Source organism: Cycloclasticus zancles 78-ME, assembly GCF_000442595.1.
GTDB lineage: Bacteria > Pseudomonadota > Gammaproteobacteria > Methylococcales > Cycloclasticaceae > Cycloclasticus > Cycloclasticus pugetii.
The window spans coordinates 1,095,284-1,152,654 of sequence record NC_021917.1 but is presented as its reverse complement, the minus strand read 5'-3'; the positions used below and the strand labels follow the sequence as shown (position 1 = coordinate 1,152,654).

General features: G+C 40.3%; 60 protein-coding genes (1 of these 60 cut by a window edge). 14 read left to right on the top strand and 46 right to left on the bottom strand.

The annotated features are described in order from the left end of the window. The 3 genes in view from CYCME_RS05625 to CYCME_RS13080 are tightly spaced (at most 7 nt apart) and all read right to left on the bottom strand, a layout consistent with a single transcriptional unit that may run on beyond the window. A protein-coding gene (locus CYCME_RS05625; RefSeq protein ID WP_020932386.1) for a response regulator crosses the window boundary here: on the bottom strand, positions 1-552 show its 5' portion. It extends 165 nt beyond the left edge of the window; the window shows 552 of its 717 coding nt (coding positions 1-552); the start codon lies at positions 550-552; the stop codon falls past the left edge of the window. Between the two features lie 7 nt (positions 553-559). Then, positions 560-2,020 carry an ATP-binding protein gene (locus CYCME_RS05620; RefSeq protein ID WP_016390147.1) on the bottom strand — a complete coding sequence of 487 codons (1,461 nt, stop codon included), beginning with the start codon at positions 2,018-2,020 and terminating at the stop codon, positions 560-562. Positions 2,021-2,023: 3 nt separating this feature from the next. Next, positions 2,024-2,185 carry a hypothetical protein gene (locus CYCME_RS13080; protein ID WP_016390146.1) on the bottom strand — a complete coding sequence of 54 codons (162 nt, stop codon included), beginning with the start codon at positions 2,183-2,185 and terminating at the stop codon, positions 2,024-2,026. Between the two features lie 217 nt (positions 2,186-2,402). On the opposite strand from CYCME_RS13080, the gene CYCME_RS05615 reads away from it, so the two are divergent. The 3 genes from CYCME_RS05615 to CYCME_RS05605 all read left to right on the top strand — a co-directional run bounded on the left by CYCME_RS05615 (position 2,403) and on the right by CYCME_RS05605 (position 3,954). Beyond that, positions 2,403-2,729 (top strand): Spy/CpxP family protein refolding chaperone, encoded by a 327-nt coding sequence (locus CYCME_RS05615; protein WP_020932384.1) that lies wholly within the window; start codon positions 2,403-2,405, stop codon positions 2,727-2,729. A gap of 352 nt (positions 2,730-3,081) precedes the next feature. Continuing rightward, on the top strand, positions 3,082-3,270 hold the full coding sequence (locus CYCME_RS05610) for an SDR family oxidoreductase (RefSeq protein WP_236886365.1): 189 nt from the start codon (positions 3,082-3,084) through the stop codon (positions 3,268-3,270). A 21-nt stretch (positions 3,271-3,291) separates the two neighbouring features. Further along, positions 3,292-3,954, top strand: coding sequence for a cupin domain-containing protein (locus tag CYCME_RS05605; RefSeq protein WP_015006134.1), 663 nt, complete (start codon positions 3,292-3,294; stop codon positions 3,952-3,954). Positions 3,955-4,111: 157 nt separating this feature from the next. Here the strand turns inward: CYCME_RS05605 and CYCME_RS05600 are convergent, their stop codons facing one another. The 12 genes from CYCME_RS05600 to CYCME_RS05545 all read right to left on the bottom strand — a co-directional run bounded on the left by CYCME_RS05600 (position 4,112) and on the right by CYCME_RS05545 (position 14,657). Further along, complete coding sequence (locus CYCME_RS05600; protein WP_020932382.1) at positions 4,112-4,852, bottom strand: alpha/beta fold hydrolase; 741 nt, start codon at positions 4,850-4,852, stop codon at positions 4,112-4,114. Between the two features lie 191 nt (positions 4,853-5,043). Next, the gene (locus CYCME_RS05595) at positions 5,044-5,352 is read right to left on the bottom strand and encodes a hypothetical protein (RefSeq protein WP_020932381.1); all 309 of its coding nucleotides are present in this window, start codon (positions 5,350-5,352) and stop codon (positions 5,044-5,046) included. A 72-nt stretch (positions 5,353-5,424) separates the two neighbouring features. Beyond that, on the bottom strand, positions 5,425-5,805 hold the full coding sequence (locus tag CYCME_RS05590) for a hypothetical protein (protein ID WP_041933009.1): 381 nt from the start codon (positions 5,803-5,805) through the stop codon (positions 5,425-5,427). A 58-nt stretch (positions 5,806-5,863) separates the two neighbouring features. Next, positions 5,864-6,451, bottom strand: a complete 588-nt coding sequence (locus tag CYCME_RS05585; RefSeq protein WP_041932909.1) for a hypothetical protein — start codon at positions 6,449-6,451, stop codon at positions 5,864-5,866. A gap of 361 nt (positions 6,452-6,812) precedes the next feature. After that, positions 6,813-7,805 (bottom strand): alpha/beta fold hydrolase, encoded by a 993-nt coding sequence (locus CYCME_RS05580; protein ID WP_020932378.1) that lies wholly within the window; start codon positions 7,803-7,805, stop codon positions 6,813-6,815. A 102-nt stretch (positions 7,806-7,907) separates the two neighbouring features. Next, positions 7,908-8,873, bottom strand: coding sequence for a hypothetical protein (locus CYCME_RS05575; protein ID WP_020932377.1), 966 nt, complete (start codon positions 8,871-8,873; stop codon positions 7,908-7,910). Next, positions 8,874-9,845: a DGQHR domain-containing protein gene (locus tag CYCME_RS05570; RefSeq protein ID WP_020932376.1), complete on the bottom strand. Its 972-nt coding sequence runs from the start codon at positions 9,843-9,845 to the stop codon at positions 8,874-8,876. It lies immediately after the preceding gene. 51 nt (positions 9,846-9,896) lie between these two features. Then, positions 9,897-11,861, bottom strand: coding sequence for an AAA family ATPase (locus CYCME_RS12915; RefSeq protein WP_020932375.1), 1,965 nt, complete (start codon positions 11,859-11,861; stop codon positions 9,897-9,899). Between the two features lie 76 nt (positions 11,862-11,937). After that, positions 11,938-12,579: a TIGR02391 family protein gene (locus CYCME_RS05560; protein WP_020932374.1), complete on the bottom strand. Its 642-nt coding sequence runs from the start codon at positions 12,577-12,579 to the stop codon at positions 11,938-11,940. A 120-nt stretch (positions 12,580-12,699) separates the two neighbouring features. After that, positions 12,700-13,272, bottom strand: a complete 573-nt coding sequence (locus tag CYCME_RS05555) for a hypothetical protein (protein ID WP_020932373.1) — start codon at positions 13,270-13,272, stop codon at positions 12,700-12,702. Between the two features lie 74 nt (positions 13,273-13,346). Further along, the gene (locus tag CYCME_RS05550; protein ID WP_144276104.1) at positions 13,347-14,084 is read right to left on the bottom strand and encodes a hypothetical protein; all 738 of its coding nucleotides are present in this window, start codon (positions 14,082-14,084) and stop codon (positions 13,347-13,349) included. Positions 14,085-14,129: 45 nt separating this feature from the next. Next, positions 14,130-14,657, bottom strand: a complete 528-nt coding sequence (locus tag CYCME_RS05545) for an NADPH-dependent FMN reductase (protein WP_020932371.1) — start codon at positions 14,655-14,657, stop codon at positions 14,130-14,132. A gap of 87 nt (positions 14,658-14,744) precedes the next feature. On the opposite strand from CYCME_RS05545, the gene CYCME_RS05540 reads away from it, so the two are divergent. Further along, the gene (locus CYCME_RS05540; RefSeq protein WP_020932370.1) at positions 14,745-15,128 is read left to right on the top strand and encodes a winged helix-turn-helix transcriptional regulator; all 384 of its coding nucleotides are present in this window, start codon (positions 14,745-14,747) and stop codon (positions 15,126-15,128) included. Between the two features lie 493 nt (positions 15,129-15,621). Here CYCME_RS05540 and CYCME_RS05535 read toward each other — a convergent pair whose 3' ends face one another. From CYCME_RS05535 to CYCME_RS05505, 7 genes are all read right to left on the bottom strand, one after another. Beyond that, complete coding sequence (locus tag CYCME_RS05535) at positions 15,622-16,215, bottom strand: hypothetical protein (protein WP_020932369.1); 594 nt, start codon at positions 16,213-16,215, stop codon at positions 15,622-15,624. Between the two features lie 118 nt (positions 16,216-16,333). Further along, positions 16,334-16,870 carry a hypothetical protein gene (locus CYCME_RS05530; protein ID WP_144276103.1) on the bottom strand — a complete coding sequence of 179 codons (537 nt, stop codon included), beginning with the start codon at positions 16,868-16,870 and terminating at the stop codon, positions 16,334-16,336. A 188-nt stretch (positions 16,871-17,058) separates the two neighbouring features. Further along, complete coding sequence (arsJ, locus tag CYCME_RS05525; protein WP_020932367.1) at positions 17,059-18,270, bottom strand: organoarsenical effux MFS transporter ArsJ; 1,212 nt, start codon at positions 18,268-18,270, stop codon at positions 17,059-17,061. A 1-nt stretch (position 18,271) separates the two neighbouring features. After that, entirely contained in the window at positions 18,272-19,288 is a 1,017-nt protein-coding gene (locus CYCME_RS05520; protein ID WP_020932366.1) for an ArsJ-associated glyceraldehyde-3-phosphate dehydrogenase, read from the bottom strand. A 132-nt stretch (positions 19,289-19,420) separates the two neighbouring features. Beyond that, positions 19,421-19,765, bottom strand: coding sequence for a metalloregulator ArsR/SmtB family transcription factor (locus CYCME_RS05515; protein ID WP_041932908.1), 345 nt, complete (start codon positions 19,763-19,765; stop codon positions 19,421-19,423). Between the two features lie 102 nt (positions 19,766-19,867). Beyond that, entirely contained in the window at positions 19,868-23,353 is a 3,486-nt protein-coding gene (locus CYCME_RS05510; protein WP_020932364.1) for an indolepyruvate ferredoxin oxidoreductase family protein, read from the bottom strand. 9 nt (positions 23,354-23,362) lie between these two features. Next, a complete protein-coding gene (locus CYCME_RS05505) occupies positions 23,363-23,821 on the bottom strand; it encodes a MaoC family dehydratase (protein ID WP_015006153.1) in 459 nt (152 codons plus the stop codon). 221 nt (positions 23,822-24,042) lie between these two features. Between CYCME_RS05505 and CYCME_RS05500 the strand changes: the two genes are divergently transcribed. Continuing rightward, entirely contained in the window at positions 24,043-25,380 is a 1,338-nt protein-coding gene (locus CYCME_RS05500; RefSeq protein WP_015006154.1) for an MATE family efflux transporter, read from the top strand. Here the strand turns inward: CYCME_RS05500 and CYCME_RS05495 are convergent. Further along, positions 25,373-26,044, bottom strand: a complete 672-nt coding sequence (locus tag CYCME_RS05495) for a glycerophosphodiester phosphodiesterase (RefSeq protein ID WP_020932363.1) — start codon at positions 26,042-26,044, stop codon at positions 25,373-25,375. The two genes, CYCME_RS05500 and CYCME_RS05495, sit on opposite strands and share 8 nt — an antisense overlap. Positions 26,045-26,142: 98 nt before the next feature. Between CYCME_RS05495 and CYCME_RS05490 the strand changes: the two genes are divergently transcribed. Next, on the top strand, positions 26,143-27,282 hold the full coding sequence (locus CYCME_RS05490; RefSeq protein ID WP_016390123.1) for an aminotransferase class V-fold PLP-dependent enzyme: 1,140 nt from the start codon (positions 26,143-26,145) through the stop codon (positions 27,280-27,282). 232 nt (positions 27,283-27,514) lie between these two features. Then, positions 27,515-28,735, top strand: coding sequence for a flavodoxin-dependent (E)-4-hydroxy-3-methylbut-2-enyl-diphosphate synthase (ispG, locus tag CYCME_RS05485; RefSeq protein WP_016390122.1), 1,221 nt, complete (start codon positions 27,515-27,517; stop codon positions 28,733-28,735). A gap of 77 nt (positions 28,736-28,812) precedes the next feature. Here the strand turns inward: ispG and CYCME_RS05480 are convergent, their stop codons facing one another. Together CYCME_RS05480 and mazG are read right to left on the bottom strand one after the other, a co-directional pair. Continuing rightward, positions 28,813-29,028, bottom strand: a complete 216-nt coding sequence (locus CYCME_RS05480) for a cold-shock protein (RefSeq protein ID WP_015006158.1) — start codon at positions 29,026-29,028, stop codon at positions 28,813-28,815. Positions 29,029-29,184: 156 nt separating this feature from the next. After that, positions 29,185-29,994 carry a nucleoside triphosphate pyrophosphohydrolase gene (mazG, locus tag CYCME_RS05475; protein ID WP_020932361.1) on the bottom strand — a complete coding sequence of 270 codons (810 nt, stop codon included), beginning with the start codon at positions 29,992-29,994 and terminating at the stop codon, positions 29,185-29,187. A 104-nt stretch (positions 29,995-30,098) separates the two neighbouring features. On the opposite strand from mazG, the gene CYCME_RS13265 reads away from it, so the two are divergent. Both CYCME_RS13265 and CYCME_RS05465 read left to right on the top strand, forming a co-directional pair. Continuing rightward, positions 30,099-31,328: a nucleoside recognition domain-containing protein gene (locus tag CYCME_RS13265; RefSeq protein ID WP_020932360.1), complete on the top strand. Its 1,230-nt coding sequence runs from the start codon at positions 30,099-30,101 to the stop codon at positions 31,326-31,328. A gap of 60 nt (positions 31,329-31,388) precedes the next feature. Further along, entirely contained in the window at positions 31,389-32,267 is an 879-nt protein-coding gene (locus CYCME_RS05465) for a lysophospholipid acyltransferase family protein (RefSeq protein ID WP_015006161.1), read from the top strand. Positions 32,268-32,278: 11 nt separating this feature from the next. Here CYCME_RS05465 and CYCME_RS05460 read toward each other — a convergent pair whose 3' ends face one another. Together CYCME_RS05460 and CYCME_RS05455 are read right to left on the bottom strand one after the other, a co-directional pair. Continuing rightward, entirely contained in the window at positions 32,279-34,240 is a 1,962-nt protein-coding gene (locus CYCME_RS05460) for a non-ribosomal peptide synthetase (RefSeq protein ID WP_020932359.1), read from the bottom strand. A 60-nt stretch (positions 34,241-34,300) separates the two neighbouring features. Continuing rightward, positions 34,301-35,041, bottom strand: coding sequence for a 4'-phosphopantetheinyl transferase family protein (locus CYCME_RS05455; RefSeq protein WP_020932358.1), 741 nt, complete (start codon positions 35,039-35,041; stop codon positions 34,301-34,303). Between the two features lie 49 nt (positions 35,042-35,090). Between CYCME_RS05455 and CYCME_RS05450 the strand changes: the two genes are divergently transcribed. Then, a complete protein-coding gene (locus tag CYCME_RS05450; protein ID WP_020932357.1) occupies positions 35,091-37,388 on the top strand; it encodes an alpha/beta fold hydrolase in 2,298 nt (765 codons plus the stop codon). Between the two features lie 38 nt (positions 37,389-37,426). Then, on the top strand, positions 37,427-38,713 hold the full coding sequence (gene mtaB / locus CYCME_RS05445; RefSeq protein ID WP_020932356.1) for a tRNA (N(6)-L-threonylcarbamoyladenosine(37)-C(2))-methylthiotransferase MtaB: 1,287 nt from the start codon (positions 37,427-37,429) through the stop codon (positions 38,711-38,713). On the opposite strand, the gene cysZ is transcribed toward mtaB, so the two are convergent. Then, a complete protein-coding gene (gene cysZ, locus CYCME_RS05440; protein ID WP_020932355.1) occupies positions 38,705-39,436 on the bottom strand; it encodes a sulfate transporter CysZ in 732 nt (243 codons plus the stop codon). The genes mtaB and cysZ overlap by 9 nt on opposite strands. A 136-nt stretch (positions 39,437-39,572) precedes the next feature. Between cysZ and CYCME_RS05435 the strand changes: the two genes are divergently transcribed. Continuing rightward, positions 39,573-41,150: a MinD/ParA family protein gene (locus CYCME_RS05435; protein WP_020932354.1), complete on the top strand. Its 1,578-nt coding sequence runs from the start codon at positions 39,573-39,575 to the stop codon at positions 41,148-41,150. Between the two features lie 30 nt (positions 41,151-41,180). Here the strand turns inward: CYCME_RS05435 and CYCME_RS05430 are convergent, their stop codons facing one another. The 14 genes from CYCME_RS05430 to CYCME_RS05365 all read right to left on the bottom strand — a co-directional run bounded on the left by CYCME_RS05430 (position 41,181) and on the right by CYCME_RS05365 (position 52,489). Next, a complete protein-coding gene (locus CYCME_RS05430; protein WP_016390114.1) occupies positions 41,181-41,957 on the bottom strand; it encodes a TatD family hydrolase in 777 nt (258 codons plus the stop codon). 66 nt (positions 41,958-42,023) lie between these two features. Then, positions 42,024-42,380 carry a PilZ domain-containing protein gene (locus CYCME_RS05425; RefSeq protein ID WP_015006169.1) on the bottom strand — a complete coding sequence of 119 codons (357 nt, stop codon included), beginning with the start codon at positions 42,378-42,380 and terminating at the stop codon, positions 42,024-42,026. Positions 42,381-42,391: 11 nt separating this feature from the next. Then, positions 42,392-43,381 carry a DNA polymerase III subunit delta' C-terminal domain-containing protein gene (locus CYCME_RS05420; RefSeq protein WP_020932353.1) on the bottom strand — a complete coding sequence of 330 codons (990 nt, stop codon included), beginning with the start codon at positions 43,379-43,381 and terminating at the stop codon, positions 42,392-42,394. Beyond that, on the bottom strand, positions 43,374-44,003 hold the full coding sequence (gene tmk / locus CYCME_RS05415) for a dTMP kinase (protein ID WP_020932352.1): 630 nt from the start codon (positions 44,001-44,003) through the stop codon (positions 43,374-43,376). Before tmk ends, CYCME_RS05420 begins: the two co-directional genes overlap by 8 nt. A gap of 2 nt (positions 44,004-44,005) precedes the next feature. Further along, entirely contained in the window at positions 44,006-45,004 is a 999-nt protein-coding gene (gene mltG, locus CYCME_RS05410; protein ID WP_015006172.1) for an endolytic transglycosylase MltG, read from the bottom strand. After that, positions 45,004-45,861: an aminodeoxychorismate lyase gene (gene pabC, locus CYCME_RS05405; protein WP_020932351.1), complete on the bottom strand. Its 858-nt coding sequence runs from the start codon at positions 45,859-45,861 to the stop codon at positions 45,004-45,006. Before pabC ends, mltG begins: the two co-directional genes overlap by 1 nt. Further along, complete coding sequence (locus CYCME_RS05400; protein ID WP_020162336.1) at positions 45,854-47,203, bottom strand: aminodeoxychorismate synthase component I; 1,350 nt, start codon at positions 47,201-47,203, stop codon at positions 45,854-45,856. The genes pabC and CYCME_RS05400 overlap by 8 nt, the downstream gene beginning before the upstream one ends. A 15-nt stretch (positions 47,204-47,218) precedes the next feature. Next, positions 47,219-48,457: a beta-ketoacyl-ACP synthase II gene (gene fabF / locus CYCME_RS05395; protein ID WP_015006175.1), complete on the bottom strand. Its 1,239-nt coding sequence runs from the start codon at positions 48,455-48,457 to the stop codon at positions 47,219-47,221. Positions 48,458-48,530: 73 nt separating this feature from the next. Then, a complete protein-coding gene (gene acpP, locus CYCME_RS05390) occupies positions 48,531-48,767 on the bottom strand; it encodes an acyl carrier protein (protein WP_015006176.1) in 237 nt (78 codons plus the stop codon). Positions 48,768-48,932: 165 nt separating this feature from the next. Next, positions 48,933-49,667, bottom strand: a complete 735-nt coding sequence (fabG, locus tag CYCME_RS05385) for a 3-oxoacyl-ACP reductase FabG (RefSeq protein WP_020932350.1) — start codon at positions 49,665-49,667, stop codon at positions 48,933-48,935. Then, positions 49,664-50,602 carry an ACP S-malonyltransferase gene (gene fabD / locus CYCME_RS05380; RefSeq protein WP_016390108.1) on the bottom strand — a complete coding sequence of 313 codons (939 nt, stop codon included), beginning with the start codon at positions 50,600-50,602 and terminating at the stop codon, positions 49,664-49,666. The genes fabG and fabD overlap by 4 nt, the downstream gene beginning before the upstream one ends. Positions 50,603-50,634: 32 nt before the next feature. Then, positions 50,635-51,597, bottom strand: a complete 963-nt coding sequence (locus tag CYCME_RS05375; RefSeq protein WP_015006179.1) for a beta-ketoacyl-ACP synthase III — start codon at positions 51,595-51,597, stop codon at positions 50,635-50,637. A 66-nt stretch (positions 51,598-51,663) separates the two neighbouring features. Then, positions 51,664-51,840 carry a 50S ribosomal protein L32 gene (gene rpmF / locus CYCME_RS05370; protein ID WP_015006180.1) on the bottom strand — a complete coding sequence of 59 codons (177 nt, stop codon included), beginning with the start codon at positions 51,838-51,840 and terminating at the stop codon, positions 51,664-51,666. 136 nt (positions 51,841-51,976) lie between these two features. After that, positions 51,977-52,489, bottom strand: a complete 513-nt coding sequence (locus CYCME_RS05365) for a YceD family protein (RefSeq protein ID WP_015006181.1) — start codon at positions 52,487-52,489, stop codon at positions 51,977-51,979. A 39-nt stretch (positions 52,490-52,528) separates the two neighbouring features. Between CYCME_RS05365 and CYCME_RS05360 the strand changes: the two genes are divergently transcribed. After that, positions 52,529-53,116 (top strand): Maf family protein, encoded by a 588-nt coding sequence (locus tag CYCME_RS05360; protein WP_015006182.1) that lies wholly within the window; start codon positions 52,529-52,531, stop codon positions 53,114-53,116. A gap of 3 nt (positions 53,117-53,119) precedes the next feature. On the opposite strand, the gene gloA is transcribed toward CYCME_RS05360, so the two are convergent. Next, positions 53,120-53,497 (bottom strand): lactoylglutathione lyase, encoded by a 378-nt coding sequence (gene gloA, locus CYCME_RS05355; protein WP_015006183.1) that lies wholly within the window; start codon positions 53,495-53,497, stop codon positions 53,120-53,122. A gap of 26 nt (positions 53,498-53,523) precedes the next feature. Next, a complete protein-coding gene (locus CYCME_RS05350; RefSeq protein ID WP_015006184.1) occupies positions 53,524-54,123 on the bottom strand; it encodes a transglycosylase SLT domain-containing protein in 600 nt (199 codons plus the stop codon). A 238-nt stretch (positions 54,124-54,361) separates the two neighbouring features. Between CYCME_RS05350 and CYCME_RS05345 the strand changes: the two genes are divergently transcribed. After that, a complete protein-coding gene (locus CYCME_RS05345; RefSeq protein WP_015006185.1) occupies positions 54,362-55,381 on the top strand; it encodes a GGDEF domain-containing protein in 1,020 nt (339 codons plus the stop codon). Between the two features lie 36 nt (positions 55,382-55,417). Here CYCME_RS05345 and CYCME_RS05340 read toward each other — a convergent pair whose 3' ends face one another. Together CYCME_RS05340 and CYCME_RS05335 are read right to left on the bottom strand one after the other, a co-directional pair. Further along, positions 55,418-56,200 (bottom strand): ABC transporter permease, encoded by a 783-nt coding sequence (locus CYCME_RS05340; protein ID WP_020932349.1) that lies wholly within the window; start codon positions 56,198-56,200, stop codon positions 55,418-55,420. Next, the gene (locus tag CYCME_RS05335) at positions 56,193-57,125 is read right to left on the bottom strand and encodes an ATP-binding cassette domain-containing protein (RefSeq protein WP_015006187.1); all 933 of its coding nucleotides are present in this window, start codon (positions 57,123-57,125) and stop codon (positions 56,193-56,195) included. Before CYCME_RS05335 ends, CYCME_RS05340 begins: the two co-directional genes overlap by 8 nt. Between the last annotated feature and the right edge of the window lie 246 nt (positions 57,126-57,371).

Sequence of the window (57,371 nt, the reverse complement as noted above, 5' to 3'; positions counted from 1 at the left end):
TTTATGCATTAACTGCGATCGCGAAAATATTCGCCCCGGTTGTTTCACCAACGTGCTCAGTAAACGAAACTCAACTGGGGTTAAATCCAACGCCTGCCCTGCTACTGTTGCTAATATTCGCTGTTCATCCAAGGTTACCAATTGATTCTCAACGATTGATATCTGTTGCCGGTAAGACAACGTACGAAACAAAGCCTTAATTCTTGCCATCACCTCACGAGGGCTAAAAGGCTTGCAGATGTAATCATTAGCACCTATTTCTAAGCCCAAAACTTTATCAATTTCTTCTACCCGTGCAGTAATCATAATGATCGGGATACCAGAAAAATATCGTATTTCCTGGCAAAGAGTAATGCCATCTTTACCTGGCAGCATTAGGTCTAATAAGATAAGGTCTGGCTGCTCTTGCTGCACCCAGTCAATAACAGCGTCTCCATGGTTAATCCAATGAGTGTTATAGCCCTCCTTATGGAGATAGTCTTGCAGTAATTGCGCTATCTTAGTTTCATCTTCAACAATTAGAATGGTACGTTCTGGTTCAGCAGTATTCATAGCGTGATTATCCTGATGAAATGGGTAGCTCCAAGGTGATTTTCAGCCCACCCAGTGATGAAGGCTCGGCTGTCAATTTTCCCTCGTGTGCTTCTGCAATACTCTGCGCAATAGATAAACCGAGCCCAGAACCACCGGAATCTCGGTTACGAGAATTATCTACTCGAAACAACCGTTCAAATAAACGTGGTATCAATTCTGGCGAAATACCGGGTTCGCTATCTTCAAAACAGATCGTTAACGAAGCTTCCTTTTTACATTGTATCTTTACGCGACCTCCTTCATGGGTATAACGAAGGCTGTTTTCTAATAAATTTGTGAACAGCTGAGTAAGTCGCTGAGGGTCAGCCAATACCATGGGGCAGGGTTCATCGCATGCTACGCTCAAAGTAATCTTCTTCTGCTGCATTGGAAGCTCATAGCCTTCCGCTACATTTTGTAGCAACAAAAATGGATTCACTGCTACCTTTTCATAGGTCAGCGAGCCTTGATCGGAAAGAGAAAGTTGGTACAAATCATCAACCAGCCGTTGTAAATGCTTAACCTCCAAAGAAAGGGATTGAATCGACTCGCTATTCAGCTCCCTAACATTATCTTCCATGGCTTCCAATTCACCTTTAAGGATGGTCAGCGGTGTGCGCAATTCGTGAGAGATATCTGCAATCCACTGACGGCGACTTTGCTGATTTTGATCAAGTGTCTCAGCAAGGGTGTTTAAATCAGTGGCCAAGTCTCCCAATTCATCTCTAGAAATTTTCTCCACACGGCTGTCAAATTGACCAGATGTCAGTTGCCGTGCTATACCTGTTAACCTAGTAATGGGCTTATTAAATGCACGTGCCAGCAATAAAGAAACAATAACAGCAATCACAAACGAGAGTATTCCTGTTAATAGTAAATTTTTAACTTGATCACGTTCAAACCGCTGCTCTATACCCGTACGCATACCTTTCAAACGTCGCATACTCAAATAACCAATCACCTCATCATCCAGCATTATTGGCAGTTTCCGATCATTTTTCGAAGCGGGCGGACCAAAAATGGACGTTTGAGCACTATCCTGCAAGCCTATTCGGCCGCGCAAATGGGGCGGTAAAACAGCTGCGTGATGACGTCGTTCAGAATACACACGGGCTGAACCAAGCCTAGCCGAAGGCTCTTGTCTATGATGCTCTGGCTGTTTAGCATTTCTTGGCGGTTGCGATGCCAGTTCATGTTCAAACAACAATTGTTGCCACAAAAGAGGCTTATTTTTCAGAAAATCCCAATGGCCATATTGTCGGTACAGCCCACTTAAGGTTCGTTCAACGTTGTTCAGCCTTTTTAACCGAACGTCTTCAATATACTGGCCAAAACCCTGCTGGAAGCTATAACGAGTCACCGCCATATTAACGAGCAAAATCAGAAGTATCACCAATAGAATAGAGAAAAACAGCTTGTGCCAAATTCTAATTCGTATAGAAAACATGCTTTAAACAGCCCTTAGTAAGGATACATAGCCTGAAGCAGCCGTTTGCATAGTCTCTGCTAAATCTCTTCTAGGCTGTACACCTATTTGCTGAAAGGCAGATATGATCGCCTTAAATATGCCGGTAATAAATTCTGTGCTTGCTGTTGCGTTTAGGTTTATCATCTTATCCCTACTCTTTATTCATTATTCCACCAACAATAAAATTGTAGCGACTAAATATGGATTAAATATGAAGATTAATCACTTAATCATCTTAGGCCATATCTCCACATTTTCTTCACATTCTCTTCGTAATTGCTACAACATTGCCCCCTATTCTATAACTCAAGAACAGAGACATTAACCGCCCTGTTCTGCTTATTAAATTTAGGAGAAAACCATGAATATTAAAGCAGCTTTATTAACATCAGCAATCGCCCTTACAGTAGCCACCAGTGCGTATGCAGAAAGATCTGACGACTGCTCTAAAGGCAAAATGCAAAAAAGAGGCCCATCAATTGCTCATTTGCAAGAAAAGCTTGATTTAACCGACAAGCAGACCGATTCACTTAAAGTGCTATTTGAAGAGCAACGAGCCAAACAAAAAGCACTTCGAAAAGCGCATAAAGAAAACCGAGACATCATGCATGAAAAAATCTCTAACATTCTAACAAAAGAGCAATTGGAAGAATTCAAAGAGATGAAGCCTAAAAAACCTCATAGATAACATTAACCACACTACGCACAACAGGCTACACAGGCTGTTGTGCGTAGTGTTTCTTACTCAGAATGCTAGCTTAAAGTAGCCCACAACAAGCCCCCTAAATATGGCAATTTGATTTCCAAAAATAATTAAATAGCCACACTCTTAAGCTTAGTCAAATACCATAAAGCCAAGCTCTTTCGCCCTTTATGGCAAGCATAATACGAGACTTTTAAGTATCGCTTTATTCCACTGACGATTATAAAAAGAAGAAAGAACTAATCCCTTATTACGTTAAACCCTGATGCGGATTGTAGGCTACTTCCCAATAATGACCTTCCGTATCTTGAAAATAACCGGAGTAACCACCCCATTTATGAAACATTTATTGACCCTGAAAATGGATAATGCCTTAGCGGGAGTTGATGATTTTCATCCGATAGGCCGCATCGGCAAACCGGATGACATTGCCAACAGCATCTTGTTCCTTTTAAATGATTGCTCCAGCTGGGTAACAGGTGCCATTTGGGATGTGGATGGCGGAGTGACTGCAGGTAGAAACTAAACGATTAACTAGGTGCTTAAAATGACGACACAAATCAATACCGATTTTTCACAACGAATTGTAATTCAACCCGATGACTATCGCTGGGTTGACTCGCCCATGCCCGGCGTGGAACGCATGATGCTCGATAGAATCGGTGATGAAATCGCACGTGCAACCTCCATTGTGCGTTACGAACCCTTTAGTGAGTTCTCGTCACATACTCATACAGGTGGCGAGGAGTTCTTGGTGCTCGACGGTGTGTTTTCTGACGAGCATCAAAGCTATGGTAAAGGCTGTTATGTACGAAACCCCATTGGCACATCACACACACCTAAAATAGGCAAAGAAGGCGCAACTATTTTCGTCAAACTACAACAATTTGATGAAGCAGATACACAACAAAAAGTCATCGATACCCAAACACAATCATGGCATCCAGGGCTAGTCGATGGCCTAAGCGTCATGCCGCTGCATGAATTTGGAAGTGAGCACGTAGCGTTAGTAAAATGGGCGCCTAACACGCAATTCAACACCCACCAGCACTGGGGTGGAGAGGAGATTTTTGTATTAGAGGGTACTTTTCATGATGAGCATGGCAGCTATCCTCAAGGCTCATGGTTACGCAGCCCACACCTGAGTCGACATACCCCCTTTACCAAAGAAAATGGCGCATTGATTTACGTAAAAACCGGGCACCTGTAAATACAGTGCTTTTGTCCGTTGTGTTTGGTCTGTGGTAGCGTTTTGGCTACAGTGGCGAAGCCACCCCAAAGCGGAACGTAGACCAGAACATAAAACCAATAGGGTCCATTAATTGGTGGGAAGCCTCAGATCACGCCTGAACGACTGGCTATGTGTTTTATTTCTCTTTAAACACACCATTTTTTATAAATTCAATGGTTTGATCTGCCACTTCACCGTCATAACGCATCATGGAATGACCCGTTTCTATAATGATAAAATCTGTCATACCATCAATCTTGGTGGCTTCTACCGAAACAAGTCCATCATCTTTTCCTGGTATAACCGTGTCATTCAATTTACTCTTGAGCTCTCCTGCAATAATACCCACGGGATAGTATGGAGGCTTTAGTGATTTTGGAAAACTCTTATCATCGGTACCTAAGGCTTTAGCTGTTGGGCCGAGAATATCCATTAACCAACTGTTACTGAAGTGGTCAGCCGCTTTGCTGCCTTTATTTGGGGTGCCCAATAAAACGACTCTTCCCAGTTTCTCTACCTTATTATTTTGTAGGTAAGCTCTAACCATCAACCCTCCGAGTGAATGCCCTACGAAATTAACGTTTTGAGTATGATTTTGGCAACATTGGTTAATTTGTAAACTGATATCTTGCAAGATTTCATCAGGCTTTTGATGTAAAGAACTGTACCCCACACGCTGAACATAATACCCGGCATCTTCAAGTCGAGAAGCTAGCAACCACATTGACGTATTGCTTCGACCTAGGCCGTGAAGAAGAACAATAATTTCCTTATTCTCAGCCACCTCATCACTGTGATTAAACCAAGCGTTGGCAGTTTTAAAAGTAACTAATGTTACTAGTAATATTATAAAAAGAAGACTAAATAATTTTTTCATCTTACTGTCAGTTAGCTTTATAAATGCAAGTGTTCAGTTGATTACAGTTAGCTCTAAAGCACATAACGCTCGGACTCTCTAGGATCGAGAATCAATAGGGTCAGGATCGATTTATTTTTAAATTACTATATTTTTCAAGACCTTGAAGATTTTATTTTACTCTAACCCCAATTGTTCATGGCAGAAACCGATCATTCACGTTCAACGATGGGACAGTTACTGCTTTTGAATTTTATATTAGGCTGTGGCCCCGGCATAGCTCGTGTCAAAAAGCTGGGTGTTTGCCGTTCAAAATGTGCTTCGCAGTCACGATCAAAAAAGATAGTCAGCGATATAAGGTCAATCTGTTTTAACGACTGAGCCACGCGTTGATGTGTTTTGATAAACAGCACCATCGTATCCAAGTCTCTCAAATTGACGGCGGAAGGTGGCAATGCTGCTTGCGTATAGCTAGCGCTGCTTAATAAAAGAAGACTGACAATACCGCGAATACTCTTCATGCTTTCTATACCCTATCTCACATTTGGTGTATCGCCATACAAGCGATACGACATTGCCCTTATATCAAACCGTTACTTTGGACTGATAATAACCTTTGTTTTATTCGCTTGAGATTCAGGCGCACTAATATCAATAGTGTATTGATTGCCATAGGTCAACCAGGTTTCACCAACTTCATTCGCCGTCAAATAACACACTTCACTCCACTTACTTGCTTCGCAGTTCACACTGGCAGTTTCAGGCGAGAATGAGACGATTGCAGGGTAGACTCCCCACCAGCCAGGAAAACCATTGCTAATGCTTAAAACTTCTTTGGTTTCGCCGACGGCTAAATAAATAGCCGAGTCATCGCCTCTCGTTTCAATTAAGGATTCGTAACTCGTTCGAGCGCTTGCACACCCTTGAAGTAGTACGACGATGAAAGCGAAGGCGATTATTTTAAAATTCATCATATAAATCTCTCTGTAATATGGGCTCAAAACAAACCGTTTCATGTGTTGTCATACTCATTTAACACCCCATCGCAATGGCGATATTAATTACCGTTACGACCTGCCATTGTGTATTAATTAATTTTTCTATTTTAATGCGTGCCGTGCTAAGCGAAACCTCGACGGGACTGTAACCTTCTGGCCAACCTTCTCCATTAAGTATCCTTACCCACTCCTCGCCGCCTTTCGCCAATACCGCCGCATTTATTTCATCATGCGTGACTTCTGGAAAGCAGTCCACATTCACCGCATCAAAATTCGGCAATAACACTGTATGGTTGTCAGCGATCTTAAGCCGATGCCATTTGGTCGTGCAGTGTTTCCACTCCGTTAAGTCAAGATGTGGGCCTTCGGCATTGACTGATAAACTCGTTTCAAGCTGCAGAGCAACTCGATAGTTTTCGCGATCTTTACCATGAAGCATGACCGTTGCTTGAGACAGATTGTCGCCAGCCTCAAGCTCAGAAAAATACGCTTTTTTGAAAGGGGCATTATAATTTATCGGGTTCTGAAATGAAATTTTTCCATCGGGTATGAGCGTGATTCTGTCGAATGCGTAAGAATAATTCGACAAACCAATCATTAACAATGCCACAAAATATTTCATCTCTATACGCCCCTTACCCATTGTTGTTTAGTCTATTCAAAATCAATAGTGTCAGACTCGATTGATTTTATTTTTAAACGCTTTCGATTTCCTATCACCCCCCTTTGCTCCTTGGATGCATGGGTCGGTTAATTTTAGCCTTTATCGTTTCTTTAAAAGAATCACTGCCTAACACCCAAAGTTTGTTAGTTACCTCGCGTATTGCTTGAAGATTTTTTTTGCAGAACCTCACCATCAAATAATGCACGGTAGGCTTCGCCACGTAGCTAGCTGCTTTTCCCTAAACGTTTATACAGCTCATGCTCAACAACTCATTCGTTTGCTTTGCTCAACCGTTTTATACTTGATGATATTTTTATTATTATTTATCAATCGCTTTATAGAAAGCTTTAATAAATACGTTATAGTTTTCATAATGAGGCATATGACCTACCCCGTCCAACTCAATAAGCACTGAGTCTTTAATCATAGCTTTAGTGCTTTTTCCGAGATCATTATATTCGCCTAACTTTCTAGTGACACCTTCTTTTAACCAACCTCTACCAGGCCCCGTTTTATCTCTAGTACCAATGATTAAGAAAGTTTCATTCCTAATTTGTGAAAACCTACTCACTATATTTTCGGAGAAAATAGGGCCATAAGTTAAAGCATTATTCCAAGCAACAGTTTCCCAATCTTTCCCTGCAAGCATTCCTTTTAAGGGAATTAAAAGCTTCTCGTATTCGCTGGACCATTTTCCATCATAATAATTCTTACTTTGATAGCTTCTAGCTTTATCTAGTGTTGTAGCAAGCTCTCTTTTATAGAAGAAGTTAACATCTTTGAACTCTACATACTTTCCATAATCCTCTAAGCCAATAGGGTTAATCAGAATGAGTTTATTAACTGATGCAGGATAATTAACAGCAAATGTTGTAGCTAACATACCCCCCATTGAGTGACCCACAAGATCAAATTTTTTGATATTTAAATCATCCAACAATGATTTAGTGTTTAATGCCAGCTGCCCAAAGCTATATTGATAGTAATCTGGTTTTGAGGATTTACCAAAGCCAATTTGATCAGGTATAAGCACTCTGTACTTTTTCTTTAAAAGATCTTTTGCGACTTTTTCCCAATAATAACCTGAGAAATTTTTACCATGCAATAAGACAATTACTTTTCGTGCATCTTTATCCCCAATATCCATGTATCGCATTTTTAAATTTTGACTTTGAGAACCAAGATCGAATGTCTTAACTTCAAATGGGTATTCAAACCCATCCAACTCTTTATTATACTTAATGTGATTTTCAGCAAATGCCTGTGAAATTAAGGCAAAAACTGAAGCTAAAATCAAAAAAAACTTTTTCATATTAATTTTATCTATCTAATGGTTATACTAAGCTAACGCCGCGCTCTGCGGCAAATTTGGAGCTCAGCGGAAAATTTGTCCGACAGCAGCGCCTTGTTAGCATTAGGCGGCTTGAAGCTGGTTAATTAATCGAAATGTACCATTTTTTAAGGGCAGTGAAACCTTCCCTGAGCGGTCATAGCCATATTTCATTAAGTGATACATCAACGATAATATAGAGTTACTTAAACTATATAAAAGTGAAATATCATTACCATTAATACTCAAATCAAAGCTGCTAGGGTTTTTCATCCATTCTGAGTTTCTCAGAACTGCTTCTTGGTCATGTATTGCACCTTTGTAGGGGTACCATACGCCATGAGTGTGTTGATAATTAACCTTATTTCTAACTTGAGAAGGCCAATTACCTTTAGCTGCACCAGATTTATGTATTGCCGCTTTGATATTTGATATTAATGTTACCGCTTCTGATTTATGCGCCCCTAAACCTGTCGTATTAGAAACATTATCAATCAACCATATTAGCAACCCTGAAAATGATGACCATGTATCAGCATGGGAATCTTTTAATTTCTTAAATTTCATTTCGTTATTGGAAATTGAAGAAAAATAAAAGCCATTTTCTATACTTGTAACACCACCATCAAGCTCAGTTGCCTTCGCTATTTCCAATACTTTGTCAACATGGTCATTTTCCAACTGGCTACAAGCTTGTCCAAAAATACGCAATATAGCGTGTACTGAAAAAAAGGCCGCATAATACATTTGAACTGAAGCCCAACTTGTACTTTTAGGTAATTGGCTAACTTTTCCTATGCTCCACATTGATTCTATAGCCGCTTGAGCAAACCTATTGCAGTCATTTGCTAATGATATGTGGAGAATTTCTTTTTGCTGAAATCGAAGTTCAAATTCAACAGTTCTATTTCTTGCAGAAGGTACTAATGTATTCGAAAGAAGATAGTGGCCATTCGCAACCCAAGCCTTTAAATCCGACTCGGTTGAGGAGTTTACTTCAAATATTTCATTCATAGAAAGTTGGTGAAGTATTTTAATTTCAGGCGTCATCTATAGAGTAAACTCCTGCTTTAATGACTCTTCTAGGTGATCGACAATAGGTTTATATGCATTCGTAGGATTTTCAATCTTGGCAGGCTTTATCCGTTGACCAGTAATTTGAGTAAATTCATAGTAATTATCAACAGAATAGATTGCTCCAAATCTATCTTTTACTCTTGCTGTAATTATCGGAAAGAAACCTGAGATCGCTTTAAATACTGTTGTATTAAACGCTTGCTCTTCTAAATGATGGGGGACTAAAACTCCTTCATTAAAAGCCACTAAATAGGAATTAAATATTTCATATATTTCATCAGGGCTTTTGTTACCAAATACTTTTGCCAATGGCTTAACAGCAGTATTAAAAACAGACCGGGTTATTTTTCCCTTCACTCTTTTCGATGCTGACAGCCTGTTGTATAGCGCACTGTCATTTTCATTTAAAAATATATCAAACAGCTCCCTAAGGTATTGTTCTGTATCGCTCTCATACTCTGCCATTTTTTTTATGTCTAGCAGTAGCTCTGTAGGAACCCCTTTTTGCTTAGAGTTAATATCAATAAACAATCTAGACTCATCACGCTTGGAAAGATTTTCGTAAACGACAACTGGGATTCTAAGTGCGGTTTTCGCAAGCTTAAAACCATAAACTCGATGCTGACCATCAATAATTAAAAATGCTTTACTAATTTTATCAAAACTAACCGATTTCTTTTTGGAATCGTATATAAAACCACTGTCTTCTTGGGCTGAAAGTACAATTGAACTAGGAATTGTACCTAAGCCAGAATCAATATAACTCGCTATTTCTGAGGCTCTTTTTTTATCTAACTCACGTTGAAACCCCTCGATAAGATTTTCATCACGATTAACGACAAAACATGTCTCTGCAAGTACATCACTTGGCATGGTAAAAGAATAAAACCTATGCTCTCCTTGCCGTACAAGGCTCACACTGCCAAAGCTTTCTCTATCTGTCATCGTTTTTCCTTTGGTTATAATTGCAACTTGCTAATTTAGAATGCTAACGCCTCAAACAGCAGCAGCGCTTGCGCTGTCTGGCTGATTTGACTTGTTAGCTTCTGGTTCGCTGGAACCAAGAATATTATTAACTAAATTTTGTAATGTATCTGACTTTAAGCCCGCTTCCCAAGCACTTTCTAGAGCCCTTGAAACAGCCAAAGGATTTTTCTTCAATCCACCTGCATTTCCATAAAAAGCGGCAGCTTGATCTTCATGTCGTTTCCAATCTTCACCAAATTCCGGGCCTATGGTATTTGTTATATTTGTTTTCCACATTCTAAGGTTAGATTTTTTCACATCATTACTAGGCCAATTCTCTGTTTTGTCGTGGCCTAAGAGGTGCAAAATAGCAGCATTGTCTTTCTTATGTTTGCTTATTTCAGAATCTCTCGTTTTGTCCGTATCTGCATCACAAACTACAAAAACTTCGATAGCAAGAAGTTTCGCTATCGCAAGGGGTTTGATTAGTTCATTCTTTCCACCAACAGGAATGATGTGGTATCCAGAACGCCTAAACACAGACAATTTACCCATCAACTGAATATACGAGGTTAAATAAGCAACATCCTCTATTCCTTCGACTAATATCAATTTCTTGCTAAAGAACATCTCACTAATTTCAGGTCGCAATGTTGGGTAAAGCTTAGCGATCATACCGCTTTCTTTGACTTCTTTCTCACCAGCATCCGTAAGCTCTTTAACTAAGTCATCATATTTTAAAGATGTTACAGATGAAGAAATCGGAGAACCAACCTCTCTAACCATTCTCACTGCATGAAAATCATCACTTGGTATAAAATACGGACTGTGAGAACAGACTACAATTTGAGAATTGTCGTTTGCTAATTCTTGTAATACTTCAGAAAGGTATCTCGCTTGAGGAGGGTGTTGGTACAACTCCGGCTCTTCAATAGCCATAATAAGCGTAGGAGCGTTTTCGTCATCAATATCGGCTAGCTCTTGAAGTAGAGTTAATAGGTATGACCTCTGCATCCCATGACCAAAACGTGCCAATTCACTCTCAAATCCTTTTTCTCCAATTTGTATATGAGCAAATGGTTCTTCTATTTTTATAGCTTTCTCAGCATCACTTTTCCAAAGAACTTTTGCCGTGGCACTCGGATTAGCCCATAGCTTTAGCTTAGTTTCCAACGAATCAGATATACTAGAAAGAACGCCTTGTTCTGCTTCTAACATTGATTGATAGTTTTGCTTTAGATCATTTCGTAAACCGGTGACTTTTTCAGTGAAGTTTACCTTTGATCTTATGGCTCTTGATAATAGTTGGCCAAGGGCAGAGTTTTTATTTTCCTCGGCTTCTTCGGAAAAATCTTTTGATGCGGAGACAAATACCCATTGTAAATGCGGGGCAAGTCTATTAGCACCTTTCGAAACACCGTAGAACTGATCTTCACTAGGAATAAGGCTACAACTCTCAGGGTGCGCAGCCTCAAAAGAGTTAAGTGCCTCAGCCATATCAGCTTTTGAGTTTGCTGTTGATATTTCCGGCCATTTTTCTCGTAAGCCAGCAAAGATTTCCTTTAATTCCTTTGCTGGTTTCTTAGATTTTTCAGCCTCAAACCAAGTTTTGAACTCAGTCATACCAAGTCTATTACCAAATTGTTTTACTTCTGCTCTCTCTGTTCCTTCATCATACTCAGCCTTGGCGGTAACAACTAACTTATCCAGCCTTACATAATCAGCTAGCCCTTTTTGCGCTTCTTCTGAGAGGTCTTTGAAAGTTACCGTAATTGAGATCGGTTCGCTCGTATTTTTATGGTGAAAGTCGTCAGCGGAAAGCTTGCTTAAGTCGGTTTTAGAATCTTTATGTTGTCGAAAAAATACATTCAATGCATTCATCACTGTTGATTTGCCAGCTCCATTTGGCCCAACAAAGCAATTATAATCATCAAAGTTTACGGTCTCGTCTTTAAAAGATCGAAAGTTTTGAATTCTGACTGACTCTAATTTCATGATCATCCTTGTTTAAGAAGCTAACGCTTAATTTAAAGGGCGCGCGGCTTTTTGCGCGTCCGCTTTGAAATGTTTGTTATGCCTGATTGCTATCATTAAGCTCCGATGATTCAATTGTTTTTAATAGGTCACTTGCGACGACGATTTTGTCGAATGCACCAACAAAATCCATGTCAATATCTCTATGAGAGCTTGGGTTTCGATAATAACTAAAAGCACCACATATATAATTACAAAATGCATCTCTTTCAGATTTTGGAATACCATAATTCGTTAATACGCCAGTATCAGGGTTAAATGCTTTGCGTAAAAGTCGTGTACCAAATAGCTCTGGAGGTGCTCCGATTTTTTTTCGCACACTGGTTTCTATTGCTTTGAATGCCTGTAGTACTGCACTTTCAAACTCCTGACTGTTAAGTAAGGAAAAACATTTTTCAACTATAAGTGCGTGTACATATGTCTCAGGTAGCAATGCATATTTCTCGACGACTCTTCTAAATTCCCGCTCGGGAAATCTAAAGCCCTTTTTAGTTGGATAATATTTATCACCGTCATCTTCTTCATTGCCGGGAGCACGTTGAAATTGCCTTATATCGATATGGGCAGTAGGGCTAGCTTTATATTTAACTTGAGTAAACCTTACAGGTTGGTATCCACCTGGATTGGCCTCACCTATGACCTTCTGAAATTCAATTTTTGCTTCTACTTCGTCATTCATTACACTTTCTCAAAGGCATAACGCCGCAAGCAGCTGCGGCTTTGTAGTGGATTGCTTTGTGGTAGCGTAGCGTAAACCGCAAAACAAGTAACGAAAAAGCCGTCAGACTGCCTTGCTTTGTTAAGTGTGTTGTTGAATGACACCAGAAACTCCCCCAGCCACTTTTATAAATAGATAAGTACCAGCAAATTCCTTACGGCAGAAAACAAAACGAAACTCTTCTTCATGGGTATAAGATACGGGCTTTTGGCAATATGTAAGCCGGCTTTTTTCATAGCTAGAAAGTTTACCTTCAACCACTTCACCTTTGTCGTATTGAATTGAAACCCCCTCAATACCACCAAAATGCTTAGCTGATGAGCTACGTAATACTCTTGTGATATCTTCCGCTAGGTGCAAGGGATTAAATATTTCTACTATATATATTCCATGCCCAGTTTCGAGTGCAGCTTCCAGCGTTAAGTGACAGCACAAGGTATAGAATATGTTCGAGCAAAATTTTATCTTTGTGTCTGAGCCTTCGTTAACTATATGACCAGTACCTTCAGTTTGATCTCTACGGCCTTTATCCTCTATTTCGGTATACCCTAACACTGTTCCAAAGCGTAGATATCCGTCCAAGAACTGCTGCGCATATTCGAGTTTATCAAAAACTCTAAATAAACTTTTTGGGTATTCTCCGATAGTTTTCATGTGTATATACACTTAACGACAAGCGTAACTGGCGCATTTGTAAGGAGCGTAGCGACTGAAAAATTCGTCCATGTTTACGCGCTTGTTAGGAGACTTGCTAATTTCCGAGCAAATTCTTCCCATCCAATAACAATAGTGACTACTGCGCTTACAAAGCCCACTAACGCAATAAGCCCAGAAATTGCTTTAAAAAATACGCTCGAAATAAATTTGCGCACAAAAGACTCACTAACAATACCAAGCCAACTTAATAAATAAGCAGGAACGGCTACAATCTCACGAACTCCTTCCCGTAACCACTTAAATGGGTTTTTTATTTCCTTTTTATAAAAATCTAAATTATCCTCGATGCAGCCAATATGCCTGACTAATGTTTCTTGAAGAGAATTGGCGTATTGATATGCTACTGATCTCAATATTTCGTCCTCAATTGAAGAACGAAGATCAGGTAGCATATTAAGCATTATCGGATAATTGCTATACATAATATTTTGATAGGGTGGCTTGTAACTATGGATAATGCCAAGACTTCCCAGATGGCTTTGCATTTTATTAGATCTATGAATCATCCATCCATAATCATCCAGATTTCTACCTACACTATCCACATAGCATTTTAGCTTTTCCAAAAACTCATCCGCAAAAGCAAGCCTTTCATATTGATTCTTTAATTTAAGGCCTATTTTTACAAGGCCATAACCAAAGATAACAAGGAGTACGATAATGATGATTAGTCGTTCCATGTATTTTTTCTTGTCTCCTAACGCCGCCAACACAGGCAGCCGAAGCGCAGCGTAGGCTGTCCAGTGCAATGCGCTTTTTGCATTGCACTATTGTGCTTGGCCTTGTTAGAATTTTCAAAGCACCACACTTGAGACAGCATTTATCAATTGTTTTTTTATTTCCATGTTGTTAATACAAAATGATTCCATATCAAAATTATCATAAAAAGAAGGAACGGAAACGCTGGCTTTAATATTAACATCAAAAAACGAACTAGATTCTTGTGCTAATGACAAAACACTGCTGGCTCCTCCAGGCCCTGGTGACGTGGATAAAAATATAGCAGGTTTACCTTGGTAAACTTTCATATCAATACGAGAACACCAATCAAATAGATTTTTATATGCGGCTGTGTAAGAACCATTATGTTCAGCAAATGAAATGATGAGGATGTCACAGGAACCAATTTTTTCGAAAAAGTCACGGGCTAATGTTGGCTTACCTATTTCGGCTTCTTTATCTTCACTGAATAGTGGAAGTTCGTAGTCATTTAAGTCCAAAACTTCTATTGTTGCTTTATCAAAAAGGCTTGCTGTATAGGTTGCCAGCTGTTTGTTAATAGAGTTTTTACTGCTGCTTGCGCCAAATGCTAATACTTTCATCTTAAACCTCTCACCTTAAGTAATTTACAAACTAAGTTTATTATATATACTTAGTTTTATTATGAAAGTAGGCACCAAATAGTAACTATGAAAAAACCTTCTGAACGTTTATCAAAAAACAATGAAACTGGCGACTGCCAAGTACGCGATGCATTACTAATTATAGGAGGTAAGTGGAAAAACATGATAATGCATGCATTAACAATACAGCCATATCTGCGTTTTAACCAATTAAAAGTCAATATCCCTGATATTTCTCAAAAAATGTTAACACAACAATTACGTGAGCTAGAACGTGATGGCCTTGTTAATAGAAAAGCCTATGCGGAAATCCCTCCTCGTGTTGAATATTCTGTCACTAAATTAGGACTAACTCTTACTCCCGTTTATCAAGTGATTAATCAATGGCAACTATTACATATGAGCGAGGTTATTAAATCTAGAGAAGACTTTGATGATTCAAAATCCTAACGCCCGCCACAACCGCATTTATGGAGTGGCTTTGTTTGTGTTATAAGCGCAGCGTACACAAACGAAGACACGGAATAAATGTCGGATTGCTGGCGCTTGTTAGTAAACGCCAGACAACACCAACGCTTCGGGGTAAATACTGTATTTCCGGCAGTTGATAAGTTGGACTTCACGCCTTGACGAATAGCCAACTCTGACAAGAAACTCCGCGATTGAGTGGTGAAATTTTGTTGAAGAGTTGCACTCATTTCCCTATGTCTCTGATTGCCCGCCCTTGGCACTATTTATCGTTTACTGATGAAGTAAAGCATACTGCACGTTGAAGTTTGAGCCAACCGGAAAACGCCAAAATGCTTTAGATGGGGCGTTCAACTTTGGCACCAAATACTTCAAAAACATAGAAATCACGAAGTGTACTAACGCTCGGCTTAGCGGCGCGAACGAAGTGAGCGTCCTAGGCCGCGTCTTTTGCGGCCGATGCTACAGCCGCTTGTTAGAATCTGTCAAAAAGTGAACAGGTTTTTGGAGCAGAACTATTGTTGCGATCTTTCTTTTCTGTGTTTTCACGAAGAGATTTGAAATTTAATATGTTTTCGCTAGGGTATTTTGACGTTATGGAAAACATTTGCTTCATGAAAGAGTCCTTGGTTTTTTCATAGTAACATAGCTTCATGAATCCTGACTCAGAGCCAGAAGGATACTGATCGCCATCGATGGTAAATTTCTCGAAAGAAAACCCTCTATGATTTAAATCTATGTTATCGATATAGACTTTACCATTAATTGAGACTGATAAAAAATTTTTCCCTTCAGTCCAAACACGGATATTTGCCCCTTTTAATGAGCACTCAGATGATTCTATGATTTCTGGGAAAATAACCCCTTTTCTTAATAAACTGGCTTTCACTTCATCACGTAGCTCTCGCGATCCTTCTTTGAAGATATTTTCAGGGTTATTAACATAATCAAATTCAAACGAAGCGTAATCAAGTTCAGGATGACAGTTTTGAAATATAAACGGCACCCCATAATCCGAATATGCTTTGCTTGAAATACAAAAAATTAGAAGTAGCAATGAAATTCGCATGATGCCTCTCTAGATTCTAACGCCCGGCTCACCGAGCAAATTTTTGATGGCGGATTTTTTGCGTGTTTTTGCAAAAAAGGTGACAGCGGAAATTTGTCCGGTGCAGCCGTTTGTTATGCTAACACTTGATGATTTTAACAAGTGCAGCCAAAGACTTTTCAATGTAAGGTGTTTCCTTCCGTTTTGTGGGTGCATATATCATACGATACCCGAGAATTTTCACGGTTGTTCCCTTGCTTAGTAAAAGATTGAAGTTCAAACGATAGGTTTGCAGCGAACGGTTTACTATGCGTTTTCCTTGCTCTGTAAATGAGACCTTATCAATATAAGGTGATTTGGCAATTTCATTTAATCCATCTTCACTGAGTAAATTATTAAAATCTCCCACCATGGAAGAATTCACATTGAGTTCAACGATACTATTGACATCAGGCAGACCAAATTCTTTAAAAAGTCTTCGGGAGGTATCTGTAATAAGGGTATCGTTGCCACGCTCACGAGTAATCAGTTTTTCAGTTGCCTCAATTTGAGATACCGAAATAAACATATACCCAATATCTACATCGTACCTATTGTCACGAACCATGTGGCAATATTCTGCTTGCACACTACAACAAAACGATAAAGAAAATAGTAAAATGACTAGATTACGCATAAACCTTCCTGAGAGCATAACAGTATTAATAAGCGGAACCCATTATCCACGTATTAATTGTATATAGGTGGATAGTACTTCCATGTTTTTGCATATTAATGGCCAAAAGTGGATATGGCTTGATTGATACACATTTAAATCCGTTTGTTAAATATAGCACCTATTTCTTTTAGGTACAGAAATGGATCTCACCCTTTTTCCGGCAATGCTTTTGCAATAATCGCCGAAAATAATATAAAGGCCGCAGAGACCCATAGGCATATTTCAAAACTATAATATTGATACAGCCAGCCAGATAAAACAGTGCCCAACAACCGACCTGCCGCGTTAGCCATGTAGTAAAAGCCAACATCTAGCGATACGCCATTGCTATTAGCATAGCTAACTATTAGGTAACTATGTAGTGATGAGTTAATGGCGAATAACACACCAAAAGCGGCTAAACCAAGCCATAAGGTGGTACTTATTTGGAATTCGTAATGCAGTGCTATTGCCATTAACATGGGAATGATAAACAGAATAACCGCCCATTGATGCAAATGCTGGCTATCCTTTTTAATTGTTTGTTGTTGGCCGGATAATCTGGGTGCTAGTGCCTGAACAACGCCATAGCCAATAACCCATAAGGCCATAACACTACCGACCTGCGAATAGTCCCAATTAAACTGTGCCGTTAAATACACCGGTAAGGCCACTACAAACCACACATCTCTTGCTGCAAATAAAAAAAGGCGTGCGCCAGATAAGTAGTTAATGGCCGAACTTTTCGAGAACAGGTGTTTAAATTTAGGTTTGCTGCTGGCTTTGCCGAGTTCTTTTTTTAATAAAACGCAGCTTGTTAGCCAAACTATTAATAGACCAACCACCATAATGAGTATCGCATTATGAAAACCAAATTGGCTAAGCAGTAAACCACCTAGAAAAAAGCCAACCCCTTTTAAGGTGTTTTTTGAGCCGGTTAATAAAGCCACCCACTTATACAGTGTCTTGTTTGCCTCTTTGGGAACCAGTAATTTAATGGCGCTTTTAGCGCTCATTTTATTAAGGTCTTTAGCCACACCGGATATGGCTTGCGCGGCCATTACCCAAACTATTGTGAGCATTTCGGGCGCTACCAATAACATTGACAAGGCTAGCACTTGCAAGACCAAGCCAATGTTCATGGTGGTATTTAAACCAATAATAGCGCCTAACCAACCACCCACTAAATTGGTGATAATGCCAAATACTTCGTAAAAAATGAATAATAGGGCAATTTCTAATGGCGTATAACCCAGCTCGTGAAAGTGCAAAACCACCAGCATTCTTAATGCACCGTCTGTTAGCGTAAAGGCCCAATAATTACCTGTAATAATGAGGTATTGTTGAATATCACTAGACAGTGATTGCAAGCTACGCATATTAGTTTATTGGTTCCTTAGCTGTGGCTACCTTGCGAACCAACTCAATGGTTCGGTTAACGTAGCCCCATTCGTTATCGTACCAAGCGTATAGTTTTACCTGTGTGCCATTTACCACCATGGTTGATAGTGCATCGATAATGCTAGAACGTGGGTCGGTTTTATAATCAATAGACACTAAGGGGCGTTCTTCATACCCCAAAATGCCGTTTAATTCATTCTCTGCTGCTGTTTTTAGTAGCTGATTAACCTCTTGCACTGTTGTGCTTTTTTCCACCTCAAACACACAATCGGTAAGTGATGCATTGGCTAATGGCACACGCACTGCATGGCCATCTAAACGGCCTTTTAACTCTGGAAAAATATGCGTAATAGCCGTTGCTGAACCCGTTGAGGTAGGAATAAGGCTCATGCCACAGGCTCTAGCACGCCTTAAATCTTTATGTGGTGCATCCAGTATGGTTTGCGTATTGGTTAGGTCATGAATGGTGGTGATTGAGCCATGTTTAATAGCCAAATTTTCATGAATAACTTTAACCACCGGCGCTATACAGTTAGTGGTACAAGAAGCGGCGGTTACAATTTTATGTTCCAAAGGGTTAAACAGATTATCATTCACCCCCATCACTATGTTTAACACGCCCTCTTCTTTGACTGGCGCTGTAACCACGACACGCTTAACGCCCTGTTCAAGATACGGTTGTAACAGTGCTTTGGTTTTCATTTTTCCAGACGCTTCAATAACCACATCACAGCCTGACCAGTCTGTATCGCTAATAGTTGTATGTCGGCTTGTACTGATCTGTTGGCCATTAATTATTATGCAATCATCTAAATGACTCGCCTCGTAAGACCAACGGCCATGCACAGAGTCAAAGTTTAATAAATGCGCCAAGGTTGCAGCATCGCCCGCTGGGTCATTAATGTGCACAAACTCTATTTGCTCCGTGCCAAACCCTGCTCTTAATGATAAGCGCCCCATTCGGCCAAAGCCGTTAATACCTACTTTTATCGTCATAATTGTTCAGCCTTTTTTTAACTATCGGTGGTAGAAAGAGTATATATGGAATTATACATATATGATTATCCATATATATATAAAAATATTAAAATAAAAGCAAAATACTGATTCAGAAGATCGATTAAACGATTAACAGCAGGCTTGGTCGCGCTCAGGGCGCGATCGCATTAGGGATAAATTATTCAGGCTTTCTTTGATTAAAGGTGATTGAACCGCACCCGCTGTATTTAATATATCTGTCGCCCAGCTTGGTAAAGATGGGTTAATACGATAAAAAACCCATTGCCCTTGTCGCCTATCGGACAATAAATTAAATTTACGTAGTTGCGCCAAATGCCTTGAAATTTTAGGCTGGCTTTCTTGCAGGGCTTCCATTAATTCACAAACGCACAGCTCCCCTTCTTGCTGAATCAGCATCAGGCAGGTTAACCGTGTTTGGTCGGACAGGCATTTGAAGAAGGCTAAAGGTTCCATAAACAAATTATAAAGCACGCTATGATGATCGGCACGTCTGTGATGAATAAAAAAAGGCCTTAGTAAAATACTAAGGCCTTTTAATGCGTCCTGCGTTTAAATTTAAGCCGTTGTTCCTGTTTTAACTTTAATGACTTTCATCGGGTTGTTAAAATGATTGTCTAAGGTTTTCCAGCGGCCTTCTGCCACTTCAACACTTTCTGTTCTTACATGGCCATAACCACGAACAAATTCAGGAACGCGCGCCATTTCTAGTGCAACCTCTTTATTTTCCTCAGTTAGGCCAGTAATAATTTGGTTTAACACCGCTTTATACTGTTTCAACAGCGCTTTATCTTCTTTTCGCTCTGCAGAATAGCCAAATGGATTTAACGGCGTATGTCTCAGGCCTTTAAATTTAGACGCTACTTTAAGAGCCGATAACATCCACCCACCAAATTCTCGTTTTTTCAATTGCCCCGTTATCGGGTCGCGTTTGGAAATAAGCGGTGGTGCCATGTGGAATTTAATTTTATAGTCACCCGAGAAGTTTTCCTTTACTTCATTCGCCCAGGTGCCGTCGGTATATAAACGGGCCACTTCTAACTCATCTTTATAGGCCATTAATTTATATAAGTACCGCGCTGCCGCTTGGGTAATCTCATCGCTATCACCCGCTAGTTTTGCTTCTGCTTCACGCACTTTATCAATTAATTTTGTGAATTTTTTAGCATATGACTTGCTTTGATAAGCCACCAAATCTGCCTCACGGCGACTAATCAACTCATCGGTAGTGGCAGATAGTACTTCCCACTCTGGCGTTGTAGCACCTTGTTCCAATAATGTTTTAACCGCATCTGGGTCGTGCGCCATTAAACGGCCAATTTTAAATACCCGCTGGTTATAGGCAACCGCTACGCCGTTTGCTGTAATGGCGTCTTCCAACGACTGACGTTTAACCGGCAACCAACCTTTTTGGCATGCAAAGCCTAATAACATCATATTGGCGCCAATGGTGTTGCCCGTTAATGTTTCAGATACTTTAGTTGAATCGAAGAAATCACAATTGCCTTTACCTGTGAAACGTTCCAACGCTTGCTTCATATCATCAACAGGGATACTAAAGTCACCATCGCGAGTAAATGCGCCGGTCACAATACCGTGTGAATTAACCACCCCTTTGGTATGCCCTTCACGCAAGCGCGACATACCTTCATCACTCGCACTGGTGACAATATCTGCACCAATCAATAAGTCTGCCTTACCAATAGATAAACGGGTTGAATTAAGCTCTTCCACATTATTAGCGACTTTAAGGTGGCAATATACCGCGCCAAACTTTTGCGCCATACCGGTTAAATCCAGCACTTGTGAGGCAAAGCCTTCTGCTTTGGCTGCTTCACCAATCATTGATGAAATGGTAACAACACCGGTACCACCAATACCACAGACCAAGGAGCCAAACACGCCATCGAGTGACTTAGGTGTTGGTTCTGGCAAGGCTGCGAACACATCATCTGATAAGTTAACGGAGCTACCTTTTGCCAATTCCCCACCTTCAATCGTTACAAAACTTGGGCAGAAACCTTTTACGCAGCTAAAATCTAAATTACAGCCAGATTGATCAATCACACGCTTACGGCCTAACTCTGTTTCTAGCGGCTGCACAGAAAGACAGTTCGATTGCACACCACAATCACCACAGCCTTCGCAAACACGTGAGTTAATAAAGGTTAATTTTTTCGGTGTTTCCACCAATTTACGTTTGCGGCGTCTACGCAGCTCTGTGGCACACGTTTGTTCAAAAACAAGAATGGTGACGCCTTTAGTGTCGGCCAATTCTTTCATCACCATTTGTAAATCATTGCGGTGATACAAATCAGTACCGGGCGCAAATGCGGTTTTATTTAATGCTTCTGGCTCTTTAGAAACCACTACAATACGAGCCGCACCTTCTGAGTGCATTTGCTGCGTAATACCTTCTACGGTTAACGGGCCATCAAACGATTGGCCGCCTGTCATCGCGACGGCATCGTTAAATAAAATTTTATAGGTAATATTAATGTTTGAAGCGATCGCCTGACGAATCGCGGTAGAACCAGAATGATAGAAAGTTCCATCCCCCAAGTTAACAAAGGTATGGCGGTTACCCAAAAACGGCGATGCACCTGCCCAAGTAGCCCCTTCACCACCCATTTGCGTATAGGTAGTACCTTTTCTATCCATTAAACCCACTAGGAAATGGCAACCAATACCAATTAACTGTTCTGTGCTGTCATCTGGTAATTTGGTAGATGAACTGTGCGGGCAACCTGAACAAAAATACGGCGTACGTTCTACCGTATTGCGTGGCACACTCAATTGTTTATCGGTATTTTCCAACACTTCAATCCATTGAGTCATGGAGTCTGTGGTTTTATACGGCTTCAACCAATTAACTAATGCTTTAGAGATCAGCGCTGGTGTTAATTCACCATTAGATGGGAACTGTGTTTGTTGGTCACGGCCTTTTTTACCCATCACCAACGGACGACTCTCCATCGGCATATCAAACAGAATATCTTTCACTTGCGTTTCAAGGAATGGGCGAGATTCTTCAATCACCAGAATCTCATCAACCGATTCTGCAAATTCACGCACCAAGCTTTCTTCCATTGGCCAAATAACGGCTATTTTAAAAACCGCTAAACCCAGCTCATCGCGCATTGATTCATCAATGGACAAATCATCTAAGGCTTCTAGGGTATCTAGGTAACTTTTACCGGCAGTAATAATACCCACACGGCGTTGTTTTGCATCCAGCGTTACTTTGTTTAGTTTGTTTGCTTTAGTAAACGCTTTAACAGCGGGCAAACGCGCATTCACAATACGTTCGTCCTGATCCACCGAGCGGTCTGGCCAACGGGTATGTACGCCACTGTCAGGAATAACGAATTCACTGGAATCAGGCAGTACGGTTTCTGTGCGTTTAGGGTCAATGTCCACCATATACCAAGACTCGGCAATATCAGACACTGATTTAACCGCAACCCAGACGCCTGAATAACGCGACATTTGATAGGCAATTAAGCCAAAATCATAAATATCTTGCACCGATGAACAATGCATAATCGGAATACATAAGCCCGATAAAACGTATTCACTTTGTTGTTGAATACTGGATGATCGACTCATAGGGTCATCACCCACGGCCATAACAACACCGCCGTGTTTGCTCGTTCCCCATAAATTTGCATGATGAAGTGCATCAGCTGCTTGATCTACACCCGGGCCTTTGCCATACCAAAGTCCAAACGCGCCATCAAATTCATTGCCTTCAAAGAAATCTATCTGCTGTGAACCCCAAATAGCGGTCGCGGCCATCGCTTCATTAACACCGGGGTTAAAATGAATATCGCGTTCATTTAAAGACGATTCCACCCCTCTACACTCGGTATCAAAATTACCGAATGGTGAACCGCGATAACCTGAAATAAAACCACCGGTTTTTAGACCCGCTTCACGGTCACGACGTTGTTGCTCAAAGGCTAAACGTAAATAAGCTTGGTTACCTGATAAAAAAACAGGCCCATCTTCCCGTACAAACTTTTCTTCCTTAGATGTTGACATAAACCCTCTTTAATTAGTTTTTGCTTTTAATTTAGCCGGAATAGGTTTTACAACCGCCTCACCTGTAATGATTTTATTACCTTCCTGATCAAAACATTCTGTACTAAACGTTACCGTATTATTTTCTTTATTAATAGCCAAAACCTCTACAACTGCTCGGTATTGATTACCAAAAAAAGCCGGCCTTAAAAACTCTACACTTTGCTTAAGCCAAAGTGTTCCCAAGCCTGGAAGGTCCATGCCTAAAATACCTGAAAATTGAATCACCGAAAACATGCCATGCGCGACACGTTGTTTAAAAATGCTTTGTGCAGCGTAATCCTCGTCGTGATGAGCAGGGTTCCAGTCACCCGACATTTTGGAAAATTGAACCGCATCCTCGTGTTCAATCGTATAGGTTTTTTCTTTACGCATACCAATGGATAAATCATCAATACTCATACAGTTGCTGGGTACGGGAATACTCATTACGCTCCTTTTATTTATACTAAACATATAGTCATCACAACTACGTTACCAAACCAGTGTATCGTTATACACTGCTGCCTCAAATCACATTATGTTAGATACTTAATAAATGATGACTTAAAACAAGCTGTACTCACTTTTCTACTAATGACAACCACTCTGGTATTTTATGATGCCATTGTTTTTAACCAACTATAATTAAAAAATACTCATTAAACCCTATGATTCCTTCTAAGCCGCCTCAAGATTTAACCATAGGGTCTATTTATCAGCACTTAATTCGCCTTGCCATACCCGCGTCAATGGGGATGTTTTTCAACACGTTATATAACCTTACCGATAACTGGTTTGCCGGTAAAGTATCTGATGACGCTTTGGTTGGATTGTCCATTTCAAGCATTGTCTTTTACCTTTTTATTGGACTTTTGGCTGGCCTACAAAACGGCACGTCAGTCATGGTTTCAACAGAACTTGGCCTAAAGCAACCTCAACAATTAAAAAACATTATTAGAAACTGTCTAGGCCTAGGCCTTGCTTTTTCTTTAGTGATTACAGTTGCGGGGATTCTATTTGCAAAAGATGCCATCCACTGGCTAAGCACTAACGACATAATAACTGGGCTAGCATGGGATTATATTGAAGTCTTAATCCTCGGCAATGTCGCTTTTTCTCTAAGTGCTGTTGGCGCTGGCGCGCTGATGGCCTTGGGTGACACAAAGTCTAACCGTAATGCGTTAGTTGTAGGTTTCTTTGTTAACTTGGGCTTAAACCCATTATTAACCTTTGGGCTAGATATGGGCGTTGCCGGGCTCGCTTGGGCAACATTAATTATTAAGTTTGCATCGGCGCTTTATTTACTCAACATTTTATGTAAGAAATTGGGTTACAGACCCCTGCCGTGTTTGAACAAACTTGTCTCACTGGCTATTTTGAGACAAGTGTTACCGGCTAGTTTTAATTTTTTCATTATGATTATTGGCAGCTTGATGATTACTGGTTTTGTTAGCCGCTTTGGTGATTATGCAATAGCCGGTTATTCGGTTGGTTTACGGCTTGAACAAGTTTTATTGCTCCCTGCCCTAGGCCTCAATGCCGCCGTTTTAGCTATTTCAGGACAGAACTATGGCGCTAAAAATTACCGACGAATCGCTGAAACTTACCGTAAGGGATTAATACTTAGCTTATCTATTTCTCTTGTTTGTATTCCCGTTATGATTTTTCTCTCACCCCTGATGATGAGTTTTTTTAGTCAGCAAGATACTATTATTGATATAGGTACCACTTATTTAAGAATCGATGCATTGGCTTTTTTTTGCTACGTTTCTCTGTTTATTAGTGTGGCAACGCTTCAGGCTATAAAACAACCGGACTTCCCAGTTGTCATGGGTTTTTTCAGGCAATTATTATTACCTTTTATCGTCAATTATTTACTCATCATAAAATTCGACTATAGCATTGAATGGGTTTTTGGCTCTGTCGCCAGTATTGTTTTTATTAGTATGATTGTGACGCTGATCTATACACGTTCTCAATTAAAAAAACTGCCGCACATCAACTAGTTAACCTATTTGGATAGTCACTAAAAACCCCATCAACCCCGAGTTCCTTCATGCGCCTAATCTGCACGACTTTATTAACAGTATAAACATACACCTTAAGTCCCAAATCGTGCGCCCTATCTACCCATTTTGGCGTTACCTTTTGTAACCTTAGGTGTATTGAAAAAGCCTTTAATTTAGTCGCCCAGGCAATAGACTCATTGATATTATTACCAGCCAAGACACCTATCTTAACGTGTTGGTTTAACCTAACTACTTGTTCAAGCTCCGGCATTAAAAATGATGAAACAAGCATTTTATTTTTGTAAGTTTCCGGTGTTTTTTTAAGCAAGCTGGTTAACACTTTACCTGTGCCTAGGCCCTTCAGTTCAATATTCAAGCCGACTTTACCTACGGTTACCTCAAGCACTTCTTGTAAGATTGGTATTCTTTGCCCAAGACCTGCATCTAAGGCTCTAAGTTCTTCAAACGAATAATCAATTAATTTGCCACGTCCATTGGTGGTTCTATCAACTGTTTCATCGTGAATAACCAACAGTTTATCGGCGACACAATGTACATCAATTTCAACCCAATCTGCGCCTAACTCGATTGCTTTATGAATAGATAAGAGTGTATTTTCAGGTGCACAGCCCATTGCGCCTCTATGTCCAATCATCAACATAACACACCTCTTTTAAATTTAATCTGGCAGATAAAGTCAGTCTATAAGGAACTTTTAAAAAAGGATAGAATATTCATTTTCTTAAGTGGGTAATGTAGATGACTGATCAATTTAATAATGAATTTAATTTAGACGATGATGTAATCTACCTTAACCATGCCGCAGTTGCTCCGTGGCCCGTTCGTACCGAAAAAGCCGTCAATGCTTTTTGCCGCGAAAACGTTACTATTGGCTCCAAGAAATATGCGAATTGGCTCAACGTTGAAGCGCACTTAAAAAACCAATTAGCTCAGTTAATCCAAGCTGATAATGCCGACGAAATTGCCTTAGTTAAAAACACCTCTGAAGCCCTTTCTTTTGTTGCTTATGGGCTGGATTGGGCTCATGGCGATACTATTGTTACCAGTGATGAAGAGTTTCCCTCAAATATGATTCCGTGGGAGTCACTTGAAAATCAGGGTGTTCGCGTCATAAAAACACACTTGAAAGACACAGAAGACCCAACTGCTGAGCTAATTAAAAATATTGATAGCCGAACTAAACTGCTAACCATCAGCTCAGTTCAATATGCCTCAGGCTTACGTGTTGATCTTGAACGTTTAGGCGAAGCCTGCCAGCAACGAGGTGTTCTATTCTGTATAGACGCTATTCAATCGGTTGGTGCATTCCCTATTGATGTAAAGAAGTATCAGGCCGATTTTGTGATGGCCGATGGACACAAGTGGATGCTTGGCCCTGAGGGCTTAGGCTTTTTTTATTGTCGGCAATCTAGTATTAACACACTCAAACTCACTCAGTATGGCTGGCATATGGTTGAGGATATGGGCAATTATGACGCCCTTGAATGGAGTACTGCAAAATCGGCAAGACGATTTGAATGTGGCAGCCCTAACATGCTGAGCATACATGCACTTTCTGCAAGCCTTAGTTTACTACTGGAAGTTGGTATGAATACGGTTGCCAACAACCTTATTGAGCGTGGCCAGTATGTGATTGATAAGGTACAACAAAGCCCCTCATTAACCTTGTTAACCAAGCCAGACGCACAAGGCAATAACATTATTGTTTTTAAGCCCACAAAGCATGACACAAATGAACTTTTTGACTACTTAACCTCAAAGCAAGTGGTTTGTGCAAAGCGTGGCGGTGGGATTCGTTTTTCACCACACTTTTACACACCGTTTAGTGTTATTGATCGTGCCTTTACTTTAATTAATCGTTTTTTAACAGATACATAACCACACGTACCCCCTTCAGTTCGCCAACGGTTTTTAAATTACTTCAGCAAGATTATCTTGCCAGCACATTTAAGTAAACGAACAGCTCCGTATTGAATACATTGCTCTAAGCCACTTTGTTGATTTCGTACGCTCGATTACTGTTACGCCCCCTATCTGAACTTCTTGCGCTCTTCATTAACGGATAAGCCATACAAACATATATAATGAAGCAGATATATTTACAGATAAAATGAGAAAAACAGCGATGACACGCAATGCTATAACCGTAAAGGTCGGATCCGTTTCAATAGGTCATGAACACCCCGTGGTTGTTCAATCTATGACGAATACAGATACTGCTGATATTGAACGAACCGTGGAGCAAGTTTATCAGTTAGCAAAAGCAGGCTCCGAGTTAGTGCGTATTACTGTTAACTCAGAGGCCGCCGCTGCTGCGGTCAGCACGATTAGAGAGCGACTTGACGCGTTAGATTGCGATGTACCCTTGGTGGGGGATTTTCACTTTAACGGGCACAAACTGTTAGAAAAATACCCGTGTTGCGCGCAAGCATTGGCTAAATACCGTATTAACCCCGGCAATGTTGGCCGTGGTAGTAAGCGTGACCCTCAATTTGCTCAAATGATTGAATGCGCTATTCGCTATGATAAACCTGTACGTATTGGTGTTAATTGGGGCAGTTTAGATCAATCTGTGTTGGCCCGTTTGATGGATGAAAATTCCAGATCCAGCACACCTCGCGATTCTGTTGCCGTTATGCATGATGCGGTTATTACATCGGCGCTAGAAAGCGCAGAAAAAGCCATTGAATTAGGCTTAGCCAAAGATAAGATTTTACTATCTTGCAAAATGAGTGGCGTTCAAGATTTAATATCTGTGTACCAAGACCTTGCCTCTCGGTGTGACTTCCCGCTTCATTTAGGCTTAACCGAAGCCGGAATGGGAAGCAAAGGTATTGTCTCATCCACCGCTGCCCTTGCGGTATTGCTTCAACAAGGCATTGGCGACACTATTCGTATTTCTTTAACACCTGAACCCGGCGGAGATAGATGCCAAGAAGTAGTTGTCGCACAGGAAATATTACAATCCATGGGCATACGTTCCTTTACACCAGCAGTTATCTCATGCCCCGGATGCGGCAGAACCACCAGTGATTATTTCCAGCAGTTAGCACAAGATATTCAATCATTTTTGCGCCATAAAATGCCGGAATGGAAAACTCAATACGCTGGTGTAGAAAATATGAAGGTAGCCGTCATGGGCTGCGTTGTGAACGGCCCAGGTGAAAGTAAAAATGCAAACATCGGCATTAGCTTACCAGGCACAGGCGAAAGACCCGTCGCACCCGTTTATATAGATGGACAAAAAGATGTCACCTTAAAAGGTAACGATATCGCAGAACAGTTTCAGAAAATTGTTGAGCAATATGTCACTAAGACCTACCAACAATAAAAATAGACAATCTATCTTTATTGAAAGCAGGAATCTTAATGTAGCGCTAAGGCAGCAAAAAACTGCCGAGACTTCGCTTATTCTAAGCCAGTAACTTCTTCTGCTTGAAGCCCTTTGTCGCCTTTAGTAATTGTAAATTCAACGGCTTGATTTTCTTTTAATGTACGGAAACCGTCACCTTGAATTGCTCTAAAATGAACAAACACATCTTCACCACCAGCATCTGGTTGAATAAAACCAAAGCCTTTTGAATTATTAAACCATTTAACAATACCGCGTACTCTTTCTGACATCTCTTTTCCTCATTATAAATAAACAAAAAAATCAAGCAGTTAGAACATATCCTTTATGATAATAGTTATTAGTTATCTAGCAAGCTTGAATCTTGAGTATACTAAAATCATTTGAAATGTCCTAACTTTTCCTTATGTTGCGTAATTTAATTTTTTTTAATCGCTAGAACCACTTCTTTTACTTTCTTCCCAAAGCATCATCAGTGTACTTGCGGAGCATTCTTCAACACCCTTTCCAGCTTGCTCTACTGATTGTTCAATATATGAAAATCGTTTTGTAAAACGCTCATTAGCCAGCCTTAGTGACCACTCGGGGTTGATGTCCAAATGACGCGCTAAATTTATACAGCTAAAAAACACATCCCCTAGTTCTTCCTCTATTCTTTTACGATTATTTTCAAGTACCATTTCATCTTTCAGCTCATCAATTTCTTCGTCTAATTTATCGACAACAGCGCCAACCTCATCCCAGTCAAACCCTACCGAGGCTGCTTTTTTCTGTAATTTGTAGGCTTGATTAATTGCCGGTTGATTGGAACTGACACCGGACAACACACTGCTGCGTGTCTCATTTTTATTTTCTGCTCGTTTTTGTATTTCCCATTTTTTTGCTAAATCGTCTTTCGAGGTTATTTCATTATTAAACACATGCGGATGACGTCTGGTTAACTTATCGCAAATTGCGTCAACAATATCGGAGAACTCAAAACTCTGCTGCTCTTTAGCTAACTGTGCATGAAAAACCACTTGGAATAAAAGGTCGCCTAATTCATCCTTTAAAGCAGGCAGGTTTTTTTGCTGAATTGCATCAGCAACTTCATAGGCTTCTTCGATTGTGTATGGCGCAATCGTCTCAAAACTTTGCTCCACATCCCAGGGACAACCGTTATCAACATCTCTTAACTGAGCCATAATTGTTAATAATTTATTCAAGTTATCATTAACGTTAATATTCTTATCTGCCATTGTACCGGTATGTTACAGTTTAATTGACTAAGTGAACGTATCACTTAGGGAGACACCCTACCCTTTGATTGCTGATTGTTTAGACAAGGTTTGCCCTTTATTTTATGTTAAATATTATTTGGCTTGGCTTTTTTTTCATTGCCTTTCTAACCGGCCTTTATCGCCTTTTTATACTCGGCGATATGAACATTTTTAATGATATTACCCTCGCCACATTTACCTTATCCAAAACAGCATTTGAAATTTCTCTCGGCCTGACCGGCGTTTTATGTTTTTGGATGGGGATTATGAAAATTGGCGAAAAAAGTGGTTTTATTAACCATTTAACACGCTTTTTAAACCCTCTTTTAAAACGCCTAATGCCCGACATTCCAGATAAGCACCCTGCCTTGGGCGCTATGGTGATGAACTTGTCTGCCAATATGTTAGGGCTTGATAATGCGGCAACGCCCTTAGGTATAAAAGCCATGCAGCACTTGCAAACCATAAACCCATTAAAAGACACGGCCAGTAACGCTCAAATTTTATTTTTGGTGATCAACACCTCAGCTGTCACCCTATTCCCTCTGACCATTTTCACATATCGTGCACAAATGGGCGCTGCTGACCCAACCGATGTTTTTATCCCTATTTTAATTGCTACCTATGCCTCGACGATGGCTGGGCTTATAGCCGTTGCTAGCATTCAACGTATAAAACTTTACGAGCCAGTTGTGCTTTGCTATTTAGCTGCTTTTAGCACCGTTATCGGCTTAATATTGTTCCATTTTTCAAGCCTTGACCAAGCCAGCATGCAACAACAGTCATCGCTGGCGAGCAATTTTATTATTTTTAGTTTGATTATTGTTTTTATGAGTGGTGCTATCAAACAACGTATTAATGTTTATGATGCATTTATTGATGGTGCTAAAGAAGGCTTTCAAACCGCTGTAATGATTATTCCTTACCTAGTAGCAATGTTGGTTGCTATTGGTGTTTTTAGGGCATCAGGGGCACTTGAAATAACGCTGGATTACGCACGCTCGTTGTTAATCCATTATTCGCTGGATAGCCAATTCCTCGATGCGTTACCAACAGCGCTGATAAAACCGCTCAGCGGAAGTGGCGCTCGGGCGATGATGATAGACACCATGCAAACACACGGCGCAGACTCTTTTGCCGGCAGGCTTGCCTCTATTGTACAAGGCAGCACAGAGACAACCTTTTACGTCTTAGCCGTTTATTTCGGCGCAGTGGGTATAAAAAAAGCTCGGCATGCGGTTGCCTGCGGGTTATTTGCAGACTTGATAGGTATTATTACCGCCATCTGTATTGGCTATGTATTTTTTGCCTAAGAAGCGCAATAGCTTTGGTAGAATAGAGAATTTTTAACCCTACTGATTTTTACTTAGATTATGGCCAAACACCGGCAACCCTTTAGCTCTCGCTTTTACCCATTGCTTGGAAAACTTCCATTGCCGATGCTGCACGCACTTGCATATCCCGTTTACTTAATTGGCTATTATCTTGTTGAGCGCAAACGCAATGTTATTTATTCGAACATGCAAAACTCTTTTCCAGATACCCCGAGCAATGAGCTTAAAAAACTGGCTAAATTAAATTTTAAGCATTTGGTCTATGTAATATTGGAAGCCAGTAAAACCCGCACCCTCACGGAAGAACAAATTCGTCAGCGTGTTACCTTAAAAAACCCAGAAGTGATAGAAAAGTTTGCAAAAAACGACCAATCTGTCTTGATGCTTGCCGCTCACCATTGCAACTGGGAATGGATGCTGGCTGGTTGCAGCTTACAGCTTTCTTTTCCTATCGATGCTGTGTACAAACCTTTGCACGATAAAATTGTTGATGACTATATGAAAATCTCTAGGTCACGTTTTAACGCTCGCCCAATACCTAACAAAAATGCATTAATTGAAATTATGCAGCGTCGTAAAGAGGTCCGTGGCTTTGCGATGGTTGCTGATCAATCGCCTGTCAGAAAAGAAGAAAAATACTGGACTCAGTTCCTTAACCAAGACAGTTCATTTGCAGTCGGTGCTCAGAAGATTGCCAAGCTCACCAAATACCCTGTTATTTTTGTTGGTATGAAGCGCCTAAGTCTTGGTCATTACGAAGTGTTTTTTGAAGAACTTGGACAAGCCCCCTATGAAAAAGAGGGTCACGAAATCACCGAGAAATACGCTAGAGCAACCGAGCGAATGATTCTCGATGCGCCTGAAGATTGGATGTGGTCTAACCGTAAATGGAAGAGAAAGCGTGGTGTCTACGATTAAACCACTATCGTTTAGGGAGTTGTTTTATGCGCAATAAACCCAGCTAACTGTTCAATTGTTGGGTAATCGAAAAAATCTGTTAACTCAACAACCTCTGGATACTCCTCGTCTATCTTCTCGTGAATTTGTGCCAACTTTAACGAGCTTGTTCCCATTTCAAAAATATTGTCTTTCAAGCTGATTTTCTGATCAGCTACAACAGAGTGACAAATATCTAATAATATTCGCTCTATGGAACTACCCGCTGCAATAAACTCAGTTGATTGTGTTTCAGACAGCTCTGTTAAAGCCGCTATAATCTCATTAAACGCCCCCGCTTCAAATTGTTCCGCTAATGCAAAACGTTGAACCTTACCACTGGTGGTTTTAGGTACTTTTTTTATAGGTAAAACATGCGCCACATCTAAGCCAGATTTTTCATTTAATTGGCGTCTAACTTCTATCGTAGTTTGGTAAAAGTTTTCTAGCTCACCTCGATATAAAACAAAAACAACCAATTCATCCAGTGCATCTTCAACGTTACGAATACCACAGACGACCACTTTTCCTAACTCAATACCATCAACATGTTCACAAACAGACTCAAGGTCAGGGGCATAATAGTTTTGCCCATTAACAATGATTAGATCCTTGGTTCTACCTGTAATAACCAACTGCCCCTCGTTTAACAAACCTTGGTCACCTGTATCTAACCAACCCTCATCATTAATCAGTTTTTCATTTAACTCAGGCGCGTGATAGTAACCTTTTGTTACATTTTCGCCTTTAATTAACACTCGGCCGATTACATTATCAGCAACAGCTTGCCCACTGCTATCTGCAATTATCATTTGCGTCCCGATAATAGGAGTTCCTAAGCGAACCAACTCTATACTTTGATCGGATGCCTCGCTAACGACCTGTGCTGGCTGCCCCTCTACTAAAGAGCTGCGCAACACATGAAGAGTAGAAAGTGGTTGGGCTAATTCAGGGAAGCTAACTACCAAACACGCTTCCGCTAAACCATAAACCGTAAACATCGCTGTTTCTGCTAGACCGAACGGTTTCATTACCGCGCTAAACTCTCTACATAGGTCTGCAGAGATAGGTTCTGCTCCGTTAAAAAGCAGGCGGACATGTGATAAATCAAGATTAACTTGGTTTTCTGGTTTAAAGCGTTTTAAAACATGTTTATAACCAAAATTTGGTGACGATAAAATCGTCGCTTTTTTCTCACTGGCTTTTTCAAGCCACAATGCCGGACGACGAACAAACAAGTCGGTTGGCATAATATATTGATTTATATTGACGAATAAGGGTGTCAAATGAAAACCAATAATACCTAAATCATGAGTCAATGGCATCCAGCTAAAAAAGCTGTCCCTATAATCAAATGCACTGCATTCAATAATGCCATATAAATTTGTTACTAAATTTTTATGTGTTAATACGACACCTTTAGGGTCGCCAGTAGAACCAGAGGAGAATTGAATAAACGCTGTTTGCTCAGAGTTAATATCTGCCAGCGCTCCTAAAGTATCAAAAGTCTCAATTTTATCGAGCATCAGTGCTTTTTGCTCAATCACTTTGTAAATAGACTCTTTTCCGTGTTCTTCAGCAAAAACTTTTAACCGCTGCAAAGCCTTTCTAGTCGTTGCGATATACGGTGTGTTAAGTTTTTCAAAAACATTAAATACTTTTTCACGGTGTCCATCACTGGTTCCAATCGCTAATGGCACAGCGACAATACCGCCATATTGGCACGCCCAAAACGCATCAATAAATTGTTCGTTTTCAGCTAAGTGAATGATTAACTCGTTCCCTTCAGATGCTCCTTTTTGCTGAATATGGTGCAGCAAGCCTAGCGCCCGTTTTTTTAAAGCGGGGTAACTCACTTGGCGCTCGTTGTCTTTACTACTGATATAGGTAATGGTTTTACTGGCATCTTGGTTGTTATCAAGTGCTTCAACCAGTGTTTTTGGAAATTGATTCATAACGTATGTAAGGTCGTATTTAATAACGTATATTTGATGGCAGCGCGTATTTTATAGCGATTAAATAAATTGAGGTGGATTTTCATGATCAAATGTAGAGATAATTGGTTCGCAATGCTTAGACCGTAGCATTAACGATGCACTGACTTTTTCACCTACCTTTAAAGATACACATGACCAATCTGCTGCACTCCCATACTCAACTGGGCACTCTAAGAGCCTATTTGGTGGTGTCAAACTAAAACCACAACGAGACACACCCATTCCCAGCCCTCTACCCGTTGCTTTGATAAAAGCTTCCTTACAGGTCCAAATGTTAAAAAAAGTCTCTTCGCGTTGTGCTGCGCTAATATTGACCCATTGAGCTTGTTCACTGCTTGAAAAGTTACGCTTTACTAAGCCCTCTAAATTATCTAAATAACGCCAATGCTCAAGATCAACACCAATATCTTCTTCTAAGGTCATTGCCACCAGGGCCTGCGAGCCAGAATGTGAAACATTAAACGATAATGCTTGATTTTTTAGGTACGGTTTACCAAATTCAGTTGTATCAAATTGCAGCTCAACTGGGCTGATACCCAAATAGCATGACAGCAATCGCTTAAGCTGTACTCTCATCGACAATGCTAATGCTCTATTTTGTTGATGCTTTAATCGATTTATTTTTAGCCACTCAGTTTCACTCACTATAGTGTGAGCCTTGCTAGTTATTGGCACCATCAGGTCAAACACCCACACATGTACCTCTCCTTGCTTCAAGTAAGGTAACTGTTGCCTATTTTTTGGAGTAAAACTAACCATAATGAACTACTATGCATTTAAACGTTAAGTTTTTAATTAAAACACGGGCATGAGCGACGACTCAAAAAATAAAATAGAGACGCAGCAATATACGATAAACCCAGGCACTTACCACTGGACTTATCATGCTATGAAAGCCTTATTTAAGGTTCTTAGCCTGACGGTTCGCACTCATGGCAACCCATCCTCTTGGTTAGAAGGCGATATCTTTTTATTCAATCACTTTGCTCGATTTGAAACCTTTATCCCACAATATTTAATTTACGAAAAAACAAAACACTACTCTAGGTCAATTGCTGCAAACGAGTTATTCGCTGATAATGTTTTCGGTCGTTATTTGATTGATTTAGGTGGTATACCAAATAACATTGATGGGCTTTTGTTTCATATAGCAAAAGATATTTTACACCAACAAAAGCTCGTTGCCTTCCCCGAAGGTGGTATCGTAAAAGACCGACGTGTGCTTGATAAAGAAGGCCGCTACAGTATTTATTCACGTTCACATAATGAGCGGCGAAAACTACATACTGGGCCAGCAGTTATTGCCTTAGCAATCGCTATTTTCAAACAAACTGTTCGTGACCTTAGTGAACAAGAAAACACAGAGACCCTCTCTTTATGGGCGAAAGAATTAGGCTTTGAAGACAAACAGCAATTGCTGGAACTGTGCAAAAAACCCACCCTTATCATCCCCTGCAATATTACCTTTTACCCCTTACGAATTGGTGAAAATGCATTAAGCAATACGGTACGATTTTTTGTTAATAACTTACACCATCGTATCTCGGAAGAGTTATTAATCGAAGGTAACTTTTTATTTAAAGATACCGATATGGACATTCGTTTAGCTAAGCCTATTGTCGTAGAGGATTACTGGACCAGATTAGAATCAACGATTACAACCACCTTTGTTAACCACTCAGATTTAGCGCTAAAACAACTTTTAAATAAAGTTGAGCATAACGGTAATTTGAACAACCTATTGTTTCGTCTGAGTTATCAACGCAACGCTAATAGAATTCGTGATGATTACATGCATGCTATTTATGACAATGTCACTATTAACATTGCTCATATTGCCGCAACGCTGATCATGCATTTTGTTGCCGAAGGAAAGACCCATATTAATAAAAAAAAGCTGCATCAATTGATTTATGGCAGCATTAAGGAGTTACAAAAAAGCGACACGCTAAGCTTTCATCGAACGCTGCAAAACCCCTCTATTTATCGCAATTTGTTAATGACAAAAAGCGAGACTTTTGACCTGTTTTTAAAAAGTGCCTACGAGGCAAACTTGCTTGAATCGTCGGGCGTGTACTATAAATTTACCGAACACCTTTCCGCCGAACAAGATTTTGATAGCATTCGATATAAAAACCCTATTGCTGTAAATGCAAATGAGGCTGCATCCATTCCTCAGGTCAGAATAGCTATTAAAACCAGCTTAGCCTTTAAATTTGACAAACAATCCCACCGGTTTGCCCACCTACTATTTGAAGATGAGTTACTTGAATACCATTGGGATATTTCACAGTTTAAAGACCCAAAACACCAAGTAATCAATCAACAACAACACCTCACCGAAAAGTCCGCCCTTCCCTATCTGTTAATGCCAAAAAAATATAATGGGCAGTGCGTCGTGTTTGTTCACGGTTTGCTTTCAACGCCTATTGAACTTAAAACATTGGCTGAAAAATTTGTTGCCCAAGGATATATCAGCATCGGTTGCCGCCTAAAAGGCCATGGAACATCACCATGGGACCTACACAAAAGAAGCTGGCAAGATTGGCGTCAATCTCTTCAACAAAGTATCAAAATAGCACATTGTTACAGCAAAGATGTACACCTCGTTGGTTTTTCAAGTGGTGGCCTGTTGGCTCTGATGGTTACTGCGAGTCATCACCTTAATATACGTTCAGTTACCGCGTGTTCAGCCCCCGTCAGTTTTAAAGACCCTTTATCTCAACTGGTAAAAATCACTCACTACACGAATAAATTTATACAAAAAATCAGTAACTCTGATGGTATTTTGCCATTTAAAGCCAATCTACCCGAACACCCCCACCTTAATTACCACCACACCCCAATTGCAGCCATTAATCAGCTCTTAATTTTAATTAAAAAAACCCTCCCCAGATTAAAAAAAATTAACTGCCCTGTCTTCCTGATCCAAGGTGATAACGACCCTGTAGTTGCCCCATCCAGTTACCAAACACTTGCCAAACACATACCAACTAAACTATTACACTATCAATGGGTTAGCTCTAACCGGCATGGCATTTTGTACGAGAATACAGAGGGCTGCCAACAAAAGGTCATTGACTTTATCTGTCAGCAAAACAAATAGCGTAAAATAAACGTTCTTTAAACCACTAGTACTTTCCAATGCGCGTTCACCTTAAAACATTAGGCTGCCGATTAAACGAAGCTGAAATAGAATCTTGGGCAAATGATTTTGTTGCCGAAGGGCACCAGCTTGTTAATCAAGAAACTGAGGCCGATATTTTGGTACTCAACACCTGTGCGGTCACGCAAGGAGCCGTAAGAAAATCTCGCCAACTTGTGCGAAAAACACATCAAAAAAACCCGAGGGCAAAACTTGTTGTGAGCGGTTGTTATGCCACCTTAAATGAGCAAGAAACTGTTGCCTTAGATGGCGTTGATCTACTCGTTAATAACCAACAAAAAGACCAATTAGTCACCTTAACACTTAATGAACTAAGTGAAGAAACAATGCCGAGCATTGCAACTGAGCCTAATGAGGTTGCGTTATTTTCTAGGGGACGCCAACGAGCCTTTATCAAAGTGCAAGATGGCTGCCGATACCGTTGTAGTTTCTGCATCGTCACCATTGCCAGAGGTGATGAAAAAAGCAAATCTATTGACAGTATCGTCGCCGAAGCCAACACCCTCCACCAACAAGGCATTTCAGAGATTGTTATTACAGACGTACACCTAGGTGGTTATGGTAGTGATACAGGTAGTAATCTATACAATTTAGTAACAGCCTTATTACAACAAACAAGTATTCCAAGAATCCGTATGGGTTCTTTAGAACCATGGGATTTACCGCAAGGCTTTCTTGAATTATTTAAAAACCCAAGGTTAATGCCACATATGCATTTACCAATACAAAGCGGCTCAGACACGGTACTTAAAAGAATGTCTCGGCGCTGTAAAACAAGTGAGTTTCGTGCGCTTGTATTAGAAGCACGTAAAATAATGCCGAACATCAATATCACCTCCGACATCATTGTTGGGTTTCCCGGTGAAACTGATGACGAGTGGCAACAAACGCTAGATTTTGTCCAAGAAATGCAATTCGGTGACTTACATATTTTTACCTACTCAACTAGAGAAGGCACCAAAGCAGCCTCTATGCCAAACCAAATTAGTACGCAGATCAAAAAAAGCAGAAGCCAAGCTCTTCATACCCTTGCGGCATCAGCAAAACGCGCCCAAATGGATAAACTAGTCGGTCACACTGTTAATGTTTTATGGGAGGATAGCCACCAAGTTGAGACTGACGGTGTCAGCACATTATTCGGTTATAGCCCAAATTATTTACGCGTTAAAATCACTAGCACAGAGCCTGAAAAACTCAGTAACCAAATCATTCCTTGCAAGCTGACTTCGATTGAAAATAATGTATTTAATGCCGAATTAGCCTAACTCTCCTCGTTCATAAAATAGTTTAGTGGCACCTGCTACTGCTACTGCAGGTGCAAACAAATTGATGACAGGAATAGTGGTTGCCAACAAACTTATACTGCCAAACGTCATCGTGTTGACACGAGATCTGTTTAGCATACGTTTTTGATCATTAAATAAAATCTTGTGGTTTTCAAATGAATAGCCTGCATATTCAAATGTTAAAAACCAAGCACTAAATAATAACCATAGCGGCAGGCTAATTACATTAATGCCAGGTATCACCGACAGTATTAACAGTGGAACCGCACGAAGTAAATAGTATGTGATCTTACGTAATTCCAACCCTAACATCTGAAACACTTCTTTAAGAAACGTGTCAGCATCTACTTCAACATAAGGCTGCCCCTTTAGATGCGCTTCTACGCCTTTGGATAACTGGCCATAAAAAGGTGCCGCAATAATGTTAGCAACCAAGGTAAAGCAATAATAAACAATCGCTAAAATACTGGTCATAAAGATAGGCAAAATCAACCACGCTAACCAAGATAACCAACTTGGCAACATAGAATCGACCATTGTTGATAAATAGTGCCACAGCAGCCAACTTGCCACACTAAAGAGCACCACATTAATCAATAAGGGAATAATAACGAAACGCCTTAATCCTGGCTGGCGGATTAAGTGGAAGCCCGCAATAAAGCTACCAATACCATGAGAAAATGATGTTAGGTTTGTTTTCATTTTATAGATTATAAATTTTTAACTTATTGGGAAGGTATTTTGATAAAATCAAAGTTACTTTAACTTAACGTTTTACACTAACGGACTAGCGATTGATCAAATGGAATTAGCTTACACTAACACAAGTATAAACAGTATGAGCCAGCCAAAAGCAAAAGTTATCACAGTCACCAGTGGTAAAGGGGGCGTTGGTAAGTCTAGCACGGCCACTAATCTAGCGCTTTCTCTTACCGCGTTAGACAAAAAAGTGTGTGTATTTGATGCTGATGCTAGTTTGGCCAACATTAATATTCTATTAGGTATTCAACCAACGTATACCTTACAACATCTTTTAAACGGCGAAAAAAACTTAAAAGAAATTATTATTGATGGGCCACGCGGCTTAAAAGTTGTTCCCGGCGCGACCGGAATTGCTGAATATGCGCAATTAACAAATGAGCAAAAACTGATCTTATTAGCGGCTTTAGATAAACTCCAACAAGATTTTGATTATCTCATTATAGATACGGCTGCGGGCATTGGGGATGATGTTCTTGATTTTATTAGAGCCTCACAGTTTTCAATTATTATTATTACCCCCGAACCCACTTCTTTAACCGACTCCTTTTCATTACTTAAAGTTTTAAAACGCTCAAACTATAATCGAACTTCATATATTCTCGTGAATATGGCTTTAGATGCCGAGAATAGCCAAGCAATCTATAAACGTTTTGAGTCGGCTGTAAAAAAATATATTGATGTTGACATTAACTACCTGGGCTATATTCAAGTAGATGAAACCATGATTTCATCCATCAGGCTTCAATGCCCTGCTGTATTGTTAAGTCCAGACTCTAATGCAAGTGGCTGCTTTAAAAAATTGGCTCAAGAATTAGACAAAGAGGTTGCTGAACAAACTGTCGACTCATTCAGTGAGTTTTGGCGCCAGCAAGATGGCATTGACTCACGTGCTCAAACACCTTCTGAAACACCAGTCGTTACGTTTAAAGAAGACACTTTACCTAATACTGTCACACCGCCTGCTAGTGTAAAAACACCGCTTAGCTTTAAACAAGCCGCCGATTTTTGCATTGCCCAATTATCAACGGGTGATGTAACAGAAGAAGATTCAGCCGCTTTTTTAGAGCAACTTACCCAGTTTCAACCACAAGTACCCGAAGAGCCCACGACTCAAGCAGATCAAGCACCCTCTTCGTCATCTATCCGAGAACTATACAATTACCTTGAACAACGCTCTTTTCCTAAAGACGAACTGCGAGAAATCGTCACAACACTTGAGCAAGTATATTTTGAAAAACACGCGGAAAGTCTTAATAGTTTTGAATCGAGCAGCTTAAAATTATTTGCTCAGTTCAGCGGAAATGAAGACGACTTACACTATCTCAATCAGCAACTTAGTTCATGTTTCCAACGCGAATTTAAGAAGCCGCTATATGATGTTCTTGAGCACCTTGAAAGTTTAGTCAGCTCAAACAATTTTAGCCAGCAAAGCTTTGACGACCTGTTAAGTGAATTATTATCCAGTTATCAGAAAAAATTTAATGAGGCTTATAAAACCATGGCTGATGAAAACCTCAAATCCGCAAGGGAAGAAATTTCAGTTTTACAAAAGCAATTAAGCGACATTAATAACGAACTAAATGACACAAACAACACGCTAACCGAAAAAATAATGCTGTTAAATAAGATCCAAGCACTTCTACCCTCTTCCTAATTTCTTAAGGTGGCGCAAAGCCTCGCTAGATTAACGATCAAACAAAGTAGAATAGTTTTTAGCACTCATTTGTGCTGTGGCGTCTAAGGATAAACCTCTTAATTCTGCCATTTTTTCTGCCACATATTTTACGTAATTAGGGTAATTTGGCTTTCCTCGCATCGGAACAGGCGCCAAATAGGGAGAGTCTGTTTCTATTAAAAAACGGTCATTGGGCACTTTTTTTGCCACTTCTTGAACTTGCTTAGCATTTTTAAATGTAACAATGCCTGAGAATGAGATATAAAACCCTAAGTCCAGTGCTTGTTTTGCCATCTCCCAATCTTCAGTAAAACAATGCAAAACACCAGCACACTCACCAGCAGATTCTTCCTGCATAATTCTAATTGTGTCCTGCTTTGCATCACGGGTATGGATGATAATCGGCTTATCAATTTTCTTTGCCGCCCTGATGTGATGACGAAAACGTTGCTGCTGGGTAAGTACCTCAGTCTCTTTTTCAATTCTAGAATAATCTAAGCCGGTTTCACCAATGGCCACAACCTGATCTTTCAAGGCAATATCCACTAATTCATCAACACTTGGATCATGGCCATCCATCTCATTAGGGTGCACACCGACCGATGTAGAAATATTTGCAAAACCGTTCACCAAATCTCGCATTGCAGGGTAATCTTCCCAATTAATTGACACACATAACATATGCTCTAATGAATCAGCTTTCGTAGCTTCTAAATATTCACTAAGACTATTTGAGAAAGGGCTTAGATCAACACGATCTAGGTGGCAATGTGAATCTATAAACATAGGTATTATCCTCTATAAATAAAAAACGGCCTTAAAGGCCGTTTCAAGAACATTCATCAAGTAACATTACATGGTGTGTGTAGGTCGCCCAGTTGCAGAGGTTCCCGCCAAATATGTTTCTATTTTTGCTCGCGCTGCACCACCGTCTTGTTCATTAAATTGAACACCAACACCGTTCGATCTGGAGCCTTCTGCGCCCACTGGGGTTATCCAAATAATTCGCCCAGCAACCGGAATTCTTTCTGCCTCGCCCATTAGACTCAACAACATAAATACTTCATCACCTAAGCTATATTTCTTATGAGTTGGGATAAACAAACCGCCCCCCTCAACATAATCCATAAACGCCGCATACAATGCATTTTTATCTTTAATCGTTAAAGATAAAATTCCTTGGCGAGACTCTTTTCCTGTAGGGGTCATTTAACTAGCCTTTATTTACGTGTTAGTGAATAACTTTGTATCGCGAACTCTTCTAGCATTAACTGTTGGTTAACTTGATTAGACTCTAACGATGTTAAATAATTTAACTGCTCTAACAATGTATGCATTCCTTTTAAGTGTAGCGTTTCTATAAAAACTTTCAAGTCAGCTCTCAGGTCAGGGTTCATTAGCTGATTATCTAAGGCACCATGAGCGCACTTGATTGCATCAGATAACCACGACATCAGCCATTTTAAAACAGGCAAGCCTTTTAGGCTAATACATTTTTCAGCAAATAGGACTGGATCTAAACGCCCTTTCAAAAGCTCTATAAAGTTATTCAGTAACAGCTTTCTGATCTTCAAGGCCTCTTTTTGCCATAATTCTTTAGCATAAAGAGGCGCGTTGTTAGCTAAACTCAAATATTGTTCTGGCTCCTTACAGCCCAAACCAACTAACCAACCCTTTGCCTCAGTCAGCTCAATACCCTTAACGGTTATAAGCTGACAACGACTTCTTATTGTTGCGGGTACTTTCGACAGTTGATTCACTATCAAAACCAGGCAGGTATTTTCGCTAGGTTCCTCTAAGGTTTTCAGTAAACTATTAGCCGCTGAATGAGACATCGCATCGGCTGGGTCAATAACAACAATTCTTGGTTTAGTATATTGATTGCTTAATGCTAATGATGACATTAACTGCCGAATGGGTTCAATTTTAATACTCGTTTTGCCCTCTTCAGGTATTACATGAAAGAAGTCTGGGTAATTATCAGCTTTAAACAATAAACACGCTTCACATAAACCGCAAGCAAACGGCTCATCAAGAGATGAAGAACAAACAGCTCGATGGGCAAACGCGATAGCCAACGATGATACCCCTAACCCTTCGTTGCCAACTAGCATCAAAGCACTGGGTAAGCGGTCTTGCTTTAAGTAACGAGATAATGGCCCCCAATAGTTTTGTAACCAAGGGTAAACAGCTTGTAATTGATTACTCATCTAGCAATATTTTGTCTAAGTAAACGGCTATATTTTTCTGTACTTGTTGCAAAGGGTCAGAGGCATCAACAACACCAAAGCGTTTAGGTTCTGCCTTTGCTCTATCCAAATATACTTGCCGAACATTTTCAAAAAATACTTTTTTTTCAGATTCAAAACGGTCTGGATCACTTCTATTCGCCGCTCGTTGTAAGCCAATATCCACCGACAAGTCTAACAAAATGGTAAGGTCGGGCAACAAGCCCTTTTGAACAAATTGTTCTAGCCAGCTAATATCAGCAACTTTAAAATGACGCCCGCCCCCTTGATACGCATACGTAGCGTCCGTAAAACGATCACACACAACCCACTTGCCAGATTCTAAGGCCGGCATAATGACGTTTTTAAGGTGTTGAGCCCGTGCCGCAAACATTAAGAGAAGCTCAGACTCATCACATAATGACTCATCATCATGGTCTAATAACAAGCCTCGAATTTTTTCGGCTATTTTTGTGCCACCAGGCTCTCTCGTTGTAACAACCTCTTGCCCGGCTAATTTTATATAGTTAGCAATGAACTCCAGATTTGTTGTTTTACCAACACCTTCAACGCCTTCAAGGGTTAAAAACTTTCCCACTTTCATTATTATTGCTTCCGTTGGTATTTGTTAACCGCTGCATTATGTTGCTTCAACGTTTCAGAAAATATATGCGTGCCATCACCATTCGATACAAAATATAAGTTTTTAGTGTCTTCTGGGTGTAGAACTGCGTCGATCGCCGCCTTACCAGGCATTGCTATTGGTGTCGGTGGAAGCCCATAACGTGTATATGTGTTATAGGGAGTGTCCTTACGTAAATCTCTATACCTTATATCACCGTCATACCCATCTCCCATACCGTAAATAACAGTTGGGTCTGTTTGTAGTTTCATACCTATTTCAAGTCTACGGATAAAAACACCCGCTATCTGCTTTCGTTCGTGAGCAGCCCCCGTTTCCTTCTCTACAATAGATGCTAGAATCAGTGCATCATAAACGCTTGGTATCACTGTTCTTACATCTCTTTTAGGCCATGCTGAATTAACGAAAACCTGCATCGAACGGTATGCACGACGAAGAATATCTACATCAGATGTATTTTTAATAAAAAAATATGTTTCGGGTAATAACATCCCCTCTAAATGTTTTTCCGGAATATTCAATAACGTTAAATACTGACTGATACTCGCTTGTTCAGGCAGTGTTTTTTTAATCGCTGGATGCTCTCTAATGTCCCTTAAAACTTCCTTAAACGTTTGGCCTTCAATGATTGAAATAGCATATTGATTAACCTTGCCTTTGACTAGAAAATTCAATATTTGCACCGGTGTCAAACCTGGAGAAAATTCGTACTCACCTGCTTGTATTCTATTGGCAGCTCCTTCAAACCGAACATGCCATTTAAACCAAGGTCCATCTACCACGCCTTTCTTATCCAGCGTTGAAATAATTTGATTTAGGTTTTGACCTTTTTCAATGTTCACAACAACAGAGCCCATCTCGTTAGAAATAGACGATTCATTCATTGCATAGTTGTACATCATCCAAAACCAACCAAATAATAAACTGCAAACAATAATTGTTATTGCTAATAAGCGCCGCATTAGTTTTTTCCCACGTGTTGATCGACTTGATGCTGAATATCAGCCAGTACGTTATCTAACGCCCAGTGTGCATACGGACCCGCCTCTTTAATAAAGGCTTTGTCATCAATTCTAAGTTGTTTAATAGCTCGTATAGGCATTAAACTATTTGTCATAAAAACCTCATCTGCATCTATTACGTTCTCCACAGACAGCTCCATTTCTCTACAATCCATTCCTTCTTGAGTCGCTTGAGCTATTAAGTAATCACGAATGATTCCTCTAACTCCCGCATTTTCTAATGTAGGCGTCATTAAAACACCCTTGCTAACAATAAAAATATTACTCATTGTTCCTTCAATCACTACGCCCTCAACATCGAGCATTAAACCTTCGGTTGAAACAGTATCGCCAAATTCACTACGTGCTAACACTCGTTCTAATTGATTCAAGTGTTTAAGCCCAGCCAATAAGGGTTGGCGGCTTAGCTGAGTATGACATAAAACAAGGTCTAAACTAAGCAGTGGATTTTTTACCGTTGCCTTAGTTACAGAAAAAGACACTAGCCGTGTTACGTTAGGGTTTTTGGGCGGCAAAAAACCTCTTTTACCGACACCTCTTGAAATCAATAATTTTATAACCCCACATTGATTTGTCTCGATGAGCTGAAAGATTTCTCTTTCTAAAATATCCTTATTAAGAGGTGGAAAACCCAGCACTTCGCAACCTTTTTGTAAGCGCTGCAAGTGTTCTTCAAGATAACAAGGGCAACCAAACTCCACTAGAATGGTTTCAAACAGGCCGTCACCATATTGTAAGCCCCTGTCTGAAGCATTAATTGAGTCACCATATTGACCATTAATTAGGGTCTTATCCATTACTAATATTCAACGCTTGTAATAAAGCTTTGGCTTTATGTCGTGTTTCTTCAAGTTCTTTTTCTGCAATTGAATCCGCCACGATTCCTGCCCCTGTCCTCAATATTAACTGCCTATCATTAATGGTAAAGGTTCTTATTAATATGTTTAGGTCTAAGTTGCCATTACGATTAATGTAGCCCATCGACCCGGTATAGGCACCCCTTGGCGTTTTTTCTAGTTCATTAATGATCTCCATACAACGAACTTTAGGACAACCCGTTATTGTACCGCCCGGGAAAACTGCTTTAATCACGTTTGAGGGCGACATGCCCGAGACCAATTTACCAGTGACGTTTGAGACTATATGATGCACTTCTGCATAAGATTCCAAGCTCATTTTCTCATCAACCTTTACCGTACCGGTTGTACAAATTCGCCCAAGATCATTACGAATGAGGTCAATCAACATAATATGTTCTGCGCTTTCTTTTGCATTAAAAAGTAACTCTTGCGCAAAACTATTGTCTAACAGTTCATCTTTATCTCTGGGCCTTGTGCCTGCGATAGGTCGCATTTGCACAACATCGTCAACACAACTAATTAAACGCTCCGGAGATGATGAACAAATAACCGTCTCGCCGAAACAAGCCAACCCAGCAAAAGGTGAAGGGTTATGTACCCTTAGTGAACGATAAACATCTAAATAATCACTCTGACCAGCAAACTCACCGGCCCATTGCCTAGAAAGATTAACCTGTAAGGTATCTCCTTCAATTAGATATGACTTAATCTTTTTTACACCCGCTAAAAAGGCGTTCGACGGGTCTTCTTTTAACTTGACTGTTGGATAGTTAAATCCACTCTTTTCCAGGGTCTCTAGATCAACCAATACTTGTTTAATTAAAGCATCATGTCCCTTTTCGCACACAATCCAGCAACGGTTATCCTGATGGCTTCTTATGATGGCTAAAGGGATTCTTACAGCACTCACCACCGGTAAGCTTTTATCTACTTGCAGATCGGAAAGTTTTTCTTCAATAACACCAATAAGTTCATAACTTAAAAAGACAAACCAGCCCCCCGTAAAAGGAAGTTTGTCAGCCTTACTTGGTACTTTCTCTCGTTCAAAAGCATGATCAAACTTAGCGAAAAATTGATTATTTTTTATGCTTGATGATTCAATTTTTTCGCCAGGAAAACCGAACAATATATCGAAAGCATTGGCTGAATGACTTGCATCATTACTTTCTAATAAAAATGGATAGCGCTGAGGATTCGCCGCATGGCAATCTAATAGGTCGAAATCTGAAGCAATTTCGATTTTAAGGTAATCGCCACAGTCTTTTATATCCAGTGTCACCTGGCAGGGTATAAGCTAAAGTCGTTTAAAGACGAGCGTGCCGTTAGTACCACCAAACCCAAATGAATTTGACACAACAACATTCATTTCCATTTGACGTGCTTCATTTGGCACATAATCTAAATCACAATCAGGATCAGGCGTAAATTGATTAATGGTCGGTGGCGCCACTTGATCACGCAACGCTAAAACAGAAAATACTGCCTCTGCGCCACCAGCTGCTCCTAGCATATGACCAGTCATGGACTTGGTTGAACTCATCGGTACTTTATAAGCATTATCACCTAATAAAGTTTTAGCTGCGTGCGTTTCAGCAACATCCCCAGCAGGTGTCGAGGTACCGTGAGCATTGATATAACTGACTTGTTCTGCATCTAACGAAGCGTCTTTTAAAGCATTTCGCATGCAACGGTATGCGCCATCACCATTCTTTGATGGCATGGTCATATGAAATGCATCGGAGCTCATTCCATAGCCGGCTAATTCTGCATAAATTTGTGCACCGCGTTTTTTAGCATGCTCATATTCTTCAAGCACCAAAACACCGGCACCATCACTTAAAACAAAGCCATCACGGTCTTTGTCCCAAGGACGACTCGCTGTTTCGGGTGAATCATTCCTACGTGACAAGGCACGCGCAGAAGAAAACCCACCATAAGACGTCACTGACGTGGCCATTTCTGCCCCACCAGCCACCATCACATCAGCATCACCGTATTGAATAATGCGCATTGCATCGCCAATATTATGCGCACCTGTTGTGCATGCCGTTACAATGGCGAAATTTGGCCCTTTCAATCCACGTAAAATTGAAAGGTTTCCTGAGATCATATTGATGATGTTTGATGGCACAAAAAACGGTGAAATCTTTCTTGGCCCACCTTTTTGAAAGCCTTCAAAACCAGCTTCAATGCCTGAAATACCACCAATACCTGCACCAATGGCTACGCCGATTCTTTCAGCATTTTCATCCGTCACCTCAAGACCAGAATCATCTAAAGCTTGGATTCCAGCCGCAACACCGTAATGAATAAATGGATCCATTTTTTTTGAATCCTTACGAGAAAGATAGTCATTTACATCGAAATCTTTAACGGCTCCACCAAAATTTGATGGAAAATCAGTTGTATCAAACCGAGTTATCGGGGCAATACCACTTTGACCATTTAAAATATTTTCCCAAGAATCTGCAACATTACCACCAACTGGTGACAACAAACCCAACCCTGTAACTACTACTCGACGTTTAGACACAATATGAACTCTCTAACATAAAACAAGCACGGCTTACGATAAAGTAAGCCGTGCTTGATAAAAAGAAATTGATTTATTCTGCGTTATTATTAACGTAGTCAATTGCTTGTTGAACAGTTGTGATACCTTCAGCTTGTTCATCAGGAATCTCACAATCAAACTCTTCTTCAAGAGCCATCACTAACTCAACCGTATCCAATGAATCTGCACCTAAGTCATCGATGAATGATGCTTCGTTTGTTACTTCTTCTTCCTTCACACCAAGTTGTTCTGCAACGATTTTTTTGACGCGCTCTTCAATATTACTCATTTTTCTATTCCCTCTGTATTTTTGGAACCACAAATTTAATTTGTGGTGTTCATATTATATTGCTAAATTTGTGGTCTTCTTATTATATTGCTAAATTAAAAAAGTTTAAACAATTCTATATATCAAACCAAGGACTACTACTAAAAACTTACGATCAATTATTCATTACCCCATATACATGCCACCATTAACATGTAAAGTTTCCCCTGTAATGTAAGCCGCTTTATCAGAACATAAGAAGGAAACAGCATTTGCTATCTCTTTTGCATCACCAAGACGCCCAAGAGGAACCCCTTCCAATAATGAAGCTTTTTGCTCATCTGGTAAGGCTTTTGTCATATCTGTGTCAATAAAGCCTGGAGCCACCGTATTGACTGTGATATTTCTTGAGCCAACTTCTCTCGCTAACGATTTACTAAACCCGATAATCCCTGCCTTAGCAGCTGCATAATTTGCTTGCCCAGCATTACCGGTTACACCAATAACTGAGGCAATACTAACAATCCGCCCTTTTTTATTTTTCATCATACCGCGCAAACAACCTTTACTAACGCGGAATATTGAACTTAGATTGGTTGAAATAATATCATCCCACTCATCATCTTTCATTCTGAGCATAAGATTATCTCTGGTAATCCCAGCATTATTCACCAACACTGTAGGCGCACCCACGGTAGATGTAATGTCTTTCAAGACCGACTGAATTGAATCTGTGTCGGTAACATCTAACGTCATTCCTTTACCTGAATCAGATAGATAATCTGATATAGCCGCCGCGCCGTTATCAGAAGTGGCCGTTCCAACAACATAAAAACCATCAGCGACCAGCTGTTGCGCAATGGCTTTACCTATCCCACGACTTGCTCCAGTAACCAATGCAATTGGTTTATTATTCATCATAATGCCTCTATCGTTTTATTAAATGAGCGCTCATCACCTAACGAGTAAAGTGCTAATGATTTATTAATTCTTTTATTTAATCCACTTAGCACTTTACCTGGACCACACTCAATAATGGTATCTATTCCGGCATCAGTTAACATCTCAACTGTCTCAACCCAGCGTACCGGCGTGTGTAATTGTTTCATCAGAGCCTGCTTAATATCAGATGCATCGTTATGTTGCGCTACATCCGTATTGTGTATGACTGAAATGGTTGGTATTGAAAACCTAACTCCGCCCAATACAGCCATTAACTTTTCAGCAGCTGGAGCCATCAACGCACAATGTGAAGGTACACTGACTGGTAACGGCAACGCTCTTTTTGCGCCCTGTTCTTTCGCCAACTCTATTGCTCTATTAACTGCGTTCGTATTACCTGCAATAACAACCTGACCAGGTGCATTAAAATTAACAGCCGAAACAGTTTCTCCCTCAGCCGCTTGATTACAAATATTTACTAAGTCAGCTACTTCAAGACCTAATATTGCAGCCATCGCTCCCTCACCTTCAGGGACGGCTTGCTGCATAAACATCGCACGTTGCTCAACCAATTTAACTGCATCAACAAAGTCCAAACTTCCCGCACAAACAAGCGCTGTATATTCACCCAAGCTATGGCCAGCCATAAACGAGGGAGTAACTTCCGCTGTAGATTGGAGCACGCGCCACATGGCAACACTTGCTGTTAGTATCAAAGGTTGTGTATTTTGTGTTTGGTTCAACTCTTCAACAGGCCCATTTTGGGCTAACGCCCATAAATCACGGCCTAATGCTTGTGATGCCTCATCGAAGGTTTCTTTGATTTGATTATAGTGAGCAGACAGATCACCTAGCATACCGACAGCTTGGGACCCCTGACCTGGAAAAACAATGGCTATTTTGTTTGATGACATAATGTATTAAATGATTTGAATTTACTGAAGACTTACATTTTTACAAGAGCAGAACCCCAGACAAAACCACCACCAAAGGCTTCCATCAAGACTATTTCACCTTTTTTAATTCGCCCATCTCTAACTGCTTGATCTAATGCAAGAGGCACTGAAGCAGCAGACGTGTTGGCTTGATTTTCTATCGTGAGAACAACCTTTTCCATCGGCATATTCAGCTTTTTTGCAACCGAGGAAATGATTCTTATATTAGCTTGGTGCGGTATTAACCAGTCAACATCTGATTTATCCATGTTGTTGGCTTCAAGTGTTTCATCCACAACACGGCTTAATGTTTTAACCGCGACTTTATACACATCATTGCCGTGCATCGTCATGAAAGCCTGATCACCTTCTTGTTTTTGGTCTTTGATTGGATTGTTCACATACAGCAGATCTTGATATTGACCGTCGGCGTTCATATGCGTTGATAAGATACCGGGCTCTTCTGATGCTTCTACCACAACTGCGCCCGCACCATCACCGAAGATCACACACGAGCTTCTATCTGAATAGTCGAGAATCCTTGAATTCGCTTCTGAACCGACAACCAGTGCTTTTTTTGCGCCCCCAGCTTTTATAAATTGGGTTGCAATGCCCAAGGCATAAATAAACCCTGAACAAGCCGCCTGAACGTCAAAAGCTGCCCCACCGTTTGCGCCCAGCCTATTCTGTAAAATACACGCCGTACTAGGAAAAACCCTATCAGATGAACTGGTAGCAACAATAATAAGATCGATTTCAGAGGCATCTAACCCCGCTGCTTCAAGTGCGTTATTAGACGCAATCTCAGCCATACTAGAGACAGACTCTTTTTCATCGATAACGTGTCTTTGCTTTATCCCCGTTCTGGAATAAATCCACTCGTCAGTCGTCTCTAATATTGATTCAAAATCTTTATTAGTAACAACTTTTTCAGGCAAATAACTACCTGTACCGGTTATTTTCGCATTAAACATTAACTAATGCCTTACCTAACAACACGAAGCTGAACGGCCCGAAGATACGTTAAAACAAAAACCTTATTAATCTTTATCAGCGACAACTTGTTCGCCGCGGTAAAAACCATCTGCACTCACATGATGACGCAAATGAACTTCACCAGTTGTAGGCTCGGTTGATAATGTTTTCGCTGTCAACGCATCGTGTGAACGACGCATACCACGTCTTGAACGTGATTTTTTACTTTTTTGTACTGCCATCTCAAATTCTCCAGAGAATTAATAACCCTTATCGCTTTTAAGCCATAAGTCTTTCCACAACAAAACACATTTATTTTGCTGACATTAGTTTTTGTCCATTGGACATTATTTCTTGAGTAGACGCTAAATCTTCTGTCTAATTCAACTTTAACTTTTCTAAAACCTCAAACGGATTCTTCTTTTTTTCCGTTTCAAGCCCATAATCTTTGCTTGCGCTACTTTTAGGCAACTCAACCGGACACACTTCGTGCCTTGCTATGGATGGAAGCACTAACACCACTTCTGCCTCAACGACATCGCTGATCAGCAAGCGCTCACCTTCATACAAGTAAGGCTCATAATCATCTGGTATTAATGATGCTCTAGCCTCATCATTAATAATCGCCAATTTCACATCTATATTGACCGGAAAATCAGTCAATTCTAAACAAGCGGCGCATTGTAACACGAGATCTGCTGAAATCCGACCTGTTAAAACAACAAATTTTCCGACTTTTGAAAATGTTAAATCTGCCCTTATTGAAGAACTAGACGGATCAATATCAGCCTGTATTTGCTGTAATTCATCGTAAGGCAGTTCGCCTGTAATGTTTCGTTCTTGACTGGCGCACAACGATGGGTCAACTTCTATCTGCAATGTCTTGGTCATATTAGGTAAAATGATCTTAATTCAAATTAACTATATTATATGAAAAATCATCCGACATTAGTATTAGCTTCTAGCTCACCTTTTCGTAAAACGCTGCTAAAAAAAATTTATCCTAACTTTGAAACCGCCTCACCGAATATTGATGAATCGTTTAAAGCCAACGAAAGCCCTATTGAACTTTCAAAGCGTCTCGCGTTTGAAAAAGCGACCGCGTTGACGCCAGACTTTCCTAACCACCTCATTATTGGCTCTGACCAAGTCGCCATGCTTGGGGATCAGCAACTTACTAAGCCCGGCGAATTTAACAAGGCCGTACAACAGCTAACACGCTCATCAGGGAAAACCATTGTCTTTTATACCAGCTTAACGCTTCTAAACTCTAAAACTCACGAGAGCATCACCGAAACAGACATCTGTAGAGTGCATATGAAAACCCTATCTCTTGGGGAAATAGAAAACTATGTACTCAGAGACAAACCATATGGCTGCGCGGCTGCTTTTAAATCAGAAGGCCTAGGCATCGCTTTATTTGATCGCATTGAAGGTGAGGACCCCAATGCACTTATCGGGCTGCCTTTAATCAAGCTGACTAATATGTTAACAACAATGGGCGTTAAAATACTTTAATAGTCAGGCCAGCAACTCTATCGAATAGCCATCAGGGTCTTTAACAAACGCTAAAATACTGTCTGTTCCCTTCATCGGCCCTGCTTCGCGTGTTACCACCCCGCCTTTTTGACGAATTAGCTCACATGCTTCATAGACATCAGCAACTTGTATGGCAATATGCCCAAACGCATCCCCTAGGTCATAGGCACCTTTATCCCAGTTATGCGTTAGCTCTATAACTGTACCGGCACTTTCAGGCTGATACCCGACAAACGCTAAGGTAAAACGGCCCTCAGGAAACTCCTTGCGCCTCAATAGCGTCATCCCTAACACCTCTGTATAAAATTCAATAGAACGGTCTAAATCTGCGACACGAAGCATGGTATGTAATAAACGCATATTTCTCCTTTAGAAAGTCTTAATAGTTAAAGCACCTTATGGCCATTTAAATAATCTTGGTAATAAGTCACTACTTTTTTTACATACTGTTCTGTTTCCGGATAAGGTGGCACCTTATTTCCATATTTCAAAACAGCTGATTCACCTGCATTATAAGCAGCTAGGGTTAGTTTAATATTAAATTTAAACAGTTCTAATAAATACCTTAAATACTGAACACCGCCACGAATGTTTTGCGCTGCATCAGTACGGTTACTGACTCCATATCGTTTTGCCGTTCCAGGCATTAATTGCATCAAGCCTACGGCTCCAGCTCTTGAGACAGCCTTTCTATCATAAGCTGATTCAGCATGAATAATAGCCATCACCAACGCAGGGTCGACCTTATATTGCCTAGCTTGCTGCTTAATCAGTGGTGTCAATTGACGACGATTACGCTGAAAGTTTTTATACTCAATCGTGCCTTTTTTAGGCGTCCGCATAATAAGCTTAAAACCGCCCCCGACGGGGTTATCTGTAAAATAAACATGGCCGTTTTTATCGACTTTTTTGTACAGGTCGGCCTGTATTACTGGTATAGCAACCAGCAACAAAATAAGCAAAATAAAATGATTAACACAACCCATACATTTTCTCAAAAGCCAAGAAGATTCAAAATCTCTTTATAACACAGCTTCTTACCCAACTGCGTCGAATAAACCTTTACTGACAGTTACTACACAGGCAAATAAAATGAGACCTCCCTCACAAATTTCATCATATAATGACTAAATAAAGCAGATAAACTCACCAAACTCCAGCTGTTTACAACTGGCTTCAAATTTTGTACTAATATAAATACAAACCGTCAAACAGAGGAATTAAATGTTACAGCAAGACGAACCCAAACAAGCCGCCGAATATTTAAGGCAAGCAATCCCAATGTTGTCACAACATAACTTACCTCCCACCCCCATCAACTACTCTATTTTTTACAGTTATTTATCTGGTAATTCCCAGACCCTTAATGACGTCATCGATAGCATTATTAGTGAAAAAAAACCTTTTACATTAGCTATCATGCTGGAACTTTATGAAAAATACATCAATGGTGGAGCAACCCTAGAACAACAAGAAAAAATACAGCACTCCTTAGAAAAAGTCATGTCTTCAGCATCTGAAGAAGTCCAACAGGTCAGCAGTGGTGCCGGAGAGTTTGACAGCGCAATTAACAAACATGCTGAAACTTTATCCTATACAACCGACCCACAGGCCGCTGCACTTGTGCTCAAACAAGTCATGCAGGATACACGAGAGATGGTTAAGAACAATCAGGCCACCCAAGCAAGGATGCAAGAAACAAATGCTGAAATTCTTAAAATGAAAGCCGAATTAGAGGCAGTAAAAGCAAGCGCTGAAAAAGATGCGTTAACAGGCCTTAAAAACAGAGGCGCGTTTGATAAAGCGATAGATAACGTTGTTCATAGTGAAACCAATTTAAGTGCAACCCTGGTTCTACTTGATATTGATCACTTTAAGCGTGTAAACGATAATTTTGGCCACCTTGTCGGCGATCGAGTTATTCGTTACGTTTCCGCACTTTTAACCCAGATTGTTGGCTCAGAGCACCATATTGCTAGGTATGGTGGTGAAGAATTTGCAGTTATTTTAACCGGCCTAGATATTGACAACGCGAAGCAGCTGACGGAAAAAATACGTATTGCAATGAGCAACAGTAAGCTGCAACGAAAAGAAAGCGGTGAAGCCATTGGAGAGGTAACAATCTCCGCAGGTATCGCAACAGTTAAAGCAACCGATAGTGTTGAACTGTTAATTGATCGCGCCGATAAAGCACTGTACCAAGCAAAAGAAGCAGGCCGAAATAAGGTTGTTATAGCCGCATAATTATAACGATTAATTCTTACCTTCGATCACAAAGGCTCATTTAATGAGCCTTTTCTTTACCCTATAGGCGGCTAAACTACCCGCCGTTATACTAAATATCAACAAGACCAATACATGCAGCAGCACCAATGACACTTCTCCACCTGTCATTAACGGGCGCACCAAGGAAATAGCGTGATACAAAGGTAACACGGTAGCAATCCACTGAACTATTTGCGGCAAGGTATCTATAGGGAAAAAGACGCCACTAACTAAAACCATTGGGGTAATAAATAGCGTCGTGTAATAAAGAAAAAAATCATAACTTTTGGCGCTTGATGTCATTAACAACGCCAATGATGAAAAACACAGCCCCGTTAGAAAAGCAACGGGCAACACTAATAACGCCCAGCCATTTTCCACCAACCCCAAGAAGGCAGCGACAATTAATATAGCACTGACACTGATAAAACTTTTAGTCGCCCCCCAGAGTATTTCACCAAAAACCACCTCACCAACATTCACCGGTGTCGTCAGCATGCCTAACCATGTTTGCTGCACTTCCATTCGAGTATAGGCGGAATACATGCCTTCAAAACTTGCCGAATTCAACGCGCTGGTGCAGACAACCCCTGAGGCCAAAAAAGCCATATAGGGCATTCCCTCAACCTCGCCCACAAATCGGCCCAAGCCATAACCCAATACGATTAAATATAACAAAGGCTCACCAAAGTTACCCAGCAATGAAGGCCCAGCAAGCTTCCCCCAAACGCGAATATTTCGCGACCAAATTGACCGACTTCTGGATAAAAATAGTTTCAGTTTAGCTAGTTTATTCACGCAAATCTCGCCCAGTTAACTTGATAAAAACATCTTCTAAATTCGCGGGACGAAACAGATAATCATCATGCGTCCCTTGCTCTAACACAGCCAAAGCATGGTTCATTTTCTCGCCATAAAAAAAGCAAATATCCCCTGATTTCTCAAACCGAGCGAGCGTTTTATCCTGCTTTAGCACCGATATTAAATCGTCCGAAGCTGCATGAACTTCAAGAACATGTGATTCAATTTCATCCTTAATTAACTCCTTAGGTGGCGAATCGGCCATCACCTCGCCGTAGTCCATCACAATAACCCGATCACATAAGCGCTCCGCCTCTTCCATATAGTGCGTCGTTAAAATTAGAGTAAGCCCCTGTTTTTTTAACTCGCGAAGCTTTTGCCAAATAGCTTGGCGTGCTTGTGGGTCTAGCCCAGTCGTTGGTTCATCCAGAATCAATAATTTAGGCTTATTAATCAAAGCCCTTGCCAATGACAGACGTCGTCTCATGCCTCCAGATAACGCTGATATTTTACAGGCCGCTTTATCTTCTAACGATGCAAATGCAAGAAGCTCTTTTGTTCGTTCTTTTAATGTTTTTTCGTCGATACCAAAAAAACGCCCATAAACGTATAAATTTTCTTCAACGGTAAAATCAGGGTCCAAATTATCCATTTGAGGTACAACACCGACAGATTCCCTGATAAGCGATGCGTTTGCAGGCATCGGCAACCCTAAAATTGACAGTTCTCCGGTATCTATCGGACAGTGACCAACCAACATCCTTAACGTCGTCGTTTTACCTGCGCCATTTGGACCCAATATTCCACAAAAACAACCCGCTTCAATATTTAAATCTAGCTCATTAACCACCTGTTTATTATTATAAAACTTGGAGATTTTTTTAATCTGTACGATGTGCGATGCAGAATTGACAGCATTCATTATTAATAACGATAAACTTTTTATTGGCTAGATATTATAACTGGCTGGCTATAAAAAACAGTTATTATTCTGGGTGCCTGATGCTCATAAGGACTGAACTTTTATCATTAAATATAGACTAACCTTTTATCTACATCATTGTAGGGATACATTTTAGATGAGTGAAAACAATGGAACCAACATTGAATACCTAAGCTATCTTGATGAACACGGAGCGTTATTACAACCTCTTCAAACACCACTCCA

Excerpts from the sequence above, each read along its gene's own strand:
- CYCME_RS05620 (WP_016390147.1), bottom strand. The coding sequence starts at position 2,020 with ATGTTTTCTATACGAATTAGAATTTGGCACAAGCTGTTTTTCTCTATT.
- CYCME_RS13080 (WP_016390146.1), bottom strand. The coding sequence starts at position 2,185 with ATGATAAACCTAAACGCAACAGCAAGCACAGAATTTATTACCGGCATA.
- CYCME_RS05615 (WP_020932384.1), top strand. The coding sequence starts at position 2,403 with ATGAATATTAAAGCAGCTTTATTAACATCAGCAATCGCCCTTACAGTA.
- CYCME_RS05610 (WP_236886365.1), top strand. The coding sequence starts at position 3,082 with ATGAAACATTTATTGACCCTGAAAATGGATAATGCCTTAGCGGGAGTT.
- CYCME_RS05605 (WP_015006134.1), top strand. The coding sequence starts at position 3,292 with ATGACGACACAAATCAATACCGATTTTTCACAACGAATTGTAATTCAA.
- CYCME_RS05600 (WP_020932382.1), bottom strand. The coding sequence starts at position 4,852 with ATGAAAAAATTATTTAGTCTTCTTTTTATAATATTACTAGTAACATTA.
- CYCME_RS05595 (WP_020932381.1), bottom strand. The coding sequence starts at position 5,352 with ATGAAGAGTATTCGCGGTATTGTCAGTCTTCTTTTATTAAGCAGCGCT.
- CYCME_RS05590 (WP_041933009.1), bottom strand. The coding sequence starts at position 5,805 with ATGATGAATTTTAAAATAATCGCCTTCGCTTTCATCGTCGTACTACTT.
- CYCME_RS05585 (WP_041932909.1), bottom strand. The coding sequence starts at position 6,451 with ATGAAATATTTTGTGGCATTGTTAATGATTGGTTTGTCGAATTATTCT.
- CYCME_RS05580 (WP_020932378.1), bottom strand. The coding sequence starts at position 7,805 with ATGAAAAAGTTTTTTTTGATTTTAGCTTCAGTTTTTGCCTTAATTTCA.
- CYCME_RS05575 (WP_020932377.1), bottom strand. The coding sequence starts at position 8,873 with ATGACGCCTGAAATTAAAATACTTCACCAACTTTCTATGAATGAAATA.
- CYCME_RS05570 (WP_020932376.1), bottom strand. The coding sequence starts at position 9,845 with ATGACAGATAGAGAAAGCTTTGGCAGTGTGAGCCTTGTACGGCAAGGA.
- CYCME_RS12915 (WP_020932375.1), bottom strand. The coding sequence starts at position 11,861 with ATGAAATTAGAGTCAGTCAGAATTCAAAACTTTCGATCTTTTAAAGAC.
- CYCME_RS05560 (WP_020932374.1), bottom strand. The coding sequence starts at position 12,579 with ATGAATGACGAAGTAGAAGCAAAAATTGAATTTCAGAAGGTCATAGGT.
- CYCME_RS05555 (WP_020932373.1), bottom strand. The coding sequence starts at position 13,272 with ATGAAAACTATCGGAGAATACCCAAAAAGTTTATTTAGAGTTTTTGAT.
- CYCME_RS05545 (WP_020932371.1), bottom strand. The coding sequence starts at position 14,657 with ATGAAAGTATTAGCATTTGGCGCAAGCAGCAGTAAAAACTCTATTAAC.
- CYCME_RS05540 (WP_020932370.1), top strand. The coding sequence starts at position 14,745 with ATGAAAAAACCTTCTGAACGTTTATCAAAAAACAATGAAACTGGCGAC.
- CYCME_RS05535 (WP_020932369.1), bottom strand. The coding sequence starts at position 16,215 with ATGCGAATTTCATTGCTACTTCTAATTTTTTGTATTTCAAGCAAAGCA.
- CYCME_RS05530 (WP_144276103.1), bottom strand. The coding sequence starts at position 16,870 with ATGCGTAATCTAGTCATTTTACTATTTTCTTTATCGTTTTGTTGTAGT.
- arsJ (WP_020932367.1), bottom strand. The coding sequence starts at position 18,270 with ATGCGTAGCTTGCAATCACTGTCTAGTGATATTCAACAATACCTCATT.
- CYCME_RS05520 (WP_020932366.1), bottom strand. The coding sequence starts at position 19,288 with ATGACGATAAAAGTAGGTATTAACGGCTTTGGCCGAATGGGGCGCTTA.
- CYCME_RS05515 (WP_041932908.1), bottom strand. The coding sequence starts at position 19,765 with ATGGAACCTTTAGCCTTCTTCAAATGCCTGTCCGACCAAACACGGTTA.
- CYCME_RS05510 (WP_020932364.1), bottom strand. The coding sequence starts at position 23,353 with ATGTCAACATCTAAGGAAGAAAAGTTTGTACGGGAAGATGGGCCTGTT.
- CYCME_RS05505 (WP_015006153.1), bottom strand. The coding sequence starts at position 23,821 with ATGAGTATTCCCGTACCCAGCAACTGTATGAGTATTGATGATTTATCC.
- CYCME_RS05500 (WP_015006154.1), top strand. The coding sequence starts at position 24,043 with ATGATTCCTTCTAAGCCGCCTCAAGATTTAACCATAGGGTCTATTTAT.
- CYCME_RS05495 (WP_020932363.1), bottom strand. The coding sequence starts at position 26,044 with ATGTTGATGATTGGACATAGAGGCGCAATGGGCTGTGCACCTGAAAAT.
- CYCME_RS05490 (WP_016390123.1), top strand. The coding sequence starts at position 26,143 with ATGACTGATCAATTTAATAATGAATTTAATTTAGACGATGATGTAATC.
- ispG (WP_016390122.1), top strand. The coding sequence starts at position 27,515 with ATGAGAAAAACAGCGATGACACGCAATGCTATAACCGTAAAGGTCGGA.
- CYCME_RS05480 (WP_015006158.1), bottom strand. The coding sequence starts at position 29,028 with ATGTCAGAAAGAGTACGCGGTATTGTTAAATGGTTTAATAATTCAAAA.
- mazG (WP_020932361.1), bottom strand. The coding sequence starts at position 29,994 with ATGGCAGATAAGAATATTAACGTTAATGATAACTTGAATAAATTATTA.
- CYCME_RS13265 (WP_020932360.1), top strand. The coding sequence starts at position 30,099 with ATGTTAAATATTATTTGGCTTGGCTTTTTTTTCATTGCCTTTCTAACC.
- CYCME_RS05465 (WP_015006161.1), top strand. The coding sequence starts at position 31,389 with ATGGCCAAACACCGGCAACCCTTTAGCTCTCGCTTTTACCCATTGCTT.
- CYCME_RS05460 (WP_020932359.1), bottom strand. The coding sequence starts at position 34,240 with ATGAATCAATTTCCAAAAACACTGGTTGAAGCACTTGATAACAACCAA.
- CYCME_RS05455 (WP_020932358.1), bottom strand. The coding sequence starts at position 35,041 with ATGGTTAGTTTTACTCCAAAAAATAGGCAACAGTTACCTTACTTGAAG.
- CYCME_RS05450 (WP_020932357.1), top strand. The coding sequence starts at position 35,091 with ATGAGCGACGACTCAAAAAATAAAATAGAGACGCAGCAATATACGATA.
- mtaB (WP_020932356.1), top strand. The coding sequence starts at position 37,427 with ATGCGCGTTCACCTTAAAACATTAGGCTGCCGATTAAACGAAGCTGAA.
- cysZ (WP_020932355.1), bottom strand. The coding sequence starts at position 39,436 with ATGAAAACAAACCTAACATCATTTTCTCATGGTATTGGTAGCTTTATT.
- CYCME_RS05435 (WP_020932354.1), top strand. The coding sequence starts at position 39,573 with ATGAGCCAGCCAAAAGCAAAAGTTATCACAGTCACCAGTGGTAAAGGG.
- CYCME_RS05430 (WP_016390114.1), bottom strand. The coding sequence starts at position 41,957 with ATGTTTATAGATTCACATTGCCACCTAGATCGTGTTGATCTAAGCCCT.
- CYCME_RS05425 (WP_015006169.1), bottom strand. The coding sequence starts at position 42,380 with ATGACCCCTACAGGAAAAGAGTCTCGCCAAGGAATTTTATCTTTAACG.
- CYCME_RS05420 (WP_020932353.1), bottom strand. The coding sequence starts at position 43,381 with ATGAGTAATCAATTACAAGCTGTTTACCCTTGGTTACAAAACTATTGG.
- tmk (WP_020932352.1), bottom strand. The coding sequence starts at position 44,003 with ATGAAAGTGGGAAAGTTTTTAACCCTTGAAGGCGTTGAAGGTGTTGGT.
- mltG (WP_015006172.1), bottom strand. The coding sequence starts at position 45,004 with ATGCGGCGCTTATTAGCAATAACAATTATTGTTTGCAGTTTATTATTT.
- pabC (WP_020932351.1), bottom strand. The coding sequence starts at position 45,861 with ATGGATAAGACCCTAATTAATGGTCAATATGGTGACTCAATTAATGCT.
- acpP (WP_015006176.1), bottom strand. The coding sequence starts at position 48,767 with ATGAGTAATATTGAAGAGCGCGTCAAAAAAATCGTTGCAGAACAACTT.
- fabG (WP_020932350.1), bottom strand. The coding sequence starts at position 49,667 with ATGATGAATAATAAACCAATTGCATTGGTTACTGGAGCAAGTCGTGGG.
- fabD (WP_016390108.1), bottom strand. The coding sequence starts at position 50,602 with ATGTCATCAAACAAAATAGCCATTGTTTTTCCAGGTCAGGGGTCCCAA.
- CYCME_RS05375 (WP_015006179.1), bottom strand. The coding sequence starts at position 51,597 with ATGTTTAATGCGAAAATAACCGGTACAGGTAGTTATTTGCCTGAAAAA.
- rpmF (WP_015006180.1), bottom strand. The coding sequence starts at position 51,840 with ATGGCAGTACAAAAAAGTAAAAAATCACGTTCAAGACGTGGTATGCGT.
- CYCME_RS05365 (WP_015006181.1), bottom strand. The coding sequence starts at position 52,489 with ATGACCAAGACATTGCAGATAGAAGTTGACCCATCGTTGTGCGCCAGT.
- CYCME_RS05360 (WP_015006182.1), top strand. The coding sequence starts at position 52,529 with ATGAAAAATCATCCGACATTAGTATTAGCTTCTAGCTCACCTTTTCGT.
- gloA (WP_015006183.1), bottom strand. The coding sequence starts at position 53,497 with ATGCGTTTATTACATACCATGCTTCGTGTCGCAGATTTAGACCGTTCT.
- CYCME_RS05350 (WP_015006184.1), bottom strand. The coding sequence starts at position 54,123 with ATGGGTTGTGTTAATCATTTTATTTTGCTTATTTTGTTGCTGGTTGCT.
- CYCME_RS05345 (WP_015006185.1), top strand. The coding sequence starts at position 54,362 with ATGTTACAGCAAGACGAACCCAAACAAGCCGCCGAATATTTAAGGCAA.
- CYCME_RS05335 (WP_015006187.1), bottom strand. The coding sequence starts at position 57,125 with ATGAATGCTGTCAATTCTGCATCGCACATCGTACAGATTAAAAAAATC.